The organism is Amycolatopsis sp. NPDC026612 (genome assembly GCF_040638285.1).
Classification (GTDB): Bacteria; Actinomycetota; Actinomycetes; order Mycobacteriales; family Pseudonocardiaceae; genus Amycolatopsis.
Genome location: NZ_JBEZYB010000044.1, coordinates 1 through 56225 on the forward strand (window position 1 = coordinate 1; position 56225 = coordinate 56225).

The window sequence follows — 56225 nt, forward strand, 5'->3', positions numbered from 1 at the left end:
TGCAGCTGGCGAGCACGGGCTCGTTCGACGTCGTCCTGCTCGACATCATGCTGCCGGGCCTGTCCGGCTACCCGGGTGAGCCACCGACCCAGCGGCAGCTCGCCGACCAGGCCGGCACCGACACGATGATGACCAGCCAGGTCGTCCGCAAGCTCGCGGACCGCGGTCTGCTGGCTCGCGCCGACGACCCGGCCGACGCCCGTGCGAAGCGCCTGCAAGTCACACCGGCCGGCCTCGAACTGGTCGCGAAGGCACTGAAGGACGTCGAGGCCGCGGACGCCGAGTTCTTCTCGGCCACCGACGACAGCTTCCTCGACGCGCTGGCCCGGCTCGGCCCCTGACGAAACTCGGGTCTCCCCTGGGGGCCATCCCGGATGTCCCGGCGTCGCGGCGCGAGCAGGCTCACCGCCATGAAACTTCTCGCACTGGGGGCGGCCGCGGTCGCCGCTTTGGCACTGACAGCCGGGACCGCATCGGCCGACGAACTTCCCGCGTTCGACTTCACCGACTGCCCGGCCCCGCCGCCGAACGCCGACCCGGGCACCTGGCGCTGCGAAGCCTTTGTGTCCCAGGGAAAGCTGACGATCGACGACCGGGAGATCCCGCTGGGGGAAATGCGGCTGACGTTCAGCGAAGGCCGGGTGAACGGCCGGTACGCGCAGGAGTTCGGGGCGCTGCGGCACGCACCGGTGGTCGTCCCGGGCCTCGCGGGCACGACACTGGAGCTGCACTACGGCGGCTACTCGGACTTCCAGAGCAACGACGCGCGACGCGGTGAACTGGACGTCTACGCGTCGCTGCGGCACCCGTTGCTGCGCAAGGACTGCGCACTCGGCGTGCTGCACACGGTCGTCCACGATGACCCGGCTGTGCCGCCGACCGTGATCTCGAAAACCCCGCCGACCATGCACTTCGGCGTCGTGGACCCGGACCTCGCGGTGCCCGCCACCCACGGCTGCGGGCCGCTCGGCAAGCTCGTCGACCGGAAGCTGGGCCTGCCGTCACCGGCCGGGGAGAACAGGTTCCAGCAGACGACGTACGTGCAGTACAAGCCGCTCTAACGCTTCTTCGGCGTCACCCAGATCGTGATCGTCCCGGTGACCACGGACCGGCCGTTCGTGTCCGAAATGGTCACCGGGACTTCGAGGTCGAAGCCTTCGGCGCCGAACTCCGGCAGCTCGGGCAGCGCCGCCACCGCGCGCAGGCCCGTCTCGGCCTTCGCGATGTACCGGACGGTCATGCCCTTCGGCAGCCACCGGTGCGTCGCCGGGACCGTCGCCTCGGCGAGCATGCCCATCGCGATTTCGGCGAGGTTGCAGGCGGCGATCGCGTGGAAGGTGCGGATGTGGTTGTAAACACCCCACCACTTCGGCGCGGTCACTGCACAGTGCCCCGGACGCAGCTCGCGCACCGAGGGCAGCACCGTGCGGAAGTACGGCACCCGGACGCACAGCGCGGCGCTGAACAGCTGTTTCCCACCCGGCTTCGCGGCCAGCTTCCGCCACAGCGCGAGCATCTGCGTCTCGGACATCGGGGTCTCCTCAGGCTTAGCTACTGGTCAGTAGCTAAGCAGACGGGCAGCCGCCCCGCAAACCGCCGGATATATTCGGGCGCGTGACCAACCGTCTTTTCCTCCTCCGGCACGGGCAGACCGAGTGGTCGGTGAACGGGCGGCACACCGGCCGCACGGACATCCCGCTGACGCCGGCGGGCGAAGGCCAGGCGCGCGCCGCGGGCGGCACCCTCCGGAGCCTGGTGGGCGGCCCTTCGCTGGTGGTGTCGAGCCCGCGTGCCCGTGCGCTGCGCACGGCCGCGCTGGCCGGGTTGCGCGTCGACGAAGTCACCGAGGACCTCGCCGAGTGGGACTACGGCGACTACGAAGGCGTCACCACCCCGCAGATCCGGGAAACCGTGCCGGGCTGGACGGTCTGGAGCCACCCGAGTCCCGGCGGCGAAAGCGCTTCGGACGTTTCCGCCCGCGCGGATCGCGTACTGGCGCGCGCCAGGCGGGACATCGAAGCCGGCGACGTGATCCTGGTGGGCCACGGGCACTTCAGCCGGGTGCTCGTGGCCCGATGGCTCGGCCTGCCCGCCACGGCCGGCGTCCACTTCGGACTGGACGCGGCCGGCATCGCGGTGCTCGGCGACGAGCGCGGCGAACCCCAGATCGAACACCTCAACCTGCTGCCCACGGAGGACTGACGTGCCCGACGACCGCATCCGCCGGATCCGCCCCGACGACGTCGAGGCGGCCGTCCGCCTGGTGTACGACCTGGCGGAGTACGAGCGCGCGCCGGACGAGTGCCACCTGAAGCCGGAGCAGCTGCACACCGCGCTGTTCGGCGAAGCGCCGAAGGTGTTCGGGCACGTGGCCGAAGTGGACGGCGAGATCGTCGGCTTCGCGATCTGGTTCCTCAACTTCTCGACCTGGCGCGGCGTGCACGGGATCTACCTGGAGGACCTGTACGTGCGGTCGTCCCACCGCGGTTCCGGGCTGGGCAAGGCCCTGCTGGCGACGCTGGCGGCCGAGTGCGTCGCGAACGGCTACGGACGGCTCGAGTGGTCGGTGCTGGACTGGAACCCGGCCACGGAGTTCTACAAGGCCCTCGGCGCGGTCGCAATGGACGAGTGGACAGTCAACCGCCTCACCGACGCACCGCTACACGCCTTGGCCGCCCAGGCCTAACCACCCGATCTCGCGTGACCAACCCCGGATCTGGCGTGACCAAACCCGTAACTGGCGTGATCAGACCCGGATCTCGCGTGATTGAAGCCGGATCTCGCGAGTCACGGGCCCAATCACGCGAGTCACGGGTCTGATCACGCGAGTCACGGGTCTGATCACGCGAGTCACGGGTCTGATCACGCGAGTTACGGGGCTGATCACGTGAGTTACGGGTTCAATCACGTGAGTTGCGGGGCTGGGCACGTTGGATTCGGGCTCAGTCCTCTTCGGGGCCTTCGCGCTCGGCGCGGCGGCCGGCGAGCCCGCCGCGTTCGGCGGCCTCCGTCTCGGTCTCACCTTCGCGCAGGTCCAGCGCCCAGGCCCGCGACGGCCGCCGGAACAGCAGGACCAGCGCCGCGACGCCCAGCAGCGCGATCGGCACGCCCCACAGCGGCTCGCCGGAGGGGCCCAGCAGGTACCAGCCGAGCCCGATCACGATCAGGGCGATCACCACACCGGGCGAGCGCGCCCACGTCTGACCGAGGACCAGCCCGGCCGACGCGGCCAGGAACGCCAGCGCCACCACGATGAACGTGCCCGACTCGACGAAGACGTTGTTCCCCGGCCGGGCGGGCGAGCCCAGGCCGTTCACCAGCACGATCACCCCGAACACCAGCAGGGCGAGCGACGGCACCGCGGTGACGGCGCCGGCCAGCCGGACCTCGCGGGGAGCGGGCGAGAGCTTCACGGCGACGGCCTTCCGGACGAGCTTTCCGACGGACTTGGCGAGGTGCTTTGCGCGAGCACAGTGGACTCGACCAGGGTGAGTCACCGTGCGTGAGCTCTTTTGATCGTATGCCACCCGGTCGGCCGTTTTCGCGGGACCGCCCGGGCGTCGAAAATTCAGATGTCGTCGATGAGCGGGCGGTCGGCCCGGGTGCACTTGTCACGACGAGCGGACACCCGCGCGTGAAGGAGGACCGCCCGGCACAGGGTCTCGAAGGTGCTGTTCCCCGGCGTTGCGCCCGTCACCATGCGGCGCCGGAAGGTTCTCGGGCCGACGGAAGTCACTTACCCTGCGGTAATGCGTGCCATCCTCGTCGTGAATCCCCAGGCCACCTCGACCACCGCCGGTGGCCGGGACGTGCTGGCGCACGCGCTCGCCAGCCAGGTGAAGCTCGACGTGGTCGAGACGGACTACCGCGGCCACGCGATGGCCGTCGCGCGCTCGGCCGCGCGCGACGGGATCGACCTGGTCGTGGCGCACGGCGGTGACGGCACGGTCAACGAGGTCGTCAACGGCCTGCTGGCCGACGCTGTGCCACCCGGGGCTGCGCCCCGGGCCGGGGGCTTCGCCACCCGGACCCCCGAAAGAAGCGGTGGCGATCCGGCCGAAATCGGCCGGATACCCGCGCTCGGCGTCGTACCCGGCGGGTCGGCCAACGTGTTCGCGCGCGCCCTCGGCATCTCCGCGGACCCCGTCGAGGCCACCCACCAGCTGCTCAACGCGCTGGAGAACGACCGCTCGCGCCGGGTCGGGCTCGGACTGGCCGACGGGCACTGGTTCACCTTCAACTCCGGCCTCGGCTGGGACGCCGACGTCGTCGGCCGGGTCGCCAAGCGCCGGGGCAAGCAGACGACGGCCGCGCTGTACCTGAGGGCGGCCGTCCGGTCCTACTTCCGGCCGCCGCTGGGCCGGCCGGCCCTGACGATCCGCGTCCCCGGCCAGGAACCCACCGAAGTGTTGACCGCTTTCGTGTCCAACACCGATCCGTGGAGTTACCTGGGCCAGCGCGCCATCCACCTCAACCCGGGTTGCTCGTTCGAGACGGGATTGGGTTTGTTCGCGTTGAACGGTCTGGGGTTGCCCACCGTGTTCAAGCATGTACGCCACGCTTTGACCACGAAGAGCAACCAACGCGGCCGACGTCTCGTGCGTCACGACGACGTGCCGATGATCCGCATTGACGCAGCTGAACCGGTAAACTTCCAGGTGGACGGCGACCTCGTCGGCCAGCGGACCAGAGTGGAATTCTTCAGCGTCCCGGACGCACTCACAGTAATCGTGTGACGACCGGACCGCTGATCGCCTGCGGCAAAGTGCCAGGTGCCGTTCGTCGACGGAGAAGCTCCACTCAGCGCATCAACCTTCCCTTCGGCCGGTTGTTTCGGAGAGAAACCGCAGGTCAGAGGGGTCGCTCGGCCGGGTGACCTGACTCACCGATCTTCAAGAAACCCTTGTCGAACGCGGTGCTTCGTGAAAGCATTCACAAGCACCCAAAAACACGACCGCCATTTGACGACTGTGGCGCGGCCCTCCCGCGTCATATGAAGGAGCTCACGAACATGGACTGGCGCCACGACGCGGCCTGCCGAGACGAGGACCCCGAGCTGTTCTTCCCGGTGGGAACCAGCGGTCCGGCTCTGTCGCAGGTTACGCAGGCGAAGGCCGTGTGCCACCGCTGCACCGTCGCTTCCGACTGCTTGGCCTGGGCTCTGGCCAGCGGCCAGGACGCGGGCGTTTGGGGCGGCATGAGCGAAGACGAGCGACGCGCGCTCAAGCGCCGCCGTACGCACATCGGCACGCGGACCAACGCTTAAGTTTCACGAAGCACCACAGTTTCACGAGCACCACACCGCGCAGGAGATTCTCCCGGCGGGCACTGCTGTGTCTCCGCCATCTGGGGCGATACCTACCCGGTCTGAGTTTAACAAGTGAGGCGGAACCACCCGGCGACGGGTGCGGCGAAACCTCACCGGGACTTCAAGTCCTCCCGCGAGCGCTGAACGGCCCGGCACCACGCACCTGGTGCCGGGCCTTCAACGTCTCACGGCCAACCCACGCGTCATCCGTTCAGGTACGCACGTCATCCACCTGAGTACGCGCGTCATCCGTCCAGGTACGGCGCAGCCGGTCAGAGCCGGCGAGACAGCGGGATGCGCAGCGCGGCTTCCGTCCCGGTCACCCGGGTAGCCGACTCCTCCGCCCGCACCTTCCGCAGCGACAGGGAGCCCCGCAGCTCGGACTCCACCAGCGTCCGCACGATCTGCAGCCCCAGCCCGTCCGAACGTTCCAGGGAGAACCCCGCGGGCAGGCCACGCCCGTTGTCACGGATGACGATGTCCAGCCGGCGGGCCGACCGCTCCACGATCAGCTCGACCTTGCCCGAGCGGCCCGCCGGGAAGGCGTGCTCGATGGCGTTCTGCACCAGTTCGGCGAGCACCATCACCAGCGGCGTCGCGATTTCCGCGACCACAACGCCGAACGAGCCCTTCCGCGACAGCCCGACCTGCGACTCCGCCGTGGCGACCTCGCCGACCATCGGCAGCACGTTGTCGAGCAGCTTGTCGAGGTCGACGCGCTCGTCCACCGAGATCGACAGCGCCTCGTGCACCAGCGCGATCGACGTCACCCGGCGCACCGACTCCGCCAGCGCGAGCCGCGCCTCCTCCGACGTCGTCCGCCGGGACTGCAGCCGCAGCAGGGCCGCTACCGTCTGCAAGTTGTTCTTCACCCGGTGGTGGATCTCACGGATCGTCGCATCCTTGGACAGCAGTGCGCGATCGCGCCGCTTCACCTCGGTGACGTCGCGGACCAGCACCAGCGCGCCCGCCGCTTGGCCGGCCGGCCGCAGCGGCAGCGCGCGGAACAGCACCACGGCGCCGCGTCGCGAATCGGCCTCCGTCCGGCTCGACGGCTTCCCGTCGAGAGCTTCGATGATCCGGTGGGAGACCTCGGTCGCGTCGAACGGGTCGCGGATCAGCGACCGCGTCAGCGGGGCCAGCCGCGTGCCGACCAGGTCGGATTCGTGCCCCATCCGGTGGTAGGCGGACAGGCCGTTCGGGCTGGCGAACACGACCGTGCCGCTCGAGTCGAGGCGGATCAGCCCGTCGCCGACCCGCGGCGACGTGTGGGTGTCGGTGGCGTTGGTGCCGTTCGGCGGGAACGTGCCGTCGACGATCATCTGGCACAGGTCGCCGGCACTGCCCAGGTACGCGATCTCCAACGGCGAAGGCACCCGCGGCGCCGCCAGGTTCGTCTCGCGGCTCATCACGGCGATGACGTCGTCGTGGAACCGCACCGGGATCGCCTCACGCCGCATCGGCAGGTCGCGGTACCAGTGCGGGTCCTCCTCGCGGCAGATCCGCACCTCTCGCATGGCCTTCGCCAGCTGCGGGTGCTCGTCCACCGTGAACCGCGTGCCGACGACGTCCTCGGGGTGCGCGGTGGGCGCCGTCGTCGGCCGCGCGTGCGCGACGCAGACGAAGTCGCCGCCGTCCGGCTGCAGCTCCTCGGTCACCGGGACCCAGAGCAGGAAGTCCGCGAAGGACAGGTCGGCCAGCAGCTGCCACTCGGCGACGACGGTCTGGAGGTGGTCCGCCGCCTCCCCGGGGAGGCCGGTGTTGTCGGCGAGCAGTTCGGCGAGGGTGGACACGGTTAGCCGGTCACCTGCGTCTCGTTCTCGGCCATCGACCTCTCCCTCACGCTCGCCCTGACCACCCCATCCAACCAGAACGGGGCGTCATGCCACACTTGAGAGGTTGACCCGAGCCCGGCAGGCGCCATCGTCGCGGCCGTGGCCACTTTTGACGACGAGGAGTGAACATGTCGAAGCGCGCCCGCAAGCGTCGCAGCCGGAAGAAGAACAGCGCGAACCACGGCGGTAAGCCCAACTCCTGAACCCGGCGTCGGCACGCAAAAGGCCCCCACACCGTGGTGCGGGGGCCTTCGTCGTGCTCAGGCGCTATTCGGAACGCTGCTCGAGGGTGATCTCGGTGCGTTCGACCGTGACGCCACCGCGGGTGGCGACGGTCTGGCGGATCGACGCGCGCAGCCGGCTCTTCAGCTCGGCCGGGGCGTGGTCGCCGCCGCACTTGCGGGCCAGCAGCTGCTTGAGGTGCTCGTCGATGCCGTACTCCTCGAGGCACGGCGGGCAGTCCTCGATGTGCGAGCGCAGCGCGGCGTCGCGCTCCGGGCTGCACTCCCGGTCGAGCAGCAGGTAGATGTCGGCGAGCGCCTCTTCGCAGCGCACCTTGTCGGACGCGCCTTCGCACATGTCGCTCATCGCCCGGCCACCTCCTCCTGGGCACCCCGGATGAAGCCGCGCTCCCGCGCCACGTCGGCGAGCAGGTCGCGCAGCTGGGCGCGGCCGCGGTGCAGGCGGGACATCACGGTGCCGATGGGCGTGTCCATGATCTCGGCGATCTCCTTGTACGCGAAGCCCTCGACGTCGGCCAGGTAGACGGCCAGCCGGAACTCTTCGGGCAGCTTCTGCAGGGCGGCCTTGACGTCGGTGTCGGGCAGGTTGTCCATCGCCTCGACCTCGGCCGACCGCAGCCCGCTGGAGGTGTGGTTCTCCGCCTTGGCGATCTGCCAGTCGGTGATCTCCTCGGTGGGCGCCTGCACCGGCTGCCGCTGGCGTTTGCGGTAGCCGTTGATGTAGGTGTTGGTCAGGATGCGGTACATCCACGCCTTGAGGTTCGTGCCCGCCTTGAAGGAGGCGAAGGCGGCGTACGCCTTCAGGTAGGTCTCCTGGACCAGGTCCTCGGCATCGGCGGGGTTGCGGGTCATCCGCATCGCGGCCGAGTACAGCTGGTCGAGCAGCGGCATCGCGTCGCGCTCGAAGCGCTCGGCGCGCTCGGCCTCGGTCGCTTCTTCCGGCGCTGAGTTCTGCGTGCTCGGCAAACCGTTCCCTTCCCGCTCGGCGTCGATGCGCGTGCGCGCATACGGCGGACCCGAGTTTACGCGGGGACCGGGCACGCCGCGGTTCGCCGGTGCCTGGGAACTGCGGCGGCTGCGAGAGCGTGTGGTGGCGAGCGTTGTTGTCACGTCCCGTACAACCGATCGGGTCAGCGGAGCATTCCCTAGACTTCCGCTCCATGGCTGGCAAGGGCACTCCGGCGACGGCGTTGTTGGTGAAGCAGAAGGTGGCGCACACGCTGCACGCCTACGACCACGATCCGCGGGCCGACTCGTACGGGCTGGAGGCGGTGGAGGCGCTGGGCCTGGACCGGGCGCGGGTGTTCAAGACGCTGGTGGCGGAGGTGGACGGCCGGCTCACGGTGGGTGTGGTCCCGGTCACGGGCCAGCTCGACCTCAAGGCTTTGGCGGCCGCGGCGGGCGGCAAGAAGGCGAAGATGGCGGACCCGGCGGCGGCCCAGCGGGCGACGGGGTACGTGCTGGGCGGGATCTCGCCACTGGGCCACCGAAGCCGCCTGCCGGTGGTGATCGACGCGTCGGCGGAGAAGTTCGAGACGGTGTTCTGTTCCGCCGGACGGCGGGGGCTGGAAGTGGAACTGGCGCCGGGCGAGCTGATCCGGCTGACCAGCGCCGTGGTGGCGCCGATCGGGGCCTGACCCGCGGTTTCACGCCAGCAGCGCACGCACCCAGACGTCGTGGTGCCCGGCGAGGTAGTCCGCGCGCGCTCGCCAGTGGCGGCCGTGGCCGTCATTCCACAACCGCAGCCACGGTTCGGTCCCCGCCGCGGCCTGCGCGGCCAGGAAGTCGTGCATCGACCGGGCGCGCGGGCCGAGCAGCCGCGCCAGCTCACGGCGTTGTCCCTCGTCGAGGTCGTAGGCGTCGGCCAGCAGCCGCACCCGGCGGGCCGCCTGGGTCGTCGTCACGCGCTCGGGCAGCACGGCGAAGCCGTTCGCCGCGTACGCGAGGTCCCAGAGCCGGGTGCCGGGCGCCGCGGTGTCCCAGTCGATGAACGCCCAGCGCCGCTCGCCCACCACGAGGTTCCACGGCGCGAGGTCGTGGTGGGCGATGATCTCGGCGCCGTCGGCGGGGATGAGCACCTGCCAGGACGCGTCGCCCGGCGGGTCGAAGCCGGCGACGGCGTCGTGGAAGCCGCGGATCAGCTCGCCGACGGCCACCACCGCGGTGTCCGGCCGCAGCAGGTCCACGTGGCCGGGCCAGGGCACGTCCCCGGCGACGAACTCGAGCACCTCGCGGCCGCGCTCGTCCAGGCCCAGCGGCCGGGGCGCGCCGCGGAAACCCACCGAGCGCAAGTGCTCGAGCAGGGCGTGCACCGACGGCGTCCACGGCCCGGCCGGCCGGCGCACGGTGTTCCCCACCCGGACGACGCCGGCGCTGACGTTGCCGCCGGTGAGCGGGATCTCCGTCACGGACCGGCTCAGGCCAGCGGCCGCAGCACCCGGGACAGCCACTCCGTCGCCGCCCGGGACACCGCCTCCAGGTCCGTCGACAGGTTGTGGTTCCCGTCGATCACCACGATCTCGTGGTGCGGCCCCGCCGCCGGTAACCCGAACGGGTCGCGCGAGCCCTGGACCACGAGTACCGGGACCTCGACCGCGTCCAGTTCCGGCTGACGCGTCTTCTCCGGCTTGCCCGGCGGGTGCTCCGGGAACGCCAGGCACAGGACTGCCACCGCCTGGCCGGCCGCCGCCGTCCGGCAGGCCACGCGGGCGCCCGAAGAGCGCCCGCCGAACACGAACGGGAGGTCGTCGAAGCGGGCCGACAGGTCGTCCGCCACCGTCAGCCACGCCGTGTCCAGCTGGTTCGCCGGGGCCGGTGCGCGGCGGCCCGCGACCCGGTACGGCTGCTCGACCAGCGCCACGTGCACGCCCGCCGCCTGCGCCGCCCGCGTCACCGCCACCAGGTCCTTCGCCGCGAGCCCGCCACCCGCACCGTGGCCGAGCATGAGCACCGCCACGCCCTCCTCGGCGCAGTGCAGGTACACCCGCGCCGGGCCGTAGGCGGTGTCGATCGGGATGGCCGTCATGACTTCGGCACGTCGAACAGGGCGCCCTCGTGCGCCGGCTCGACCCGCTCCAGCAGTTCGGGCCCGTTGTTGCGGACGTTGTTGACCCGGCTCGAGATCGGCCGCAGCTCCAGCGACGCCACGATGTCCTCGGGCGTCGGCACCAGCAGGCCGGTGACGTCTTCGCGGTCCGGGTCCAGCCAGCCGTCCCAGTGCGAGCGGGGCACGATCAGGGGCATCCGGTGGTGGATGTCGGTGAGCTGGCCGGCGGCGTCGGTCGTGATGATCGAAAACGTGATCAGCGGCGCCGCGTTGTCGTCGTCCTTCGGCCGCCAGCTCTCCCAGATCCCGCCGAACGCGATCGAGGAGCCGTCCGGCTCCGTCATGTAGAACGGCTCCTTCTCCTTGCCGGTGCGGCGCCACTCGAACCAGCCGTCGGCCGGGACCAGGCAGCGGCGCGACACCAGCGCACGGCGGAAGGCCGGTTTCTCGGCGGCCGTCTCGGCCCTTGTGTTGATCATCCGCGAGCCGACCGACGGGTCCTTGGCCCAGAACGGCACCAGGCCCCACTTCATCATCCGCAGCGAGCGCTCGGCGGGTTCGTCCTCGAGGACCTCGCCGTCTTCGTCACGCGGGTGCCGCTGAACCACGGTGACCACGTTCTTCGTCGGCGCCACGTTGTGGTCGGCGCGCGCGTGCCCCTCGGTGAGGTCGATGGCCTCGAACTCTTCGATCAGCTTCGCCGGGTCCTTCGTGGCGGCGTAGCGGCCGCACATGGCCAACCTCCTCCTGCCTCGCAGAACGGTCCGGGACGCCATCGTTACACGCACGCCAGGGCCGTGGCGAGCGGCGTGGGATCATTCGGGTGGGCACCGGCACACGAGAGGACGACGGGTTTGGCGCGCAACGACTGGAGCAAGCTGGACGAGTCCGACGTCCGCGTGCGTCCGGGCAAGGGCACCCGCCCCCGCAGCAAGCGCCGTCCCGAGCACGCCGACGCCGTCACGGCCATGGTCATCGGCAAGGACCGCGGCCGTTGGACCTGCGCGATCGACGCCGATCCGGCCCAGGTGATCACCGCGATGCGGGCCCGCGAAATGGGCCGGACGCCGGTGGTCGTCGGCGACCGGGTGGGCATCGTCGGTGACGTCTCCGGCAAGCCGGACACCCTCGCGCGGATCATCCGGGTCGACGAGCGCAGCAGCTCCCTGCTGCGCACGGCCGACGACACCGACCCGTTCGAGCGGCTGGTGGTCGCCAACGCCGAGCGCCTGCTGATCGTCACCGCGCTGGCCGACCCGCCGCCGCGCACCGGCTTCATCGACCGCTGCATCGTCGCCTGCTACGCGGGCGGAGTCGAGCCGGTCCTGTGCCTGACGAAGGCCGACCTGGCCAGCCCGGACGAGCTCCTGGCGGGGTACGCCGGCCTCGACATCCCGGCGATCGTGAGCCGCTTCGACGAGAAGCCCGAAGGCCTCGACGAGCTGCTGAAGGACCGCGTGACGGCGCTGGTCGGCCACTCCGGTGTCGGCAAGTCGACATTGGTCAACCGCTTGGTCCCGGACGCCGACCTGGCCGTCGGCGTGGTGAGCGGAGTCGGCAAGGGCAGGCACACGTCCGTCGCGGCCGTGGCGCTGCCGCTGCCGGACGGCGGCTGGGTGATCGACACCCCGGGCGTGCGGTCGTTCGGGCTCGCCCACGTCACCGCGGACCACATCGTGGACGCCTTCGAGGAGTTCGCCGAAGCCGCGGAGGAGTGCCCGTCCGGCTGCGGGCACCTGGGCGCGCCCGAAGACCCGGGCTGCGCGCTCGACGACGTCGTCACCGAAGGCAAGGCGAGCCCCGAGCGGCTCGGATCCCTGCGGCGCCTGCTGGCGTCCCGCGGCGGCCATGAGGTGATCCGCGCCACCGAATCCTGAGGCACCGGGAACCGGCGCCCGCTCGGCATCGTCACATCGGTCACCAACCACCCGATCAGGCGATATGCCGAGCGGAAGATCCGACTCCGAGGGGAACTCGATGCGCAAGACCACCCTGCTCGCCGCGGGCGCCGCACTGGTGCTCACGCTGACCGCGTGCAGCGGCAACTCCGCCACCGGCACCGCCGAACCGGCCGCCGGCGGGCAGACCCAGGCTGTCGGCAGCAGTGGCCTGGCCTCGCCGTTCACCGACGCGATCCAGCTGGCCTCGGCGTCCAAGCAGGGCACCGCGAAGTCGAAGTCGGCGAAGTTCAGCATGACGGGTTCGGCCGCCGGGCAGACCCTCAGCGCGACCGGCGCGATGGCCTTCGACGGCGCGAACACCAAGTTCTCGATGACGAGCACCACCGGCGGCGAGACCACCGAGATGCGCATGGTCGACCAGGTCATGTACATCAAGCTGTCCGCCCAGGACCAGCAGCAGATGGGCGCCGACAAGGCGTGGGCGAAGATTTCGGCGAACGGTACCGACCCGCTTTCGCAGGCGATGGGAAGCGCGCTGTCGCAGTCCGCGGACCAGAGCGACCCGAGCAAGATCCTGGACAAGATCTCCGCGGCCGGCCGGATCATCTCGTCCGACCGGACCGAGCTGAACGGCGAGCAGGTCAACCACTACAAGGTCGAGATCGACGTCGCCAAGGCCGTCGACCAGTTCACCGGCCAGGTTCCGGCCGCGACACGCGACAAGTTCACCGAGATGATCAAGGGCAAGGACATCAAGATCCCGGCCGAGCTGTGGCTGGACAAGGACAACCTGCCGGTGCAGGTGACCATGGACCAGGGCCCGATGATGCAGGCGATGGGCCTGCCGGGCACCGGCGACGCGAAGTTCACGATGAAGTACAGCGACTGGGGCACCCAGGTCGACGTGGCGGCCCCGCCGGCCGACCAGGTCGTCGACCTCGGCGAGCTGATGAAGAAGGCCGGTCGCTGACCGGACGACGCTGAGTCACCGCGGCTCCCCCGAACGAGCTCGGGGGAGCCGCTGTGTTTTTGTTGGCGCCATGCGCAAAGCCGCCGCGGTGCTGCTGCTCGCCCTGTTCGCCGGCGCGTGCTCCGATCCGCCACCACCCCCGGCGTTCGAGGACGCCCGGGCGCTGGCCGACGCCGCCACGGCGGCCACCACGAGCGGCGGCTCGGCGAAGTTCGGCACGGACGTCGCCGTCGGCTCGGTCCGTTCGAAGGGCCAGGGCCAGGCACGGTTCGGCGCCGGCGGGACGGCCCAGGTGATGACGACCGACTTCCTCGGCGAGCCGCTGGAGCTGCGGCTGGTGGCGGGGAAGCTGTACGCGAAGGTGCCCGAAGGCTCGCGCGACGAGGTCGGCGCGGGAAAGCCGTGGGTCGTGGTCGCGGCGGACGGCACGGACCCGTTTTCCCAGGTGCTCGGCGGCAGCCTGACGCAATTGGCCGCGCAGAACGACCCGGCGCACACGCTGGGCGAGATCCGGACGGCGGGCACGATCGTCGCGGCCGAGCGCACGGACCTGGGCGGAGTGGCGGCGGAGCACTACCGCGTCGACCTCGACCTGGCTCGCCTGGGCACCGATCTGCCCGCGGGCCTGCCTTCGGACGCGGCTGGGCGGGTGGGCGGCAGGTTCCCGGTGGAACTCTGGCTCGACGACGCACACCGGCCGCTGCAGATCGTGCTCGACCTTTCGCCGATCCTCCAGGGCGCGCAGGCGCGGATCACGACCCGGTACACGGAGTGGGGCGCCCCGGTCGACGTCCGGCCGCCGCCGGCGGGAGAGGTGGGGTAGTCAGGTCGTCCGCGGCAGGCAACTCATCGGACAGCCCCCGCCCTTCCCCGGCAGGGCCCCGGCAAAGTCGATCGCGGGGGCGGGCCTCCACGGCCGGCCGCCGCCGAAACGTCACGAAACCCCCAGCCGGACCCGCCCGAGGACCCAAGCCGCCGAATCCGCGCGACTTCCCGCTCGCCGATGGCACCACCTGCCCGCCCGCAACAGCCAACTCGCCGCCCGGACCGGCCAACTCACCGCCCGGACCGGCCAACTCACCGCCCGCAACAGCCAACTCACCGCCCGCAACAGCCAACTCACCGGGAACGTCGGTGAGTTGGCCGGTCCGGGCGGTGAGTTGGCCGGACGCGACGGCGTGAAGCCGCCAGCCACACCAAGCCCCCGCCCTTCCCGGGGGGCGTCCCCAAGTCCAGTCTACCGGCCACCCCCGGCCGCACCCCCGGTTCAGCCGCGGTTGTCCACAGGCGACCCCGCCTGTGGACAACGGCAACTCAGAGCAGTTCCAGCAGGAACGGCAGCTCCTGCGGCGCGTACCAAGCCAGCTCGTGGTCCTCGGCGTCGCCCAAGGTGAACTCCGCGTCCGGATCGCCCAGATCCGCCGCGTCGATCACCGCCGCCGCGGCCGCCACCGCGTCCGCCGCCTCGGGGGTGTCCACGTGGATCGCCGCCACCGCCTTGAGCGGGATCGGGCCGCCGATGCGGACCACCGGGGCATCCAGGTCCGGCCGCAACGTCACGCCCTCGACGTCCGCCGAAACCACCACCCGGCGCGGCTCGCCCTTCTCCTCCGCTGCGATCAGGCGCAGCGAAGCCCGGGCCGCGTCCAGCAGCGCCGCGTACTCCAGCTCCTCGTCCGAACCGCTCGAGTACGCCTCGCGCAAAGCGGGCGTCAGCGCGAACGCCGTCCCGCTGCGGGCGCGGAACTCCCCCGAGGACTCGAGGTCGCGAAGCATCGCGATGGTCGCAGGCAGATAGACCCTCACCAGTGCGCACCCTTCAGCTCTTCCAGGGACTCTTCGATCATCCCGGCAACGAGGTCGACGTCGAAAGCGGCCTTGCGGTCGCCGTTCAGTCCGAAGTAGACGCCGCCGTGGTACGACGTCACCCCGATCGCCAGCGCCTGGGTGCGCATCAGCGGCATCACGGGGAACATCTCGACCAGTCTGGCCTCTCCCGCGTACATCGGCATCTGCGGGCCCGGCGAATTGGTCACCATGACGTTGAAGATGCGCCCGGACAGCGACCCCGCCGCTCGTGCGCCGAGGGAGTGCAGGGTAGCCGGGGCGAAGCCGCCGACCTTGAGCAGCCCGCGCGCGGCGACCGAGCGGCCCGAGTCGAGGTGCTCGGCCATCGCGTGCCCGATGTGCTGCAGCCGCAGCACCGGGTTCGGCTCGCCCACCGGCAGGTCCACCAGGTACGCGGCGACCTGGTTGCCGATCAGGGCCGGTGTCGAGAACTCCGCTGTCTCGGCGTCGCGCACCGCCAGCGGTACCAGCGCGCGGATCGTGGTGTTCGGCGTCAGCTGTTCCTCGCGCGAAAGCAGCCATTCGCGCAATGCGCCGGTGATGGCGGCGAGGACGACGTCGTTGACCGTGCCGCCGTGGGCCGCGCGGATCTTCCGGAAGTCCTCCAGCCGCGTGCGCACCACGGCGAACACGCGGCCTCCCGACACCCGGACGTTCAGCGGCCCGGGCGGCGCCGGGCTCACCAGCGTGCGCAGCGTCGACGCCACCCCGCCGACGGTCTCGGCGAACTTGCCCGCCGCCGCGAACGCGTCGTTCGCCGCGGACCGGACGTTTTCGACGACCTCGCCCGGCCGCTGGACGCCCTCGCTGATGGCGTCCAGGACCAGCTGGGTGCGGTTGGGCTCGCGGCGCGGTGTCCAGATGTCCTCGAACGGCTCCGGCTCGGCCGGCGTCGAGTCGAGGATGAGCTGGCCGAGGTCGATCGTGCCGACACCGTCCACAACGGACTGGTGGGTCTTCGTCACCAGCGCCACCCGGTCGCCGGCCAGCCCCTCGACGAAATAGGCCTCCCACAGCGGCCGCTCCGGCGCCAGCCGCCGCGACATCAGCCGCGCGACCAGGTCGAACAGCTGCTCGTCGCTGCCCGGCTGAGGCAGTGCGGAGCGCCGGATGTGGTAGTTCAGGTCGAAGTCGACGTCGTCCACCCACACCGGCCGCGCCAGGTGGCCGGGCACCTCCAGCACGCGCTGCCGGTACCGCGGCAGGTACGCCAGCCGCCCGCCGATGAGGTCGACCAGCTGCGCGTGGCTGAACCCGGAGCGCGGCCGCTCGAAGATCGCCACGCCGCCGACGTGCATCGGGGTCGCGTGGTCCTCGACGTAGAGGAACGAGGCGTCCAGTGCGGAAAGGCGGTCGGGCATGGGCCGATCCTTTCATGATGCGAGACTGCTGGGTGTGGGTGATGAGTCGACGATCTCGCCGAAGGACCGCTTCCTGACCGTGTACGGCCGGAAGCCGGTGCTCGAAGCGCTGGCGGACGACGGCCTGCGGGTGGACAAGGTGATCCTCGCCGACACCGCCCGCGGCCCCGGCGCGGCGGAGATCCAGCGCGCGGCGAAGGACGCCGGTGTGCCGGTCCAGCGCGCCAGTGCCCACCGGGTCAAGGTGCTCGCCGGCAACGGCAAGCAGGACCAGGGCGTGCTCGCCGACGTCGTCGCGCCGCGGATGCGAGCTCTTTCCGCGGCACTGGCCGACCGGCAGCCGCCGTCGCGGGTGCTGCTGCTGGACGGCATCACCACGCCCGCGAACGTCGGCATGATCCTGCGGACGGCGACCGCGGCCGGGCTGGACGGCGTGATCGTGCCCCGCCGCGGGGTCGCGGCGCTGGACCCGCTGGTGGTCAAGGCGTCGGCCGGGGTGGCGTTCCGCGCGCCGGTGCTGCGCTGCGGGTCGGCGCGCGAGGCCGCGGAGCTGCTCACCGAAGCCGGCTACGGGCTCTACGCGCTGGGCGCTTCGGCGAAGGCGACGATCTTCGACGTCGACCTGCCACAGCGCGCGGCGTTCGTCCTCGGTGGCGAGACGGCCGGAGTCGGCTCGGAGGTCGGCGAACTCGTCACGGAGTGGGTGTCGATCCCGATGCCGGGCGACGTGGAGTCGCTGAACGTCTCCGCCGCCGCCGCGGTGCTGTCGTTCGAGCTGGTCCGCCGCGCGCGCTGACCTTCACCCCGCCGGAAACAGCACAGCGAGTTCGTCCAGCGTCTCGCTGACCGACCAGTGCTGCACGCCGACCATGCCCGCCTGGACGGCGCCGCGGATGTTCGTCGCGGAGTCGTCGACGAACGCGCAGCGCGCGGCCGGCAGCCCGAGCCGGTCGGCCGCGATCAGGTAGACCGCGGGGTCCGGCTTGGCCACACCGACCTCGCCGGAAAACACGAGTGCGTCGAAATAGTCCGACATCGTGTTCTTGACCTCGTCCGATGCTCCCGGAGCGTTGGACAGCAGCGCGGTGCGGACGCCGCGCTCGCGTGCGGCCGCCAGATAGTCGTAGAACCGGCCTGCGTCGGGATCGGTGAGAACTCCGGCGAAATCGACCAATAGCCCTTTCAGCACCCGGCATACCATAGCCGGGGCGGCAACGCGTTGTCTCGCAGAGCGCAACAAACGCGGACGTGGATCGTCGTAGCGCATCGGCAGCCGGGAATCCACGGCTTCCCCGGTTCTCGCCCGGATCGTGCGATTCCCGTGTCCTTTTCGGCCCGTTCCCCCTCTAAGGCCAGGAGACGGCTGAATGCCGAGCCAGGGAGGGGAGGAAATGATCGAGGAACACCGGTTGCGGACGTTGATCCACTTCGAGGCACCTCGCCGGGCGGACGGTCCGGAAGAGATGACACCCCGGGAGCACCGCCGCGGCGGTTCGCGGTGCCCGGCGCCGAGGCAGCTCGAAGCGGGCGAGGTGGGCCACCTGCTGAACATGCTGCTGGAGGCGTACGACGGCCGCCGCCCGGCGGCGCAGGTCCGCGCTTTGGTGGCCCCGGAGGTCTACGCCGGCCTCAGCGGGCCACGCCTGCCGCGGCCACGGCACCGGACGCAGACGATCCACACGTGCACCCCGGTGCCGGACGTGGTCGAGGCGTGCGCCCGCGTGGAGGCGGACGGCCGGTCGTTCGCACTGGCGGCCCGCTTCAACCGCACGCCGACGGGCTGGCGGTGTGTGCGTTTCGCGCTGTTGAAACCGCAGCAGCCGAGTAGCCCGAGCCGGCGGGCAGCGGCGTGACGCGGGGAGGTGAGGCCCGCGCACCGCCGACCGCCGGGCGTCTCTGAAAGGTCACCTTCAGCGCATTCGCGGCCCTGGAGGTGACCTTTCAGCGCCCCACCGGCAAGGTCGACAAGCCACGCAGCGTCGTGGTCGGGTTCCACTCCGGAGTTCCGGCCAACGCCAGTCCCGGCCGGCGCCGGGCCAGTTCGCGGAACGCGATCCGGGCCTCCAGCCTCGCCAGGGGTGCGCCCAGGCAGAAGTGGATGCCCTGGCCGAACGCCAGGTGGCGGCCCGGCTCCCTGGCCGGGTCGAACGATTCCGGTGCGGGGCCAGTTGCCGGGTCGCGGTTGGCCGCTCCGATCAAGATGATCACCTGGCTGCCCGCGGGCACCTCCAACGCACCCAGGGCCGTGTCACCCAGGGCCGTGCGGGCCGTCAGCTGGGCCGGCGAGTCGTAGCGCAGCACCTCTTCCACCACCCGCGCCGCGTTCTCGCCGTCCGAGCCCAGCGGTTTCAAGCCGTGCGGGTGGCGCACCAGCGCCAGGACGCCGTTGCCGATCAGGTTCGTCGTCGTCTCGTGGCCGGCGATGAGCAGGAGCGTGAGCGTCACCAGGAGCTCACCCTCGCTCAGCACGTCACCCGCGTCGGACACCGCGACCAGCGCCGACAACAGGTCCTCCCCCGGCTCGCGGCGCCGCTGCTCGGCCAGCTCGCGGAAGTAGCCCACGAACGACTGCCGCGCGCGGACCGCCGGTTCCACCGTCTCCGGGCTCTGCAGGAACTGCGGGTCCAGCGCCCGCGCCATCGCGTGCGACCACGCCGCGAACTGCTCGCGGTCGTCCAGCGGCACGCCGAGGAGCTCCGCGATCACCTCGACCGGCAACGGCTTCGCGAGCGCCGTCATCACGTCGAACTCGTCCCCCGCGCGCTCGATCAGCTCCGCGGCGAGTTCTTCGATCCGCGGCGCGAGCTGCTCGACCATCCGCGGCGTGAACGCCTTCGCCACGAGCCGCCGCAGCCGCGTGTGGTCGGGCGGGTTCAGCGAGAGGAACGCCCGGACCACGCGTCCTGACTCGTCGACCGGCTGGTCCGGGAGCCGGTCCGCCGGATCCAGGTACTCGGGTTCGGGGTGCCCGAAGGCCGGGTCGCGCAGCACCTGCGTGGCCTCGGCGAGGCCGCTGATCACGAACATCCGCTCCCCGAGGACCGCCACCGGCCTGCTCTCCCGCCACCGCCGGTAGTGCGGGTACGGGTCCGGTCGCCGCTCGGCGGCGAACAGCGCGAAGAACTCCTGTGGATCCACCGACGACGACACGACCATCCCCCGTTCACGAGAACGGGGCGCGCGGAAGAACCGCGCGCCCCGGTCGGACCCGTGTCAGCGACGCGGGCCCTTCTTGCCCTTCTTCTGGGCGTCGCGCTGCGCGGCGCGACGATCCCGGCGGGACGACGCCCCGCCACCGCCGGCGGCCTGCGCCCCGCCGTCGGCGTGGGATTCGACCTCGCCGTCCTCGCCCGGTCCGGACAGCGTGACGCCCGACGGCTGGCCACCGCCGCCGAGGCCCTTGCCGCGCAGCGCGGCCGGGACGGACTCGGTGTCGGTCGTCGGCGGCTGCGGCGGCGCCGGACGCGCGTGCCGGCCTTCCGTCGCTTGGCCGTTGCCGGACGGGACGCCCGCGGGCACCGCGGCGGCGTCCTCGGCCGGCGGCGCTTCGGCGCGCTCGACCTGCAGGTTGAACAGGAAGCCGACGGCCTCCTCCTTCAGCGAGTCGAGCATCGCGCGGAACATGTCGAAGCCCTCGCGCTGGTACTCGATCAGCGGGTCGCGCTGCGCCAGCGCCCGCATCCCGATGCCCTGCTTGAGGTAGTCCATCTCGTAGAGGTGCTCGCGCCACTTGCGGTCGAGGACCGTCAGCATCACCTGGTGCTCCAGGGTCCGCATGCCCTCCGGGCCGACGAGCGCGTTGATCTCCGCTTCGCGCTTGTCGTAGGCGTTGCGGGCGTCCTGGACCAGCGCTTCGCGCAGCGCGCTCGCGTCGAGGTCGCCGTCCTCCATGAGGTCGTCCCACTCGATGCTCACCGGGTACAGCGTCTTCAGCGCCGTCCACAGCTTCTCGTGGTCCCAGTCCTCGGCGTAGCCGTTGGCCGTCGCGCCGTCCACATAGGCGTTGACGACGTCGACGAGCATGCCCTCGATCTGTTCGCGCAGGTTCTCGCCGGCCAGCACGCGGTGGCGCTCGGCGTAGATCACCTTGCGCTGCTCGTTCATCACCTCGTCGTACTTGAGGACGTCCTTGCGCTGCTCCATGTTGATCTGCTCGACCTGGGTCTGCGCGCTCTTGATGGCCTTGGAGACCATCTTGTGCTCGATCGGCACGTCGTCGGGCAGGCGCATGGTCGTCATGACGCGCTCGACCATCGTCGCGTTGAAGCGGCGCATGAGCTCGTCACCGAGCGACAGGTAGAAGCGGGACTCGCCCGGGTCGCCCTGACGGCCGGACCGGCCGCGGAGCTGGTTGTCGATCCGGCGCGACTCGTGCCGCTCCGTGCCCAGGACGTACAGACCGCCGGCCTCGCGGACCTCGTCGGCCTCGGCCTTGGACTCCGCCTTGACCTGCTCCAGGACCTCGGGCCACGCGGCCTCGTACTCCTCGGAGTGCTCGACCGGGTCCAGGCCGCGCTCGCGCAGCACGTGGTCGGCGATGAGGTCGGGGTTGCCGCCCAGCACGATGTCCGTACCGCGGCCCGCCATGTTCGTGGCGACCGTGACGGCGCCCTTCTGGCCGGCGCGCGCGACGATCAGCGCCTCGCGATCGTGGTGCTTCGCGTTCAGGACCTCGTGCGGCACGCTCAGCTTGACCAGCAGCTTCGACAGCCGCTCGGACTTCTCGACGCTCGTGGTGCCGACCAGCACCGGCTGGCCCTTCTCGAACCGCTCGGCGATGTCCTCGGCGACGGCCTCGTACTTCGCTTCCTCGGTCTTGTAGATCAGGTCCGGCTGGTCCTGGCGGACCATCGGGCGGTTCGTCGGGATCGGCACCACACCCAGCTTGTAGGTCTGGTGGAACTCGGCGGCCTCGGTCTCGGCCGTACCGGTCATCCCGGCCAGCTTGCCGTAGAGGCGGAAGTAGTTCTGCAGCGTGATCGTGGCGAGGGTCTGGTTCTCGGCCTTGATCTCGACCTTTTCCTTGGCCTCGATCGCCTGGTGCATGCCCTCGTTGTAGCGGCGGCCGTGCAGCACGCGCCCGGTGAACTCGTCGACGATCATGACTTCGCCGTTGCGGACGATGTAGTCCTTGTCGCGGTGGAAGAGTTCCTGCACCTTCAGCGCGTTGTTCAGGTACCCGACCAGCGGGGTGTTGGCGGCCTCGTACAGGTTGTCGATGCCGAGCTGGTCCTCGACGAACCGGACGCCCTTCTCGGTGACCGCGACGGTCCGCTTCCGCTGGTCGACCTCGTAGTGGTACTTCGAGTTGATCAGGTTCGTCTTCTCGACGCGCTCGCGCGACCCCATCGTGGTGGTGTCGATGCCCTGCATCAGCGGGGCGAGGCGCGCGAACTCGACGTACCAGCGCGACGACTGGTCGGCCGGGCCGGAGATGATCAGCGGCGTGCGGGCCTCGTCGATGAGGATCGAGTCCACCTCGTCGACGATGGCGTAGTAGTGGCCGCGCTGGACGCAGTCGTCCAGGCTCCACGCCATGTTGTCGCGCAGGTAGTCGAAGCCGAACTCGTTGTTCGTGCCGTAGGTGATGTCGGCGTTGTACTGGGAGCGCCGCACGTCCGGCTGCTGCTCCGAGAGGATGACGCCGACCTCGAGGCCGAGGAAGCGGTGGATGCGGCCCATCCACTCCGAGTCGCGCTTGGCCAGGTAGTCGTTCGTCGTGACGACGTGGACACCCTTGCCGGGAATGGCGTTGAGGTAGGCGGGGAGGACGCACGTGAGCGTCTTGCCCTCACCGGTCTTCATTTCGGCGACCTGGCCGAGGTGCAGCGCCGCGCCGCCCATCAACTGGACGTCGAAGTGGCGTTGGCCGAGCACTCGCTTGGCCGCTTCGCGGACGACCGCGAAGGCCTCCGGCAGCAGCTCGTCGAGGGATTCGCCGTCGCCGTTCCGCTTGCGGAACTCTTCGGTCTTGGCCCGCAGCTCGGCGTCGGTCAGGTCCTTGACGTCGTCTTCGAGGGTGTTGATGTGATCGGCGATGTTGCGCAGCCGCTTCACCATCTTGCCCTCACCCGCGCGGAGCAGGCGGTTCAGCACCATCCGGTCGACCTCACTAGCTGATCATGAGCGCGCCCAGGCCGGTCCCGGGCAGGTTCTCCCGCGGCGGCAGCCGTGCTCGGCGCCACCGTCCCACCCCATCGTAGGGAACAGGGGCCGCCGTGTGCACACGCCGTGGGTCCTGACATGCGGAGGGGTCCGCACGCGAGCGCGTGCGGACCCTCCGCGAAAGCCTCCTTCGAGCCGGCTCAGCCGAGCCGGATCACGCCGTAATCGAAGCCTTTCCGCCGGTAGACCACGCTGGGCCGGCCCGCGTCGGAGTCGTTGAAGAGGTAGAAGTCGTGGCCGACCAGCTCCATCTCGTAGAGAGCCTGGTCCACCGTCATGGGCTCCGCGGTGTGCTGCTTCTCGCGGACGATGCGGCCGGGCTGGTGACCCAGGTCGTCGTCGGCCCAGCTCTGCTGCTGGGGCAGGTGGAATTCTTCGGCACTCGCGAAGCCGTTCGACTGCGGTTCGGCTTCGGGTGCGTCCAACACCGCGGTACGCGCGGCGGGACTGGCTGCGGCCGGGGAACCACCACCCGGCAGTGCCGAGGTCGCTTCCGCGACCGATTCCGGGCGGCTGCGACCGTAGTGCACGCGCCGCCGGTCGTGTGTCCTCCGCAGCCGGTTTTCCAGCTTGGTGACTGCGGAATCGAGCGCCGCGTAGAAGTCGGCGGCACACGCTTCAGCGCGTACGGCCGGGCCCCGCCCCTTTCCGGTGATTTCGACGCGCTGGCAACTCTTGGCCTGGCGTCGGTTGGGTTCGTGGAACAGTTCCACGTCGTACCGGATGACTTTCCTGTCGTAGCGCTCGAGGCGGGCCAGCTTTTCGCTGACAAGCGCCCGATAGTGGTCGGGCACCTCCACGTTGCGGCCCTTAACGACGATGTCCATACACGACCTCCCTCGCTGAGATGACTGCGAGCTGTTGTGTTCACACACGGCGCCGGTATTGCGGGGACGGAGCCCGGATCGCGGGCTGAGAAGGAACTCGGGAACGGTCCACGACGTCTCGTGCCGATGCCCGAACGCGCACTCAGCGCACCTCCGGCGCCAGGGACATGGGCTCGTCACCTCCCTGCCTGCGGGGATTGCTGATTGCGGAGCACGTTAGCTTCCTCACGCCCGTTACAACAGCCCCCGAGCCGGGGGATGTCAGGGGATGAGACTCCGTCACCCCGCGCAGTGATCGCGGAGTGGGCATCAGAAAACACCCGCTGGTCGGACGCGGCGCGGTGGCCGTGCTTTCACACGGACGGCGCATCGCTGCCTGACGGTGGACGCCGAGGGTGACAGCCCGGTTCGGCACAGCCGCCACTCCGGTGGAGTGGTGTGGCGGCCGAGTGATCGTGATCGGCACCCTCATGCCCGGACAACGGGCGCCGGTCCGTTCGCGTTCCCGGCGGACGTCACTCGTGTAGGTGACGCGGCGTTCACCCGGGCGCGGCGAGGTGGTGGGGCTGGGGGCTTTTTTTGCGCTGGGGCTGGGAGGTCTTTGGTTCTGCCTCTGGTTTCTTGGGCTGGTGATGGGTGGGGTGCGGAACCGGTACCACGGTTGTGTTTTGGGGCGGGTTGCAGCCAGGCCCGGCCTGGCTGGGCTCGGGCTGGCTGGGCCCGGGCTGGCTGGGCCCGGGCTGGCTGGGCTGGGGGCCGGACAGTCCGCCAGAGCCGAGCCGCGCACGGCAGGTCGGGCAGATCGGGGCGACGGCAGGGCAGGTCGAACCAAAACGGCCCCGGCCGGCCTGGGCTTAGCCGATCGGGCGGCCGGGACACGCGGCCCCGACCGGCCGAAGCGGCCAGTCCAGTGGCCCCGGCAAGAGCGGCAGTGCGGACCGAGCCAAGCCCCGGCAAGCCGAGCCAAGGCAAAGCGGCCCGCCCCGACCGGTCAGCCTGCGCGCTTCCGGCGCAAGCGTCACAGTGGTCTCATGAACCGTCCTTTCGCGTCCCGCGAAGAGCGGGGCCGGTTCAGCCGGCGGCCAGCAGGGTCAGGACGGCGGAGACCGTAAACCCCGCCGCCGCCAGTGCGGTGGTGCACGCCGCCGCGGTGGCTCCTGTTGTGACCACGTCGTCCAGCACCACGATGTGGCAGCCCGGTGAGGGGCGTCCTGCCTCGCGGAACCGCAGGCGGCCGGCGAGGTTGGCCATGCGTTGCTCGCGGCCCAGGCCGACCGCGTCGCGGGCGGCTCCGGCCAGCTCCAGTGCCGGGGCGACCACGACCTCGATGCCCCGCGCCGCCAGGACGCCGGCCGCGGTGTTGGCCAAACGCTCGATGTGCGGGCCGCCGCGTACTCGCGCTGCCGACGGGCGGCTGGGGGCCGGGACCAGGCAGATCGGCCGGGCCGGAGCACCGCCCCGCACCGCGGGATCCGCCTCCGTCAGCGGCAGCACGACCAGCGCCTCCGCCAGCACCCGCCCCAACGACGGCGCCAGGTCGCGGCGGCCGCGCTCCTTGTACGCGATCAGCAACCGCCTGCCTGCACCGCGATAACGGGACAGCGCGAACACCCGCACCAGCCCCGCCGTGGGCGCGCGCTCCACTTCCCTCGCCGCGCCCCAAACACCCTCGCACCGCGCACAGCACGGCTCACCCCGGGCTCCGCAGGCAGCGCAGCGGGCGGGGATCAGCAGATCGAGCAGTCTCTTCAGCACACGGACAGTGTCCCGACCGCCACCGACAGTTTCGCACGCCCGGACGTCACCCACCCGAGTGAAAGATCAGCCCGGGTAGAAGGGGTCCGCGTCCTTCATCGTATGGCTCTGCGGGCGCCACACCTCGCCCAGCTCCGACGCGATCCACAGCCCGCTGGCGTCCGCGACCACGATGGGGCGGTCGGGGGCCGCCGTCACGCCGTGGACCGTCGGCGTCAGGTTGCTGCTGTTGAACGCGTCCATGCGCTGGCCGTCCACCGTCACCCGGACCACCGGCTGGGACGGCGACTTCGTGACGACCACCAGGGTGTCCTGGTTGATCCAGTCGACGTCGACGACGTCCTGGAGGTCGTGCGGCTGGAGGTTGCGCGGCTCGCGCAGGGACACCGAATCGCCGTTGACGACCACCGAGGCCACCCACAGCTGGCCCCTGATCACCGCGGCGACGCGGGCGCCGTCGCGGGAAAACCGGAGCTCGGCGATTTCACCCTGCTGGGTCAGGTCCGCGGCGTTGACGGACAGCGCCGTCCAGTGGCCGTTCGGGTCGAGCACCATCCGGCCCACCGACAGCCCGTCGACCACCGTCCACACCTCGCCGGTGCCGGGGCGCCACGTCGGGCGGGTCAGCGTGCCGCCGCCGAGGGGGGTCAGCTGCAGGTCGTGGCCGAGGTCGCCGATCCGCAGGCGCAACGCGCCGCCGCTGCGCTCCACCACCGCCAGGCGCTTGCCGTCGATCGACTGGGCGGCGCTCACGACGTCGTACCCGCCGTTGCCCGCCGGACCCGGGACCGGGGCGCCGTCACTGAGGGAACGGATCCGCCCGTCCACCGTCATCAGGCCCAGGAGCTGCAGGCTGATGGACAGCGAAGCGCCGTACGCCGGCAGGTCGTTCAGCCGCCAGTCCGAGTGGTTCGGCACCAGCGGCGCGCCGTCGGCGAGGATGCGGATCCGGGAAGAGGTGACGTACTGCAGGGACAGGACGATCTGCGCGGCGATCAGGTTCCGGATGTCGTCGGGCACCCCCGACAGCCCGGTCAACGGCACCACCAGCGTCCCGTCGTCGAGGCTCTTGACGTTCGTGTCGATCTCGATGGGCTCGCCGAGCAGGTTCTTCACCGCACCGGCCAGGCTCGCCGACGGCCCGCTGACCAGCAGGTCCATCACCCGGCCCGGCAGCCCGGACTGCGGCTTCGCGACGACGTAGCGCCGATCGGGGACGAAGGTGGCCGACGACTCCGAGTAGAAGCTCACCGGCACCGGCGTGTAGTTCTCGCTGAAGTCGGACTCGGTCGCGTAGAGGTCGGGCGGCGGGTCGACGATCCGCCACTGGCCGTTCGCCTGCTTGCGCACCTTCATCTGCAGCAGCGCCGAGCTGTGGTCCGGCACGAACGCGCTGTTCTGGTCGAGCGTGCCGATGTCGATCCCGCGCACGTTGACGACCTGCGTGTTCGGGTCCGGCGGCGGGCTGGTGTCGTAGACCGTGCCGAAGGTGTCCTGGATGATCGTCAGGCTGCGGCTCGGCCGCCAGCTCGCACGGCCCTGTTCGTCCAGGTAGGCGCGGGCGGCGGCGTTGTTCTGCCCCGGCTTGAGCGTGGCCCCGACGAAAGCGCGGACCAGCGACAGCGGGTCGATGCCCGGCGGCGGTTCCGGCACCACGTCACCCGAGCTCTGCCCCTGGCGTTCGCCGGGGACCACCACGGGCTGCGATTCCAGCGGCACGTTCGCGCAGCCGGCGAGCAGCACCAGGCACAGGAACGCGCACAGCAGCCGCGACCACCGCCGGGCCACCCCGGCCCCCCGGAAAGCCTGTCGTTTCACTGACCGATTCCCTCACGTTCGGCGAAGATGGCCTCCGGCGCCGGCGTGACGTCGATGATCCCGAGCGGTACCTCGCCGGCGAAGCGGTCAGGCGGCGGCAGGACCAGCGGCGGGGCGCCGGCGGGCACGTCCTGCTGCCGCGGCAGCAGGAGCCGGAAGCAGGCGCCGTGGCCGGGCTCGCCCCACGCGTCGAGTTCGCCGCCGTGCAGGCGCGCGTCCTCCTGGCTGATCGCCAGGCCGAGGCCGGTGCCGCCGGTGCGCCGGTTGCGCGACGGGTCGGCGCGCCAGAACCGGTTGAACACCAGGTCCGCCTCGCCGAGCCGCAGGCCGACGCCGTGGTCCCGGACCGTGATGGCGACCGCGGTCTCGTTGGCCGCGACGGTGAGCACCACCGGCTTGCCCTCGCTGTGGTCGACGGCGTTGGCGAGCAGGTTGCGCAGGATCCGCTCGACGCGCCGGGCGTCGACCTCGGCGACGACCTCCTCGTCCGGCAGCACCAGCTCGACCGAGCTGCCCGCGTTGCCGGCGATCACCCGCACCTGCTCCACCGCGCGGGTGGCGATCGGGCGGACGTCGATGAAGTCCGCGGCCAGCTCCTCGACGCCGGCGTCGAGCCTGCTGATCTCCAGCAGGTCGCCGAGCAGCGCCTCGAACCGGTCGAGCTCGTCGACCAGCAGCTCGGTCGACCGGGCGAGCCCGGCCGGAAACTGTTCGCGGGAGGCGTGCAGCACGTCCGCGGCCATCCGGACGGTGGTCAACGGCGTGCGCAGCTCGTGCGAGACGTCGGAGGTGAACCGGCGCTGCAGGCCGCCGAACTCCTCGAGCTGGCGGATCTGGCGCTGGATGCTGGCGGCCATCTCGTTGTAGGACACCGCGAGCTTCGCCAGGTCGTCCTCGCCGAGCACGGCGAGCCGCTGGTCGAGGTCGCCGCCGGCGAACTGCTCGGCCGCCGCGGCGGCTTGGCGGACCGGCCGCACCACCTGCCGCGTCACCAGGTTCGTGATGGCCGCCAGCAGGAGCAGCAGCACGAGGCCGCCGACCAGCAGCGTGTTCTGCACGGTCGAGACGGTGTTCTGCTCGGTCGTCAGCGGGAACAGCAAGTACAGCTGCAGCGGGCTGGCGACGGTGTTGAGCGGCGTGCCGACGATCAGGTACGTCGTGCGCCCGCCGGTGGCGTCGGGGACGGTGTGCTCGAGCCAGCTCATCTTGTCGGCTTCGACGAACTGGCGCAGCCGCGGCGGCACGTTCTCGAACGGGCCCGCGAACTGCGGCTCGTTGCCGGACTGGTCGCGCCCGCCGCTGGCGAGGACCGGGACGAACGTGCCCGCCGCCGAGCCGGCCGCGTCCTGGCTGGTCGGCGTGATCGCGATCTTCTTCAGCGCGTTCTCGAGCCGGTTCTTCAGCGCTTCCTGGTTCTCGGCGCCGAGGCCGACCAGCTCACCGGCCGCCGTCTCCGCGGCCGCGCGGGTCTGCGCGAACGCCGCCTCGCGCTTGGTGTCCAGCAGCCGATCGGTGATCTGGTTCTGCAGCACCATGCCCAGCACGAAGACCACGGCCGAGGACAGCGCCAGCGTCGACACGGTGACGCGGAACTGCAGCGAGTGCTTCCACAGCTCGTTGAACGCGACCGCGCGACGGCGCGCGAAAACGACGACACGCCGCACCAGGCGTGCCGTCGAAAGCGCCGACGCGGGGAGCCGTCTGCCGGTCTCCGTGGTCATGGAGCCATCACGGCGGGCCGGCCTTGTACCCGACGCCGCGAACGGTCAACACCACCTCGGGGTGTTCCGGGTCCTTCTCGACCTTGGACCGCAGCCGCTGGACGTGCACGTTCACCAGCCGGGTGTCGGCCGCGTGCCGGTAGCCCCACACCTGCTCGAGCAGCACCTCGCGGGTGAACACCTGGCGCGGCTTGCGGGCCAGCGCCACCAGCAGGTCGAACTCCAGCGGGGTCAGCGGGATGGCCTTGCCCTCCCGCGTCACCTCGTGGCCCGGCACGTCGATCGCAAGGTCGCCGATGGTGAGCGATTCCGCGGGTTCGGCCTCCGTGCGGCGCATCCGGGCCCGGACCCGCGCGACCAGCTCCTTCGGCTTGAACGGCTTGACGACGTAGTCGTCGGCGCCGGACTCCAGGCCGAGGACGATGTCGACGGTGTCGCTCTTGGCGGTGAGCATGACGATCGGCACCCCGGATTCGGCGCGGATCGCCTTGCAGACGTCGATCCCGTTCATCCCGGGCAGCATCAGGTCGAGCAGGACGAGGTCGGGTTTCAGCTCACGCAGCGCGGGCAGCGCGCGTGAGCCGTCGGCGACCACGGCCGTGTCGAACCCCTCCCCACGGAGCACGATGGTGAGCATCTCCGCGAGGGCGGGGTCGTCGTCGACCACGAGAACACGTGCCTTCATGTCCACATGTTCGCACTAGTTCGGACGCCCGCACGCACGACCCGCGTGTTTGACCACCAGAAAGATCAAGATCGCGAAGCTCGCCTGCTCCATCCGGGTGCCGGTACCGGCGGTTTTGGGCGGTCCGTGAAGGCCGCGCCGGGGTGCCGGCACGACCCTCACGGACCTTGTGAGGAGGGCTCAGGGAACGGACGGCACGAGCGCGTCGACGTACACGACGCCGTCGGTGACGACCACGCGGTGCGTCCGCACGGGGGCCTTGGCGGGCAGGCAGGTGGGCGCGCCGGTGCGCAGGTCGAACCGGGCGGCGTGCAGCGGGCACTCGACGAAGCAGCCTTCGAGCCAGCCGTCGGCGAGCGAAGCGTCCTGGTGCGTGCACGTGTCGTCGATGGCGAAGAAGCCGTGCTCGGTGTGGAACACCGCGATGGGAGCGGCCCCGTCGAGGCGGAGGGCTTCGCCTTCGGGCAGGTCGGTGACGGCGCAGGCGCGGATCATCGGGTCCTCCGGTAACGACTGGCAGGATGCCGGGACGGTACGTGAAAGTTGCGCACTACGCGACGCTGCGCTTCTTGCGCAACAATCCGACGCCGAGGGCGTCCTCGTCAAGGGATTCGCCCACTCAGCCGATAGGAACCCCGCAAAACGGATACTGTTGCGCTATGCGAAACCAGGACTCGGGCAACGCAACTCAGAGCCAGGTGCAATCGGTCGACCGGGCGATCAGCGTGCTGGAACTGCTCGCGCGCAACGGCGAAACCGGCATCACCGAGATCGCGGGCGAGCTGGGCGTCCACAAGTCGACGGCGTCGCGCCTGCTCAGCGTCCTGGAGACGAGAGGCCTGGTCGAGCAGCTCGGAGAACGCGGGAAGTACGCGATCGGGTTCGGCATCGTCCGGCTGGCCGGCGCCGCGACCGGCCGCATGGACCTCGCGAAACTGGGCCGGGCCAGCTGCCTCTCGCTGGCCGGGGAACTGGGCGAGACGGTGAACATCGCCATCGCCGACGACGGCGTCGCCATCAACATCAGCCAGGCCCGTGGCTCGGCCGCGATCACCACGCAGAACTGGACGGGCCAGCGCACGCCGCTGCACGCGACCTCCAGCGGGAAGATCCTGCTGGCGTACATGGGCGAAGCCGACCGCAAGCGCGTGCTGAAGCGGAAGCTGGAGCAGTACACCCCGCGCACGACGGTCGAGCCGGAAGAGCTGCTGACCGAGCTGGAACGGGTCCTCGAAGACGGCTACGCGGCCTGTTACGAGGAGCTCGAACTGGGCATGCACGCCGTCGCCGTGCCGATCCACGGCCCGGGCGGGGACGTGATCGCCGCGATGAGCGCTTCCGGTCCCTCGTACCGGCTTTCGAAGCAACGCGTGAAGCAGATCGTGAAGCCGATGACCGAAGCAGCGGAAGAACTTTCCGCGCAGCTGGGCTACTTCCGGGACTAGGGGTACCGCCTGGGTCACGGGGTTCAGCCGAGCTTGAGCGGCACCGTTTCGGGCGCTTGACACTGCGTCGCGCGTGACGCACGTTGTTGCCGAAGACGCAACTTCGCCCGGAGGGACCCGCCCATGGCAGCACGGCCCCGGGTGGTCGTCCTCGGCGCCGGTCTCCTCGGCTGGGCGCTCGCCGACGAGCTGACCGAGCGCGGCTGGACCGACGTCACCGTCTTGGGCGGCGGCGGCGCCGCCGCCGACCAGCCGGGCCTGGTGTTCCGCACCGACGCCGACCGGACGCTGACGGAGTTCGCGAAGTACACCGTCCGGAAGTGCAGCGGCCTGGACGGCCCGTGGTGCTTCAACCCGGTGGGCAGCCTGGAACTCGCGACCACCGCCGGCCGGCTCGCGGACCTGCGGCGGTGGCACGGCTGGGCCACGTCGTGGGGCGTGCGCGGCTTCCTTCGCACGCCCCGCGAGTGCGCCGACCTGCACCCGCTCCTCGACGAAACCCGCGTTCTCGGCGGCCTCCACGTCCCCGGCGACGGTCTCCTGCACCCGCGACGCGCGGCGGAAGCCCAGGCACGGCGGGCGAAAGCCCGGGGCGCCCGCTTCGCCGTCGAAGACGCCGTGGCGATCGCCCGGTCGGGCGGGCGGGTGACCGGCGTCGTCACCGCGGCCGGGCGGTTGCGCGCCGACGTCGTCGTGTCGTGCGCCGGCGCGGGGAAGCTCGTCGGCCTCAGCGTGCCGCAGGTGCCGCTGCCCCACGAGTACGCGATGACGTCACCGGTGCCGGAACTGGCCGGGCACAACGACGAACGCGTGCAGGCGGGCAAGCCCGTGCTGCGTCACCTCGACACCGGGATGTACGTCCGCGAGCACGTCGACCGGCTCGGCATCGGGATGGCCGTCGCGGCCGATCTCCTGCCCGCCCTCCGCGACGCCGAGGTCGAGACCACCACGACGCTGGTGCTCCCCGGCACCCCGGACGGGAGGCCGCTGCTGGGCGAGCACCCGGAACTCGACGGTTTCTGGGTGGCCGAGGCCGTCCGCGCCGAGCACTCCGCGGGGGTCGCGCGCGAGCTGGCGCGCTGGCTCGTCGACGGGCAGCCGTCGCTCGCCCTGCACGGCTGCGACCTCGCCCGGTTCGCGCCGTCGACCCGGTCCACCGCGGATCCCGTGCGGACCAGCCCGTTCCACGAACGGCAAGCCGCGCTGGGCGCGGACTTCCGGAACGCAGGCGGCTGGGCGCGGCCGGAGTGGTACCAGCACGGCAAGAACCCGGCCGCCGAAGCGCTCGCGGCCCGTGAGCGCGTCGCGATGGTCGACCTGACTTCGGTGCCGCGCCTGGCGGTCACCGGACCGGGCGCCCTGCCCTTCCTGCAGACCATGACGACCGGCGACCTGGCGAAACCGCCGGGCACCGTGACGGTCACCCTGCTGCTCGCCGAAGACGGCGGCGTGCGCGGGTGCCTGACCGTGGCCCGGCTGGGCGAGGAACGGTTCCACGTCGGCGCCGGCGGTCGCCTGGACTTCGACTGGCTGCGGCGGCACCTGCCCGGCGACGGCGCCGTGCAGATCCACGAGACCACACCCGGCACGTGCGGCCTCGGCCTCTGGGGCCCGCTCGCCCGCGAAGTCCTACCGGAACTGTCCACAACGGACTTGTCCGCCGAGGAGACCCACGTCGGCGACGTTCCGGTCGTGGCGCTCCGGCTGTCCACTGTGGGCGAACCGGGGTGGGAACTGCACACGACGGCGGACTTCGGCCGCCACCTGTGGGACACGCTCCGGGACCGCGGCGTCACGGTCGCCGGCCACCAGGCGTTCCGGTCGCTGCGGCTGGAAGCCGGCGTTCGCACCTCCGGCGTCGACTTCACCACCGAGCACGACCCGTACGAGGCCGGGCTCGGGTCCGCCGTCCGGCTGGACAAGGGCTACTTCCTGGGCCGCGACGCGCTCGCGGGACGCTCCGAAGCGACGGTGAGCCGCCGGTCGACGCGGCTGGTGACCGACGATGCCGTCCTGGACAAGGAACCGGTGTACGTCGACGGCCGTCCGGCCGGCTACGTCACCAGCGCCGGTTACGGCTTCAGCACGCGCGAGAACATCGCGTACGCCTGGCTTCCCGTGGAGTACAGCGGTTCCGGGACACCCGTGGAGATCGAGCACTTCGGCACGCGCGTCGCGGGGAGGGTCCGGCTACTGCCCTAGCAGCGTCGCCGCCAGCGCTTCGAGGTCCACGCCCGCGACGCCGTCCAAGACGTGCCACGGCGCCAGCCAGCCCGACGCGGCCAGTTCGTCGTAGACGGCCGCGCACCGCCGCTGCAGGCCGTCGTCGGTTTCGAAGGCGTCGCGCTCGCGGCCGGTCTCGCTCTCCGCGCGGCGTTCGGCGCGCTCGGCCGCCACCGCCGGCGCGACGCGCAGCAGCAGGTGGGCGTCCGGGCGGGGCAGGCCGAAGCGGTCGACCTCCAGCTCCCACACCCACTTCACGACTTCGCCGGCCGCGTCCTGCCGCAGGCGCGCGGCCGCGTACGCGGCGTTGGAGGCGACGTACCGGTCGAGCAGGACGACGTCGTGGGTGTCCCGCAGCGCGCGGATCTCGTCCGCGGCGCCGCTGCGGTCCAGCGCGTAGAGCATGGCCATGCCGTAGACCGAGTCGGCGAGGTCGCCGTGCCCGCGGTGCAGCGCCTCGCGGACGAGGTCGGCGTGCACGCTCTTGCCGTAGCGCGGGAACGCCAGCGACGCGACACTCGTCCCCTTGGCGCGCAGCGCCGCCGTCAGCCCGTCGGCCAGCGTGCGCTTGCCCGCGCCGTCGAGCCCTTCGATGACCACCAATCGACCCACGGGCGTCACAGTAACGGTGGTGGACCGACGGGCTCGGCGGAAGGGGATCGACGCCGAGCCCGCCGGTTCGTCTAGGCGGGGTTCCGCCGCAGGTGGAGCACGTAACCGGCGCCGCTGACCGCGAGCACGCCGGCGAGGATCAGCAGCGGCACCCAGCCGGTGTCGTGGCCGGACGGTGCCGGGCCGCCGTCGCCGCGGGGCATCACCTGCGAGGTGGCGTCGTAGCCGCCTGCCTCGCCGTCGCGGGCGTAGACCGAGCCGGGGAGCTTGTCGGCGTAGCGCGCTTCGACGGTTCGCTGGTAGCCGGCGACGGTGACCGCCGCGTTGGTGACCGCCGTGTCGGTGGCCGCCGCGTTCGTGTCCGACAGCGGTGTGACGCGGCCGTCGCGCACCGCGTACCAGGCGTCGACCTGCGGCTCGTGCAGCAGCTGGGCGCCTGCGGGCAGTTTCCGGGCGTACTCGCCCTCGACGTCACCCGAAGCGATGTTGCCGATCTGCCAGCTGCCGTCGTCGCCGCGGACCGACCAGAGCGTCGCGGTCCGGCCGTCGGAGGCGCGCGCGGGGATCGCGAAGTAGGCGAACTCGCCGGGCGCCGCGCCGGGCCGGCCCGCGACGAAGTCCGGCGAAAGCTCGTACACGGGGTAGGCGTCCGGCGCGATCTGCACCGAGACCGGCTCTCCGGCACCCGGCGCCTGGGCGAAGAAGCGGGCCAGGACGTCCTGGAGCTCCGCGGCCGCGCTGTGCGCCGCGAAAGCGTCGGCGCTGCTGATGCCGGCGGCCTGGGCCGCGCCTGACACCGGAGCCGTCATCAGCAGCGCCGCGCCGGTCAGCACGGCGAGCACCAGCACCCGCCTGCTCATCGGGCGATCCCGGTGAGCGTGTGCGTCCAGGTGAAGGACGAGTTCCGGGTGTAGTACCCGTACGTCGACCAGTTGTAGCGCTTGGCCGGACCGGGGTCGGCCCAGAACACCCAGTCACCGCTGGTGTCGTAGCCGTAGAGGACGTGCACGTGCCCCCCGCCCGAGCGCCAGCCGACCCGAGTCTCGATCGGACGGTCCGCCGCGGTCTGCGTCCGGATCGCCGCGTACGGGATGCGCCGGTCCAGGTAGCGGCCCGGCGAGGTGAAGCCGAGCCGGGCGAAGGCGTGCTGCGGATCGGCGAGCGTGCCGGGGAGGTTCGCGCAGTCCACGCCGGTCTCGCCGTGCGCGAGCTGGCAGAACCGCGTCTGGCTGACGACCGCGCCGTGGTAGGCGGCGATGGTGTTGCCCGCACCCGCCCAGCACCACTGGTTCTTCTGCTGGAGCTGCAGCACGATCTGGTTCCGGTACGTCGACGGCACTCCGGGCGCGGCTCCGGCAGCGGCCGGCGCGACCAGGCACAACATCAGGCACACGGCCAAGGTGGCGTGAACCCGGCTCGACTTCACCAGCACAGACGGCCTCCTGCGGAGGAGTGGGCGAACCAGCGGTGGTCACAACGGTGAACAACGCGGTCACAAGGAGCAAGAACGCCATCCGGCGGAACGGACCGTTCCGGGGCCCGGCCGGAACGCGGAACAGTCACCACAACGAGGCCAACCACCCTGAACGGGGGTCGGCACCGCCACCCTACGCTGCTAACGTGAACGTTCCGCGGTGTTCACGCCCAGCGCACACACTGGTCGGGTGAAGGGACGAGCGGTGGTACAAGACGGGAACCTCCCACTGATCATCGATGGCGCCCGCACGACCCGGGCATCGGTCGCCGAGCTGCCGAAAGAGCTGACCGAGGCACTCCGCACCGGCGAGTTCCACCACGCCCTGCGGCTGGCGATCGCCTACCGCGGGCTGTCGCTGGCCCGGCTGCGCGCCCATCTGGCGCTGCGCGGGGTCCAAATCGGACAGTCGACCCTCAGTTACTGGCAACGCGGGCTGCGGCAGCCCGAGGTGCCGAAGGCGCTGCCGGCCGTCCGGGCCCTGGAATCGGTCCTCCAGCTGCCCGCGGACGCCCTGGTGGTACTGATCGGCCCGCGGCTGGTCCGGCGCGGCCACCAGCCGGCGGCGTCGTTCCACGACCTGCGCTCCGGCGACATGGGGTCGATCGTGGAGGACCTGCTGGCCGAGCTGGGCGCGTACCCGTCGTCGAACCACTACAACGCCGACCTCGAGCTGCTGTCGGTGCACGACACGATCACGTTCGACGCCGAACACCGCCAGGTCAGCCTGCGCACCCGGCTGGTGACGCGCGCCCGGCGGCACGGCCCGGACCGGTACCTGACGGTGTACAACGGCGACCCCGGCTGCCGCATCGACGACGTCGAGCTGATCACCGACGAGGGCTGCCGGGTGGGTCGCATGCGCCGCAACCCGGACGCGGACACGATGGCGACCGAGCTGCTGTTCGACCGCAAGCTCGCCGAGGGCGACATCCACGTGTTCTGCTTCGAGGTCCGCGACGATTCCGGGTCGGCGTCACCGGGTTACTACCGGATGCTGCGGGACCGCTGCGCGAGTTACCTGGTCCAGCTGCGGTTCGACCGCAACGCGCTACCGGCCCGCTGCACCCGCCAGGTCCGCGCCCGCGACGACGCCCTGCCGGTGGTGGCGGAAGAGCTGGCGTGCGACATGGGCGGCGTGAGCAGCGCGTTCTTCAGTGACGCCGGCCCGGGGCTGGCCGGGGTCGCCGTCGAGTGGAACTAGGCCGCCCCCGGCCCTCCAGTCACGCGCGAGTCGCTAGTGGCCGCGGTGTTTGGCGCGGGACTTCGCCCTGGCCATGGCCCGGCGGCGGCTGGCTTCCGCCACCGCGCGGCGTTTGCGGGCCGCCTTGTTCTCCGCCGCCCGCTCGGTGAGCGCGTCGCGCAATGCGCGCTGCGCCGCCGTGCCGATCCCGGGTTCGTCGCGGGACTTCGCCAAGCGCTTCGGGCGCTGCTCGGCCGGCACCGGCGGGGCCGAACGGGCCCGGTCCGCGAGACGGACGAACCCGTGTCCGGCCGCGAAGGCCGCCAGCTCGGCGTTGTTCGGCTCGGCACCGAAGATGTGGCGTGCGGCCCGGACCAGGCCGTCTTCGTGGATCTCGTAGACGCCGACCCAGAACTGGCCGTCGTGGTACAGCGTGAACACCCCGTGCATCGGAAACCTCCAGGCGTGACGGATCAGCCTGGCGTCACCGGTTTCCCGCCCATCAGACAGGACAACGGGCCCTTCAGGGCCGCCCGGACTACCTACCGGGCCGTGAGGTTCGTGAAGCCAAGAAACGCGCCCAGCCTACCCGGACACGTTCCCGCTCACCACGAATTGTTGTCGCAAGGCAGCGCAAAGGGCCGCCCCGAAACACGTTCGGGGCGGCCCTGACCAGCTAAAACGCGAGAACTCAGTACCGGTAGTGCTCCGGCTTGAACGGGCCCTCGACGTCGACGTCGATGTACTCGGCCTGCTCCTTGGAGAGCTTGGTCAGCTCGCCGCCGAGCGCGTCGAGGTGAATGCGAGCCACCTTCTCGTCGAGCTTCTTCGGGAGGCGGAAGACCTCGTTGTCGTACTCCTCGTGCTTGGTGAACAGCTCGACCTGCGCGATCACCTGGTTGGAGAAGCTGTTCGACATCACGAACGACGGGTGCCCGGTCGCGTTGCCCAGGTTGAGCAGCCGGCCCTCCGACAGCACGATGATCGTGTTGCCGTTCGGGAAGATCCACTCGTCCACCTGCGGCTTGATGTTGATCCGCCGGATGCCCGGGTAGCGGGCGAGGCCCGCCATGTCGAGTTCGTTGTCGAAGTGGCCGATGTTGCCCAGGATCGCCTGGTGCTTCATCTTCGCCATGTGCTCCACCAGCACGACGTCCTTGTTGCCGGTGGTGGTGATGATGATGTCGGCCTCGGGCAGCACGCTCTCGAGCTTGCGGACCGCGTAGCCGTCCATCGCCGCCTGCAGCGCGCAGATCGGGTCGATCTCCGTCACGATCACGCGTGCGCCCTGGCCGCGCAGCGACTCCGCCGCGCCCTTGCCGACGTCGCCGTAGCCGCAGACGACCGCGACCTTGCCGCCGATCAGCACGTCGGTGCCGCGGTTGATGCCGTCGATCAGCGAGTGGCGGATGCCGTAGCGGTTGTCGAACTTCGACTTCGTCACCGCGTCGTTGACGTTGATCGCCGGGAACAGCAGCTCACCGGCCGCCGCGAGCTGGTAGAGCCGCAGGACGCCGGTGGTGGTCTCCTCGGTGACGCCGCGGATGCCCTCGCCGATCTTGGTCCACTTGCCGGTGTCGGCCGCGACCGAGGTGCGCAGCAGCTCGAGGAACACGCGGAACTCGTCCGAGGTGTTCTCGTCCGGGGTCGGCACGACGCCGGACTTCTCGAACTCGGTGCCCTTGTGCACCAGCATGGTGGCGTCCCCGCCGTCGTCGAGGATCATGTTGGGACCCTCGCCGTCCCAGGTGAGCATCCGCTCGGTGCACCACCAGTACTCTTCGAGCGACTCGCCCTTCCACGCGAAGACGGGGACGCCCTTGGGCTCCGCGGGCGTGCCGTGCGGGCCGACGACGATCGCGGCGGCCGCGTGGTCCTGTGTCGAGAAGATGTTGCAGGACGCCCAGCGCACCTCCGCGCCCAGCGCCACCAGCGTCTCGATCAGCACCGCGGTCTGCACCGTCATGTGCAGCGAGCCGGAGACACGCGCCCCGCGCAGCGGGTAGACCTCGGCATATTCACGGCGCAGCGCCATCAGTCCCGGCATCTCGTGCTCGGCGAGGCGGATCTCTTTGCGGCCGAATTCGGCGGCATCGAGGTCGGCGACGGCGAACTCGATGCCGTTGCGGGTCTCGTGCCGCTTGGCAACGCTTTCGGGGGTCATAGTGGCGTTCCTCCAAGACTCGATGACCCCCGAACACTACCGTTGTCCGCTCGACTGTCCCTAGAATGGTTAGGAGGCCCTTACTGTGCCCATGCCCGGACCGGACACCCGCGTCGTGGAAATCCGCGTCGCCGGGCTCGTGGGCACCAGCGGGGAAACGCTGCTCGACGCGGTTTCGACCGTCGACGTCGCCGGTGACGGCCTGGGCCGTGTGATCCGCCCGGCGGACCGGCTGCGCCGGCCGGCACCCGGGCCGGTGCTGCCGGCGCTGGGCCGGTCGATCCCGCGGACCCTCGAGGGCTACCTCTGGCACGGCATGACCTCCGGCGGCGCCGCGAAGGCCACCTGGGCGCTGCTGTTCCCGTTCTCCCTGGCCAACGTCGCGTTCTGGATGCTGCCCCCGGTCGCACCGGGCCGGCGGCTCGCGCGCGTCCTCGGCGCCGTGTGCCGCGGCCTGCTGCGCGTCGGCGCCCTGCTGCTGACGATGCTGCTGATCGGCCAGCTCGCGGCGATCGCGCTGGACCTGTTCGCCGCGCAGTGCCTCGCGCCCGGCTCGGGCTGCCTGCCCGCGGTCCCCGATGCGCTCCGCACGGCCGGCGCCCGGATCGCCGTCGGCGTGCTGCCGCTGCTGGCCGTGATCTTCGTGCTGCACCGGATCTCCTCGGCGAACTGGGCGGTGCACGCCGACGGTGACCTGACCGGCGGCCCGCTGCGGATGCGCGCCGGCCCGGAGACCCCGGCGCTGCGCTGCCTGCACACCGTTGCGGCGCTGGCCGCGGTCGCGTTGCTGCTGCTGGGCGGGCCGTTCCGGGTGCCGGGCGACAGCTTCGGCGTGGTCGTCTGGATCAGCACGCTCGCTGTGGTGCTCGCCACCGTCGCCGCCGCCGCGATCGGCGTCGACACCGGCCGGTTCGCCCGGCCCGGCGTGCTCGCCTTCGCGAGCCTGCTGGTCGTCGTGGCCGCGGTGCGGCTCGCGCTTGCGCACGGGCCGGGTCCGGGACCGCTGCCGGGCACCAACGCCGTGGTCGAAGGCCTCGGGGCGGCCCTGGTCGCCGTCACGGTGCTGTTCGCGCTGTTCCTCGCCCCGGCCGCGCTGCTGGCCCGGCCCGGCTGGCAGCACAAGCCGCGGCGGCTGCGGCCGTGGATGGGTGGCTGGGCGGCCGCGCCGGTGCTCGCGCTGGCCGGCTTGCTCGGCGGCGGCTTCGGTGCCGGTCTCGCCGAGGCCCTCCGGCGCCTGTCCGGTGCCGAGCACCTGGCGGTGCCCGACACGTACTTGCTGGTCACCGTGCTGTGGGGCGCCGGGCTCGCCCTGGCCGCGGTGCTCGGTGTGCTGGGCTTCGCGGTCGCCGTCCCGCTGCGCCGGCTGCGGCGCGGCGTCCCGGAGATCGTCGAGCTGATGGAGCACGACGAGGAACAGGAGGCCAAGGCCGCGGCGGCGTGGGCGCGGTCGGCGTGGGAACGGCGGCACCTGCACCACCTGGCGCTGGCGGTGGCGTCGGCGATGTCCGCGGGCGGGGCGGCCCTGCTGGTGCTGCGGTTCGGGTTCGGGCTGGTCCCCGGCTGGTTCGGCCCGCTGTCCGGGATCGGGGTGCTCGCGCTCGGCGCGCTGGCCGCGGGCCTGCTGCGTGTGGTCTACACGGCCGCGCGCACCCCGCAGCGCAGCCGTCACCTCGGGGCGCTGGCCGACCTGGTCTGCTTCTGGCCGCGGGCGGCGCATCCGACGGTGCCGCCCTGCTACGCGCTGAAGGTCGTCCCGGAACTGGCCGCGCGGGCACGCGAGCATCTCGCCGAGCCCGGCACGCGCGTGGTGCTCTCCGGGTACAACCTCGGCAGCCTGCTCACGCTCATGGCCGCTGCCCGGCTGGCGGCCGAACTGCCGGAGGCGGACCTCGAACGCGTCGGCGTGCTCACCGCCGGTTCCCCGCTGCAGTGGGGCTACCAGCGCGCGTTCCCGGCGTTGCTGCCGCAGGAAGCGCTGGAACGGCTCTTCGCCGGCCTCGACGGCCGCTGGCGGGCCCTGTGCCGCGGCACCGACATCTTCGGCGGCGGCGTGACGACCTGGCGGCACTCGGTCGCCGACCGGCGGCTGCACGGCGTCGGCTTCCTCCCGGACGGCGGGTACGGCCCGGTGTCGGCGACCGCCGACGGCAACGGCGTCCTCATCCTCGGCGGCGATCACTGGCTCCCGGATCCACTGCGCGGCCCGACCGGGCGGCACCGCTGGGCACCGGGGGTGCTCAAGCACCAGGACTACGTGGTCGACGCCGAATGGGACCACGCCGTCGCGATGGCCGCCGGCCTCGGCAAGCCGTCCTGGGGTGAGCAGGGATCGCTCTTCGGGGACTTCTCCCCGAAACGGTGAAAGCCCCTCGCGCGCGGAGCGAGGGGCCTTCGACCGTGAGCTAGCTCAGCTTCACTCGGAAGCCTTGCGGCGGAACTTCAGCAGCGCGAGCAGACCGCCACCGGCGGCCAGCAGCAGGGCGCCGACCCAGATCAGCCAGCTGTTGTCGAACCCGGTGTTGGCCAGGCCGCCACCGGTGCCCGACTCGTTGCCCGCCGGGACGACGGCCGCGGCGGTCGTGCTGGCCGGCGAGACGGAGGTGTCCGAGGTCGCCGGGGCGCTCGGCTTCGTGGTCGTGGTGGTGGACGGCGCGGACGGCTTGGTCGGCGCCGTCGTGGTCTCGGTCGGCTTCTGGGTCTTCTTGCCGCACAGGAACCACTTGTCGATGTTCGGCTGGCGGCCGCTGTAGGCCTTGGTCGCCTTCAGGTCCGTCCAAGGCGCGGACTCGGAGAGCTTCTTGCCGCCCTTGCCGGCCTTGCCGGGGACGTACTCGTTGAAGCCGTCGTCGCCACCGATGACGACGATGCGGGTGACGGTCACGCCGTCGTGCACCTTGGTGATGGTCAGGCTGCTCTTGCCCTCCCCACCGGTGAAGTCGACGTCGCCGTGGTCGAGCTTCTGCCCGTCTGCGCACGGGGCGTGGTTGCGGTCGGGGATCGGGTTCGAGCGGCCGTCGTCGCTGTAGCAGGCGAGGGCGGAACCGGCGGTCCCGATCAGGGCAGCGGTGGTGAGCGCCATGATCGCGACGGCGCCGCGGAAGGAACGTCTGCGCATGAGTTCTCCAGTACCGAACGGGGGAGGATCGGCAAAATCGGGGGACGCGGCACCACTGAACGTGGGAATCACGCGGCTGTAATTCACCCGTCTGTGGCACACGAAGGATCGAAAGGTATCGCACGTCACCCAGCCGCTTACAGGGGGTCCCCCTTCGCGCACAAATCGCAAGATCCTCTTGATCAAGCCGTAACCTCGCATTACGCAACCAAACGCAAAAAGCCCCGTCGACCTGGGCGTCCAGGCCGACGGGGCTTTCCTCGCGCAAGTCAGGCTTCGGGGGCCTTCACGGGCTCTTCGGCCTGTCGCTTGCCGAGCAGCGAATGACGGCGGCTGTACCCGAAGTAGAGCACCACGCCCAGCACCATCCAGGCGAAGAACCGCAGCCAGGTCAGCACGGTCAGGTTCAGCATCAGCCACAGGCAGGCGAGGATGGCCAGGATCGGGATCAGCGGCACCAGCGGCACCTTGAACGCGCGGGGCAGGTCGGGGCGCGTCCGGCGCAGGATCAGCACGCCCGCCGAGACAAGCACGAACGCGAAGAGCGTGCCGACGTTGACCATCTCTTCGAGCTTGTCCGCCGGGAAGAAGCCGGCGGCGACCGCGACCAGGCCGCCGACGATGAGGGTCGCGCGCTTCGGCGTGCCTGTCTCGCCGGTCTTCGCCAGCCCGCGCGGCATCAGGCCGTCGCGCGACATCGCGAAGATGATCCGGACCTGGCCCAGCATCAGCACCATGACGACGGTGGTCAGGCCGGCCAGCGCGCCGAAGGAGATGATGTTGGCCGCCCAGTCGACGCCGTTCGCGGAGAACGCCGTGGCGAGGGTCTTGTGGCTGCCGTCGCCCGCCTTGGTCGCGAGGTCCTTGTACGACGTCATGCCGACGACCACGAGCGACACGGCGACGTACAGCACGGTGACGATCGCCAGCGAGCCCATGATTCCGCGCGGCACGGCCTTCTGCGGGTTCTTGGTCTCCTCCGCGGTGGTCGCGACGATGTCGAAGCCGATGAACGCGAAGAACACCAGCGAAGCGCCGGCCAGCAGGCCGAAGACGCCGAACGAGCTGCTCGCGCCGCCCGCGATCAGGGAGAACAGCGACTGGTCGATGCCCGTCTGACCCGCCCCGCCCGTCTCGCCCGGCGGGATGTACGGCGTGTAGTTGGCGCCCTTGATGTAGAACAGGCCGAGGATGATCACGAACAGCACCACGGCGACCTTGATCCCGGTGATCACCATCGAGACCCGCGAAGACAGCTTCGTGCCGACGACCAGCAGCGTCGTCAGGACGGCCACGACGAGCAGCGCGCCCCAGTCGACGGTCACGCTCCCGATGTCGAACGTCGTCTTGGTTCCCTTGCCGAACAGGTAGCCGAGCACCGTCTCGAGGTACACCGACCAGCCCTTGGACACCGCGGCCGCGCCGACAGCGAGCTCGAGGATCAGGTCCCAGCCGATGATCCACGCCATGAACTCGCCGAAGGTGGCGTAGGAGAACGTGTACGCGCTGCCCGCGACCGGCACGGTCGAGGCGAACTCCGCGTAGCACAGCGCCGCCAGCGCACAGGCGATCGCCGCGAACACGAAGGCCAGCGAGACCGACGGCCCGGCGTAGTCCCCCGCGGTGCGCGCGGTCAGCGTGAAGATGCCGGCGCCGATGACGACGGCGACACCGAAGACCGTGAGGTCCCACGCGCTGAGGTTGCGCCGGAGCTTGGTATCCGGCTCATCAGTGTCCGAGATGGACTGTTCGATCGATTTGGTGCGCCACAATCCCGTTCCGGGCACGGTTGACCTCCTGCGGCTGGCCTGCGTGTATCGCGGTAGGTCACCCTATCGGGTCAGGTCCGTGACGGCTCGCCGAACGATCCCGAAGTGGATCTTGAACTACTCCGCGAGGCTGCGGTCCAGGTCCGGTTCGAGGTAGATCAGCTTCGCGACCGGCACCTTGGCGCGGACGCGGGCCTCGGCGTCGTCGATCGCCATCGCCAGCTCGGCGGTGTCGAGGCCCGGCACCAGCGCCAGCTTCGCCGCGACCAGCAGCTCGTCCGGACCCAGGTACTGGGTGCGGATGTGGATGACGCGCTCGACCTTGCCCGCCGCGAGCTCGTCGACGATCGTCGCGAGGACGCCCTCGTTGGCGCCTTCGCCGATGAGCAGGCTCTTCATCTCGACGATGAGGATGATCGCGATGACACCCAGCAGCGCGCCGATCGCGAGGGTGCCGACGCCGTCCCAGACCGGGTCGTCGGTGGCGATCGACAGCCCGACACCCAGCAGCGCGAAGACGAGGCCGAGCAGCGCGCCGGCGTCCTCCAGCAGCACCACGGGCAGCTCGGGCTCCTTGGCCTGGCGGATGAAGCCCCACCAGCTCACGTCGCCCTTGATCTTCTTCGACTCGCCGACGGCGGTGTAGAAGCTGTACCCCTCCAGGCCGACCGCGACCAGCAGGATGACCACGGCGACGATCGGCGATTCGAGCGGCTCCGGGTGGCCGATCTTGTGGATGCCTTCGTAGATCGCGAACGCGGACCCGAGGGTGAAGAGCATCAGCGCGACGATGAAGGAGTAGAAGTACCGGTCGCGGCCGTAGCCGAACGGGTGCTCCTCGTCCGCCGCCCGCTTCGACGTCTTCTGGCCGAGCAGCAGCAGACCCTGGTTCGTGGTGTCGGCCAGCGAGTGCACGGACTCGGCCAGCATCGACGACGACCCGGTGACGAGGAAGCCGGCGAACTTCGCCACCGCGATCCCGGCGTTGGCCCCGAGTGCCGCGATGATCGCCTTGGTTCCGCCTCCAGCTGACACGACCGCTCCCCGGGTAGGTCCTGAATGTCCGGGTGGAGCCTAATGGGAGCGCGCGGCGGGGACCGGTCCGGCCGGGCCGACCGCAGCCACCGGTTCTGTCGTACCCCTTCGCTACCGTGGATTTTCCTGCTGATCACTCGGGAAGGTGACATGGCGCACTTCGCCGTGCTCGGTCCGCTCGCCGTCGAAAGCCCGCCGGGCCGGTGGGCGGCCCTGCGCGGTGACCGGCAGCGCACGCTCCTGGCCGTCCTGCTGCTCAACGCCAACCAGCACGTCCCGGTGGACGTCCTGGTCGAGGCGCTGTGGCCGGCCGGGCCACCCAAGTCCCACACCTCCAACCTGCACACGTACCTCTCGCGGCTGCGCGAGCGCATCGACGGCCTGCGCGTCGAGCACGGCCCGCCCGGTTACCGGCTGCGGGTCGAGCCGGACGAGCTGGATCTGCTCGTCTTCCGCTCCGCCGTCGCCGAGGGGCGGCGGACCGCGGATCCGGCGGCCGCGGCGGGGCACTACCGGCGGGCGCTGGCGCTGTGGCGGGGGCCGGTGCTGGCCGGGCTGCACGTGCCGAGGCTCGACGCCGACGTCGCCCGGCTGGAGTCCGAACGGCTCGCCGCGTTCGAGGACTGCGTCGACGCCGAGCTGACCGCCGGGCGCCACGGGGAGCTGACCGGCGAGCTGCGGGCGATGCTCTCCGAGCACCCGCTGCGCGAGCGACTGGCCGCCCAGCTGATGATCGCGCTGCACCGGGCCGGGCAGCAGGGCGATGCGCTGGAGGTCTACCGGCGGCTGCGGGCCACGCTGATCGAGGAGCTCGGCGTCGAGCCCGGGTCGGAGGCCCGCCGGGTGCACGCGGCCGTCCTGCGCGGCGAAGACCCGGTGCCGCGGCTGCCGCCGGCGGTGTGGCCGGTGTGCCAGCTCCCGCCGGACATCGGGGACTTCACCGGCCGCGACGCCGAACTGGCGGAGCTGACCGGCGTGCTCGGTGCCGGTGCCGGCGTCCCGGTCGCGGTGCTCAGCGGCGAGCCGGGTGCGGGCAAGAGCACCCTCGCCGTGCGCGCCGCGCACCGGCTGCGCGCGCGGTTCCCCGACGGCCAGCTGTACGTGCCGCTGGCCGGCCGCGACATCGGGGAAGTACTGGCCGACCTGCTGCGCGCGCTGGGCGTCCCCGGTCCCGCGGTGCCGGACGACGCGCTGGCCCGCGCGGCGGTGTTCCGCGGCAGGCTCACCGACCGGCGGGTGCTGGTGGTGCTCGACGACGCCACCGACCCCGGGCACGTGCGCACCCTGCTGCCGGGCACGCCGGGCTGCGCGGTGCTCGTGACGAGCCGGCGGCGGCTGAGCGGGCTCGCCGGCGCGCACCGGCTCGCCCTCGGTCCCCTGTCCGGCGCCGACGCCGCCGAGCTGCTGAACCGGCTGGCCGGGGCGCGGGTGACCCGGGAGCACGCCGACGCCGAGCGGATCGTCACGGCGTGCGCGCGGCTGCCGCTGGCCCTGCGGATCGCGGGCAGCAGGCTGGCCATCCGCCCGCACCTGCGGCTCGGCGAGCTGGCCGACCGGCTCGAGGACGAGGTCCGGCGCCTCGACGAGCTGACCGTGAGCGACCTGGCCGTCCGGAGCAGCATCGCGCTGAGCTACGAGGGGCTGCGACCACCCGCGCGGCGCGCGTTCCGGCTGCTCGGCCGGTGCCGCCTCGCCGACCTGCCGTCCTGGGCGGTCACGACGCTGGTCGACGACCCGGACGCCGACGAGGCGGTCGAAGAGCTCGTCGAAGCGAGCCTGCTGGAGGCCCGGGGAGCGGACGCGACCGGCGAAGGCCGGTACCGGATGCACGACCTCGTCCGGCTGTACGCCGCGGAGCTCGGCGATCCGGCGCCCACCGAGGGGCTCCGGACGGTGCTGGCGGCGACACTCGCCCTCGCCGACGAGGCGGCGGCCCGGCTGCCGCGCACGGTGCCGATGCCGTCGCCGGCCCACGAGCCGCCCGCGCAGCCGTTGCCGCGCGAGCTGGTGGAGCGGCTGCTCGCGCGGCCGGACGACTGGTTTTCCGCCGAGCGCGCGAACCTCGTGCTGCTCATCGGCACGCTCGGCGCGCGGGACGCGCTGCTCCTGCTCGACCGGCTCGGCGTCTACCTGTACCTGCACGGCCAGTACGCCGACATGCGGGCGGCGTACGAGACGGTGCTGGTCGCCGCGGCCGAAGACCCGCCGCTCGCGGCGGTCGCCGAGGCCACCCTGACGCTGCTGCGCCACGCCCGCGGGCAGTACGAGGAGGCCGCGGTCCGCTACCGCGCGTGCGCGAAGGAGCTCGAAGCCCACGGCGACCGCCGCGCCCACGCGTGGGTTTCGGCGAACCTGGCGCACTGCCTGATCGGGCTCGGCCGCGCCGAAGAGGCCCTGCAGACGGCGGCCCACGCGCGCGAACTGTTCACTGTGGACGGTTCGGCCGCGGAGCTCGGGTGGGTGCGGGCCGCGGAGTCGGCCGCCCTGCTGCGGCTCGGCCGGATCGCCGACGCCCGCGAGGTCGACCGGACGGCGCTGGCGGCGGCGCGTGAAACCGGCGACGCCCGCGTCATCGGCGAAGCCTGGCACGGGTACGCGTGGTCCTCGCTGCTGACGGGCGACGATCCCGGCGCGGCGGCGGCGATCGCGGAGTCGGTGGCTCTCCTGCGCGGCACGATGGCGCGGTCGGCGCTGGCGAAGTCGTTGCGCACGCTGGGCGCGATCTCGGCGGCGACGGGGTCCCGGGACGTCGCGACGGCGGCGTTCGGAGAAGCCCGCGAGCTGGCGCGGGAGCTGGACGAGCGCCCGCGCGAGCTGTCGTGCACCCGGGCGCTGGCGGCGGCCTGGATCGGCGAAGGCCGGGCGGCCCAGGCGATCCCCGTGCTCCGCGCCTGCCTCGACGAGTTCCGCGAAATGGGGGGCCGGCCGGCGGCCGGGCTGACGTGGCTGGTGCTCCACCGGGCGTACGAAGCAACAGGAGACGACGAATCGGCCGCGGAAGCCCTTGCCGAAGCCGCCGGCCTGCTCGACCCGCGCGACGCCAGCGCGGCTGCCCTCCGCCGGGCCCTGCTCGCGCTCACCGAACCGGCCTGACGGGGTGGGTGGTGCCCGAACCGGCCTGACGGGGTGGTGCCGCCCCCGCGACACCATCCGCCTCGCCTGCGCGAGGGGGCTACCGAGGTGGTGCCGCCCCCTCGCGGCACCACCTCAAGCCCACCGACGCCGGGCGAATCCGACCGGCGCCACCCCCAGCGGACCCGCGGCGCGCATCACCGCACCAGGGTCCCCCCTTGGGGTCGATCGTGGCGGACGCCGCCACACGGAACGCACACAGAAACTCCCGGACGCGTGTGCCGGGTCTCCGGGTCGTCAGTCCTCGCAGGTGCCCGCGGTGGCGCGGAAGAGCTGGGCCCGGCCGCCGTCCAGGGGGCGAATCCTGACCGGGGGGTCGGCCGCCGGCAGCCACACCGACTGGCCGCGGCGCAGTTCGACCTTCTCGCCGTCGTCCGCGGTCACCAGCAGGTCGCCCGCCGTGCACAGGAGGATCTGCGGGCCGACGCTGTCGACGGAGATCTCGTCGTCCTGACCGGGTGCCCACTCCACCCGCGACAGCTCGAACTCCGGCGCGTCGGTGCGGTACACCGCCAGCCTGTCGCCCACGTCACCGCACTGCACCGGCATCTCGCCGCACGCGAAGTCGACCACGCGCAGCAGCTCCGGGACGTCCACGTGCTTCGGCGTCAAACCGCACCGCAGGATGTTGTCCGAGTTCGCCAGGATCTCCACGGCCGTGCCGTGCAGGTACAGGTGCAGGTTGCCGGCCGGCAGGTAGATCGCCTCGCCCGCGCGCAGCGTCAGGCGGTTCAGCAGCAACGCCGCCAGCACGCCCGCGTCGCGCGGGTGCGCCTCGCCCAGCTCGAGGATCGTCCGGCACTCGACGGCGAATTCGCCGTGCTCCCGGACGTGCCGGACGCAGGCGTCCAGCACGTCCGGCAGCAGGGCGTCCAGCGACGACTGCGGCAGCGTGATCCACGTCGTGAACAGCGCCCGCAGCCCGGACGAATCCGGCTGCGCCTCCAGGAGCCCGGTGTACTTCCCCAGCCCGGGCGTCTCGATGGCCTTCAGCAGCTTCATCGTGCGGTCCGGGGCGCGGAATCCCGCCAGTGCGTGGAACTCCGTCAGCGCGCAGACCAGCTCCGGCTTCGCCGTCGGGTCGGGGTAGTTGCGGTTCGACGCGTCCCGCGGGATGCCCAGCCGCTCCTCGCGGGCGTGCCCCTCCGCGGCCTGCGCCGCCGACGGGTGCGCCTGCATCGACAGGGGCTCCTCCGCCGCGAGGATCTTCAGCAGGAACGGCAGGCGCCCGCCCCACCGCGTCGCGCACCGCTCGCCGAGCTGCGTCACCGGGTCGGCGTCCACCAGCTCCAGCAGGCTCCGCTCGGTCCCGTCCGGGCCGATGACGTGGGAAGGGTCACCCGGGTGGGCGCCCATCCACAGCTCGGCCTCGGGGTGCGGCGCGGGTACCGGACGGCCCAGCAGCTCGGGGATCGCCGTTCGCGATCCCCAGGCGTAGGGCCGCACCGCGTTGCGCAGCAGCTCCACTGTCACCTCAACTCCACTCCTTCGGCACCGGCCGCGGCCGGTGCTAGGCGGGTCTCACGCCGTCGCGGGCGCGAAGCGACCCGCGCCGCCGATGCTGCCCGCCGCCAGCCCGAGATAGACCGCCGCCAGTTCGAACCGCAGTGCCAGCACCGCGGCCCGCACGATTTCGTCGGCCTCGATCTCCTCGGCCGGCGCGATGACGTCCGCACCCGGCAGCAGATCCTCGGCCTGGTAGCGCGCCGCGTCCGTGGCCGGACCGGTCCGCACCGAGAGCAGCAGCACCCGGGTGGGGATGTCACCAGAGGGATCGTCCGGATCGGCGAAGATGTCACGCTCGGCGCCGGCCGACTGCGCCGCCCGCCGCAACGCGGGGCGCGCCAGGGCCTGACGATAGTCCTCGACGTCGCACACCGTGGCCGCGTGGGCGGCAAATGCGTGCGCAGCGTGTTCGCCGACGGCGACCGCAACCGGGTCCAGCCCCCACAGCAGCGGCACGCGGTCGGCGACCCGCAGCGCGAGCGCCTTGGCCGGGTTCGCGAACGACTCCCGCGCCAGATAGTCCTTTTCGGCTTCCAGGTCCAGCTGGTCGGCCAGCACCTGGACGTCGGAGATCAGCAGGCCCAGCGCGTTCGCGGTGAGCAGCCCGGCGGCCAGGCCGCGCGGGAACGCCAGCTCCGCCGGCACCGGGACGCGCGGCGCCAGCAGCAGGCCCTTACCCGCCACCGCGGCCGCCACCGGGCCCTCCGCCGGCCCGGAAAGCACCACCGAAGCGCCGTAGCGGGCGGCGCGCTCCAGCGACGCGGCGAGCTCACGGTCACCGGGGTCGTCGGTGTGCGCGAACACGACGTCGAGCGCGCCGATCCAGCTCGGCACCACCTCGGCGACGACCACCGGGACCGGGCACGACGGCGCCAGCAGAGCGGCCAGCAGCCGCGTGAGCGTGCGGCTCACCCCCGGCCGGTCGATCAGCACGACGGCGCGCGGGCGGCCCAGGTCGAGCCGCTCGGACAGCTCCAGCTCGGCGGCCATCTCGGCGGCCGCCCGCACCTGGGCGCCGGCCATCGCGGCCGCACGGAGCAGCCCCGCGCTGTCGGCCTCGGCCAGCCGCGCGGGGTCGTCGAGCAGCGTGTCGTCAAGCACTGTCGGCATCGGAGCTTCCGGTGTCACCGGGCGCACCGCTGGGCGCCGGACCGCTTTCCGACGGCACGGTGGCTTCGTCGAGGAGCAACACCGGAATGCCGTCACGGACCGGGTACACCCGGCCACACTCCGTGCAGGTCAGTGCGTCGGCCTCGGGGTTGCCCGGCGCCCCGGGACGCAACGGGGCGTGGTCGGGCGACGGGCACGCCAGGATCTCGAGGAGCTGGGCGTCGAGCGTGATGGCCATGGTTCCTCCATACCACGCAGAGGGCTGTGATGAAGGGCACCTTCCGGACACGGTTCCGGTCCCCTTCATCGTGGACGGGTCAGCTGCGGATGATCGCGAGTACTTCGTCCACCAGTCCCTGGACGGCCTCCGCGTTCGCGGCCTCGACGTTCAGCCGCAGCAGCGGTTCGGTGTTCGACGGGCGCAGGTTGAACCAGGCGCCACCCGGCAGCTGCACGGTCAGGCCGTCCAGCTCGTCGAGCTCGACGCCGGAGCGGGTGCCGAAGGCGTCCTTGACGGCCATCATCTTCGCGACCTGGTCGTCGACCGTGGAGTTGATCTCCCCCGAGGCGGCGTAGCGCGAGTACGCGCTGGTCAGCTCGCTCAGCGGGCCGTTCTGCTCCCCCAGCGCGGCGAGCACGTGCAGCGCCGCCAGCATGCCGGTGTCGGCGCGCCAGAAATCGCGGAAGTAGTAGTGCGCGGAGTGCTCGCCGCCGAAGATGGCGCCGGTGCGGGCCATCTCGGCCTTGATGAACGAGTGCCCGACGCGGGTGCGGACCGGCTTGCCGCCGTGCTCGGCGACGATCTCCGGCACGCCCTTGGACGTGATCAGGTTGTGGATGACCGTGCCGCCCGGGTCCTTCGCCAGCTCGCGGACGGCCACCAGCGCGGTGATCGCGCTCGGCGAAACCGGCTCGCCGCGCTCGTCGACGATGAAGCAGCGGTCGGCGTCGCCGTCGAAGGCGACGCCGGCGTCCGCGCCGACCTCGCGCACCTTCGCCTGCAGGTCGACGATGTTCGCCGGGTCGAGCGGGTTGGCCTCGTGGTTCGGGAAGGTGCCGTCGAGCTCGAAGTACATCGGCACGACGTCGATCGGGAGCCCGTCGAAGACGGTCGGGACGGTGTGCCCGCCCATGCCGTTACCGGCGTCGACGACGATCTTCAGCGGCCGGCTGCCGGACAGGTCGACCAGGTTGCGCAGGTAGGCGGCGTAGTCGGCGAGGACGTCCCGCTCGGACACGGTGCCGCGCTGCCCCTCGAACCCGGGCACGCCCTGCTCGACGGTGTCGCGGATCTCGGCCAGCCCGGTGTCCTGACCGACCGGGGAGGCACCGGCGCGGCACAGCTTGATGCCGTTGTACTTGGCGGGGTTGTGGCTCGCGGTGAACATCGCACCCGGCAGGTTCAGCGAGCCCGACGCGAAGTACAGCTGGTCGGTGCTGGCCAGCCCGATGCTCACCACGTCGAGACCCTGCGAGGTGACGCCCTCGGCGAACGCGGCCGACAGCGCCGGCGAGGAGTCGCGCATGTCGTGGCCGATCACCACCGACGGCGCTTCCGGCTTGATGAGCAGGGCGAAGGCGGCACCGAAGTCGCGGACGAGGTCCGCGTCGAGCTGCTCGCCGACCACGCCGCGAATGTCGTAGGCCTTCACGATGCCCGAAAGGTCTGGCACGCCGTCTCCCCGCGAATAGTCGTCCCGGCGCCCGCTGCGCCGCGCGGAAAGCCTACCGGCGAGGTGCGTGGCTTACGCGTTCAGGCGCGACCGGGGAGGACCCGCAGGTGGCCGCGGCGCCCGGACGGGCCCTCCGGCTCGGGTGCGGGCGGCGCGGGCTTGCCGGGGCGGCCGGCCTCGCGCACGGCCTCGGCCAGCGCGGTCAGCTCGTCGGCCGACGGGTCCGGGGCGGCGAAGGCGCCTTCGTGCCGGACGACTTCCCAGCCCTTCGGGACGGTCAGCCGCAGCGCGTGGACTTCGCAGAGGTCGTACGAATGGGGCTCGGAGGCGGTGGCCAGCGGGCCGACGACGGCGGTGGAGTCGCTGTACGCATACGTCAGCGTGGCCACAGCTGGCTCGAGACAGCCAGTACGCGAACACTTCCGTACGCTCCGCACGATCCGAAACGATAGCGCGTCGCCGCAAGGTAGGAGGAGCGACACGCGCTGGGACGCGCCGACCGCATAGACTTCCGGAGTGGCGACGGCTCGTGATTACCGACAGCGGCGGCGCTCGCGGCGGGACCGGCATGGCCGGGGCCTGCGCGGGACGCTGTATCCGGCGACCCTGCCCGCCGCCGCGAGCCGCGCGGAACGGTTCGACGCACTGGTGCTCGACGCGCTGGAGCCGATCGAAGCCCGCTGGCGCCACGAGCTGACGAAGCTCGACGTGGCGGTCGACGACGTGCCGGAGATCCGCGAAAACGGCCACTCCCCGGCGGACGGCGTCCTGCACGACGGCGCGGTCCCGCTGTCGCGGCTGGTCCCGGCGGGTGTCGACCGCACGGGCCTGCCGACGCGGGCCAGGATCGTGCTCTACCGGCGGCCGCTGGAGGCACGGGCGAAGGACCCGTCGGAGCTGGCCGAGCTGGTGCACGACGTGCTGGTGGAGCAGGTGGCGGGCTACCTCGGCGTGGAACCGGACGTCATCGAAGGCGAGTAGCCCCGGCGGCCAAAGCGGCACTTTCACGTGAAAGTGCCGCTTTGGGATGCAAAGCGTAGCTTTCACGTGAAAGTGCCGCTTTCGGGTTTCAGGGGCGGCGGCGGGCGGGGACCGCCGTCAGGAGCGTGAACAGCACCGCGGCCAGCTGGGCCAGCAGCAGGAGGTTCCGTTCCGTGCCCGGGTAGTCGACCGTGACCTCCGACGACGTCGGCGGCACCGAGACCGCCACCTGGTGGCCCCACGCCGGCACGATCGGCACCGGCTTGCCGCCCACCGTGGCCTTCCAGCCCGCTTCCTGCTCCGCCGCCAGCACGAGCAACCGTCCGGTGGGGCCGTCGGACACGCGGACCCGCACGTCCGGCAGGTCCGCGCGCACCGGCACGACGCCCGGGGCGGTCCCCGGCGCGCCGCCGCCCGTGACCGCCGCCTTCGCCTGTTCCGGCGAGATCAAGATCACCTGGCCCGCCGGCGGGAGCAGCTTCAGCACGCCCCGGCCGTCGGACGTCGGTGCGGCCACCGAGAGCGCGTCCTTCGCCAGCGGCGGGTACGCCTGCGGGTCGACGCCGGGCGGCAGCACCAGGTACTGCACGCCCGAGGCCGCCGCGGCCGCCACGACGCGCTGCACCGCCGCGGCGTCGCCCTGGCCGAGGTCGCGGCGCCAGGCCGCCAGCCGGGCCGGGGTGCCGGGCGTCGGGGCCAGCTCGTCGTCGCCGTAGCGGGGCAGGCGGCCGGCGATCTGCCGGGTCGCGTCCGGCGCCACGTCGAGCACCGACCGGCCGGACGCGGTCAGCTCGGCCGCGACCTCGGGGGCCAGCGACGGCCGCTCACCGGCCCGGAGCGGTCCCTGGGAGCCGACGACCACCGCGCCGGCCGCCAGCGCCAGGAACACCGCCACCCCGGCCGCGGCCATCACCTTCGGCAGCCACGTCGCCGGGACCCCGGCCGAGCCGCCGCGCTGCCACGACCCGAGCACGACCCACAGCAGCCCGGCGCCGACGATGACCAGCGGCACACCGGCGTAGCCGTGCGCCGGGGCGCCGCCTTGCATCGGCGGCGCGGCGACCAGCCGCACCAGCACCAGGCCGCCCGCGCCCAGCGCCGCGAGCGCGAGCCCGCCGGCCGCGAGCTTCGTCGGCCGGACGACCACGGCCACCAGCGCCGCGGCGATCACCACGACGCCGACGGGCCACGCGCCGGGGCCACCGGGGTCGAGCCCGGCCAGATCGGTGCCCGAGACGGCGTTCGCGGCGCCGCCGAGTCCCTGCACGAGCAGTTCCGGGTGCCGGAGCAGCACGGTCGGCCACGGCAGCAGCAACGCCAGCGGCAGCAGCACCACGATGGCTACCGACGCGATCCGGCGCGCCAGCCCGGTCGGCGCGGGCAGCACGACGAACCCGATCAGGAGCCCGGCGAGCGCGAGCCCGTGCGCCAGCGGCGAAAACGCGCCGAGCAGCGCAACCCCGAACGCCGACAGCGCGGACACGTGCAGCCAGCGCGTGTCCGCCCGGATCAGCAGCCCGGCGATGCCCGCCGCGACCGGCGGCAGCACCAGGTGCACCACGACGACGTCGAGCCGGCCCTGCGCCACACCGGCGGTCGCGGCCGGCAGCAGCGCGTACGTCGCGGCGACGACGGCCCGGACCCAGCGGCGTACCCGAAGCCGCCGCGTCGCCGCGTACGCGCTCAGCGCGGCCAGCGGGATGTCGCCGAGGAGCAGCACGGCGACCAGTGCGGCCGGGCCGCCGATCGGGGCGAACACCGCGCCGAGCGTGCCGAGCACCGGCAGGGTGGCCGACGCGGGAGCGCCGGTGCCGCCCGCGATCGCGTGCCACGGCGTCAGGTACGACGACCAGAGGTCGCCCAGCCCGGCGACGGGGAGCAGTTTGCCGCCGAAGAGGTCGAGGCCGAGCCGGGCGCGGTTGACGAAGAGGCCGAGTGCGGTCAGCACGACGAGCAGCACCACGGGCGGCGCGAAGATCGTGGCCGCGAGCACCCGGCGGCGGTTGACCTCGACGAAGACGAACTCCGGTTCCGGCTCTTCGGCTTCGGGGGTGCCTTCGGCGACGGCAGCCGGGGTTTCCGGCAGCGCGACGGCCACGAGCGTGCCCGGCCGGCGCAGCCCGGACCCGTGCGAGCCGACTCCCCGCAGCGCCCCGGCGGGCAGCGCGCCGGGGCCGACCGGACGGTCCTCCCGGGCGTCGAGCGCTTCCGGCGTCACCCACGCCGACTCGGTTTCGACGGTCTCGGGCACCCGGCCGAGGGCGACGTCGTTCTCGACGCCGCGGCGCACCAGGCCGACGACGCCGGCGCGGAGGGCGTTGCGCAGCCGGGTCCCGCGTCCGGTGAAGAGACCGCGAACCGTGCCCGGCCGCGGATTCCGCCGCCGCCGGGCCCGCGCGGCGCGCAATCCGCCGCGTCCACTGAGGAGGTACCCGGCCGAGGCGAACTCGGCCCGTGCTTCCCCCGTGCGGCGCACCAGGACGAAGGCGAGCGCGCGCAGCACCGCCAGCAGCGGGAGCCGGATCATGCCCGCCCAGAAGGAAAACGGCGAGCAGTTCACCAGGAACACGCGCAGCCCGTGGGCGCGGTCCGCGGCGGGCAGGGTGCCGGGGAGCGCGTCCGCCGCCCGCTGCCCGGTGGTGACGGCCCGGGCGTGCCGCACACGCGCGAGCGGGACGGACAGGACCACGCCCCCGGCGGCGTTCGCGCGCCAGCCGAAGTCGAGATCCTCGCGCAGCAACGGGAAATCGGGGTCGAAGCCGCCGAGGGAGTCCCAGGCGTCGCGGCGTACGAGCGAGCCCGCGCTGGGCACGGCGAGCACCTCCACCGGGTCCTCGCCGGTCGCGGCGACCTGACGGCGGTGGCCGGCGGCGTCGGTGGACAGGCCGGCTTCGACGATCAGCCGCGGATCGGTCCAGTCGAGGCCGAGGGGGCCGAGCACGGTGGCCGACGGTTCCTCCGTGGCCACGTGCAGGAGTTGCTCGAGGCAGTCGGGTTCGGGGGCGCAGTCGTCGTGCAAGAACCACAGCCAGGATCCCGGGTCGCCCCAGCGCTCGGTGGCGTGCCGGACGGCTTCGACGACCGCGGCCGCGAAGCCGGTGTCACCCGGCAGTGTGATGACGCCGGAAAGCACGGGGGAAGAACCGGGCCCCGGGTCTTCGGCGAGCAGCCGCGGGGTCGAGTCGGTGGAGCCGGTGTCCACGGCGAGGACGTGCCGGGGGCGGACGGTGCTGCGGCGCAACGCGGAAAGCGCCAGCGGCAGCCAGTTTTCGCCGTCGTGACAGACCACAATGGCCAGAACGGGCGCGGTGCGCGGGACGG

The 56225-nt window shown here is 71.8% G+C and carries 51 protein-coding genes (1 of these 51 running past the window's edge); 18 read left to right on the plus strand and 33 right to left on the minus strand.

Annotated elements, in window-relative coordinates; all coding sequences use genetic code 11:
• Both AB0F15_RS30375 and AB0F15_RS30380 read left to right on the plus strand, forming a co-directional pair.
• Nucleotides 1-341, plus strand: a 341-nt coding sequence (locus AB0F15_RS30375; protein WP_360277615.1) for a MarR family transcriptional regulator, incomplete at its 5' end; no start/stop codon positions are given.
• A gap of 69 nt (nucleotides 342-410) precedes the next feature.
• Nucleotides 411-1061 carry a hypothetical protein gene (locus AB0F15_RS30380; RefSeq protein ID WP_360277618.1) on the plus strand — a complete coding sequence of 217 codons (651 nt, stop codon included), beginning with the start codon at nucleotides 411-413 and terminating at the stop codon, nucleotides 1059-1061.
• On the opposite strand, the gene AB0F15_RS30385 is transcribed toward AB0F15_RS30380, so the two are convergent.
• Nucleotides 1058-1531 (minus strand): hotdog fold domain-containing protein, encoded by a 474-nt coding sequence (locus AB0F15_RS30385; protein ID WP_360277621.1) that lies wholly within the window; start codon nucleotides 1529-1531, stop codon nucleotides 1058-1060. The genes AB0F15_RS30380 and AB0F15_RS30385 overlap by 4 nt on opposite strands.
• Before the next feature lie 83 nt (nucleotides 1532-1614).
• On the opposite strand from AB0F15_RS30385, the gene AB0F15_RS30390 reads away from it, so the two are divergent.
• Nucleotides 1615-2202, plus strand: coding sequence for an acid phosphatase (locus AB0F15_RS30390; protein WP_360277624.1), 588 nt, complete (start codon nucleotides 1615-1617; stop codon nucleotides 2200-2202).
• A gap of 1 nt (nucleotide 2203) precedes the next feature.
• Nucleotides 2204-2686 (plus strand): GNAT family N-acetyltransferase, encoded by a 483-nt coding sequence (locus tag AB0F15_RS30395; RefSeq protein WP_360277627.1) that lies wholly within the window; start codon nucleotides 2204-2206, stop codon nucleotides 2684-2686.
• A gap of 256 nt (nucleotides 2687-2942) precedes the next feature.
• Here AB0F15_RS30395 and AB0F15_RS30400 read toward each other — a convergent pair whose 3' ends face one another.
• Nucleotides 2943-3413 (minus strand): hypothetical protein, encoded by a 471-nt coding sequence (locus AB0F15_RS30400; RefSeq protein WP_360277630.1) that lies wholly within the window; start codon nucleotides 3411-3413, stop codon nucleotides 2943-2945.
• Between the two features lie 336 nt (nucleotides 3414-3749).
• Between AB0F15_RS30400 and AB0F15_RS30405 the strand changes: the two genes are divergently transcribed.
• Together AB0F15_RS30405 and AB0F15_RS30410 are read left to right on the plus strand one after the other, a co-directional pair.
• Nucleotides 3750-4736, plus strand: a complete 987-nt coding sequence (locus AB0F15_RS30405) for a diacylglycerol kinase family protein (RefSeq protein WP_360277633.1) — start codon at nucleotides 3750-3752, stop codon at nucleotides 4734-4736.
• 275 nt (nucleotides 4737-5011) lie between these two features.
• Nucleotides 5012-5266 carry a WhiB family transcriptional regulator gene (locus AB0F15_RS30410; RefSeq protein WP_003059797.1) on the plus strand — a complete coding sequence of 85 codons (255 nt, stop codon included), beginning with the start codon at nucleotides 5012-5014 and terminating at the stop codon, nucleotides 5264-5266.
• Between the two features lie 314 nt (nucleotides 5267-5580).
• Here the strand turns inward: AB0F15_RS30410 and AB0F15_RS30415 are convergent, their stop codons facing one another.
• The 3 genes from AB0F15_RS30415 to AB0F15_RS30425 form a co-directional block, all read right to left on the minus strand.
• A complete protein-coding gene (locus AB0F15_RS30415) occupies nucleotides 5581-7101 on the minus strand; it encodes a histidine kinase N-terminal domain-containing protein (RefSeq protein ID WP_360277636.1) in 1521 nt (506 codons plus the stop codon).
• A gap of 309 nt (nucleotides 7102-7410) precedes the next feature.
• Nucleotides 7411-7731: a mycothiol system anti-sigma-R factor gene (gene rsrA / locus AB0F15_RS30420; RefSeq protein WP_360277639.1), complete on the minus strand. Its 321-nt coding sequence runs from the start codon at nucleotides 7729-7731 to the stop codon at nucleotides 7411-7413.
• Nucleotides 7728-8351 (minus strand): sigma-70 family RNA polymerase sigma factor, encoded by a 624-nt coding sequence (locus AB0F15_RS30425; RefSeq protein ID WP_013229712.1) that lies wholly within the window; start codon nucleotides 8349-8351, stop codon nucleotides 7728-7730. Before AB0F15_RS30425 ends, rsrA begins: the two co-directional genes overlap by 4 nt.
• 194 nt (nucleotides 8352-8545) lie before the next feature.
• Between AB0F15_RS30425 and ybaK the strand changes: the two genes are divergently transcribed.
• Complete coding sequence (gene ybaK, locus AB0F15_RS30430; protein WP_360277642.1) at nucleotides 8546-9022, plus strand: Cys-tRNA(Pro) deacylase; 477 nt, start codon at nucleotides 8546-8548, stop codon at nucleotides 9020-9022.
• Nucleotides 9023-9031: 9 nt separating this feature from the next.
• Here ybaK and AB0F15_RS30435 read toward each other — a convergent pair whose 3' ends face one another.
• The 3 genes from AB0F15_RS30435 to AB0F15_RS30445 are packed head-to-tail and all read right to left on the minus strand — an operon-like array spanning nucleotide 9032 to nucleotide 11165.
• The gene (locus tag AB0F15_RS30435; RefSeq protein ID WP_360277645.1) at nucleotides 9032-9793 is read right to left on the minus strand and encodes a phosphotransferase; all 762 of its coding nucleotides are present in this window, start codon (nucleotides 9791-9793) and stop codon (nucleotides 9032-9034) included.
• Between the two features lie 8 nt (nucleotides 9794-9801).
• Complete coding sequence (locus tag AB0F15_RS30440) at nucleotides 9802-10410, minus strand: alpha/beta family hydrolase (protein WP_360277648.1); 609 nt, start codon at nucleotides 10408-10410, stop codon at nucleotides 9802-9804.
• Nucleotides 10407-11165, minus strand: a complete 759-nt coding sequence (locus AB0F15_RS30445) for an SOS response-associated peptidase (RefSeq protein WP_360277651.1) — start codon at nucleotides 11163-11165, stop codon at nucleotides 10407-10409. The genes AB0F15_RS30440 and AB0F15_RS30445 overlap by 4 nt, the downstream gene beginning before the upstream one ends.
• Nucleotides 11166-11285: 120 nt before the next feature.
• Here AB0F15_RS30445 and rsgA point away from each other — a divergent pair, with 120 nt between their 5' ends.
• The 3 genes from rsgA (at nucleotide 11286) to AB0F15_RS30460 (ending at nucleotide 14125) form a co-directional block, all read left to right on the plus strand.
• Nucleotides 11286-12308: a ribosome small subunit-dependent GTPase A gene (rsgA, locus tag AB0F15_RS30450; RefSeq protein ID WP_360277654.1), complete on the plus strand. Its 1023-nt coding sequence runs from the start codon at nucleotides 11286-11288 to the stop codon at nucleotides 12306-12308.
• Between the two features lie 100 nt (nucleotides 12309-12408).
• Nucleotides 12409-13302, plus strand: a complete 894-nt coding sequence (locus tag AB0F15_RS30455; protein WP_360277657.1) for a hypothetical protein — start codon at nucleotides 12409-12411, stop codon at nucleotides 13300-13302.
• Nucleotides 13303-13372: 70 nt separating this feature from the next.
• Nucleotides 13373-14125 carry a hypothetical protein gene (locus AB0F15_RS30460; protein ID WP_360277660.1) on the plus strand — a complete coding sequence of 251 codons (753 nt, stop codon included), beginning with the start codon at nucleotides 13373-13375 and terminating at the stop codon, nucleotides 14123-14125.
• A gap of 491 nt (nucleotides 14126-14616) precedes the next feature.
• Here the strand turns inward: AB0F15_RS30460 and AB0F15_RS30465 are convergent, their stop codons facing one another.
• The gene (locus AB0F15_RS30465) at nucleotides 14617-15108 is read right to left on the minus strand and encodes a hypothetical protein (protein ID WP_360277662.1); all 492 of its coding nucleotides are present in this window, start codon (nucleotides 15106-15108) and stop codon (nucleotides 14617-14619) included.
• Entirely contained in the window at nucleotides 15105-16511 is a 1407-nt protein-coding gene (locus AB0F15_RS30470) for a wax ester/triacylglycerol synthase family O-acyltransferase (RefSeq protein ID WP_360277665.1), read from the minus strand. The genes AB0F15_RS30465 and AB0F15_RS30470 overlap by 4 nt, the downstream gene beginning before the upstream one ends.
• Before the next feature lie 34 nt (nucleotides 16512-16545).
• Between AB0F15_RS30470 and AB0F15_RS30475 the strand changes: the two genes are divergently transcribed.
• Nucleotides 16546-17307 carry an RNA methyltransferase gene (locus AB0F15_RS30475; RefSeq protein WP_360277668.1) on the plus strand — a complete coding sequence of 254 codons (762 nt, stop codon included), beginning with the start codon at nucleotides 16546-16548 and terminating at the stop codon, nucleotides 17305-17307.
• A 3-nt stretch (nucleotides 17308-17310) separates the two neighbouring features.
• Here AB0F15_RS30475 and AB0F15_RS30480 read toward each other — a convergent pair whose 3' ends face one another.
• Nucleotides 17311-17685, minus strand: coding sequence for an HAD-IA family hydrolase (locus AB0F15_RS30480; RefSeq protein WP_360277749.1), 375 nt, complete (start codon nucleotides 17683-17685; stop codon nucleotides 17311-17313).
• Nucleotides 17686-17902: 217 nt separating this feature from the next.
• On the opposite strand from AB0F15_RS30480, the gene AB0F15_RS30485 reads away from it, so the two are divergent.
• Complete coding sequence (locus AB0F15_RS30485; RefSeq protein WP_360277671.1) at nucleotides 17903-18364, plus strand: Rv3235 family protein; 462 nt, start codon at nucleotides 17903-17905, stop codon at nucleotides 18362-18364.
• 88 nt (nucleotides 18365-18452) lie between these two features.
• Here the strand turns inward: AB0F15_RS30485 and AB0F15_RS30490 are convergent, their stop codons facing one another.
• The 8 genes from AB0F15_RS30490 to AB0F15_RS30525 form a co-directional block, all read right to left on the minus strand.
• On the minus strand, nucleotides 18453-19661 hold the full coding sequence (locus tag AB0F15_RS30490; protein WP_360277674.1) for a cytochrome P450: 1209 nt from the start codon (nucleotides 19659-19661) through the stop codon (nucleotides 18453-18455).
• A 63-nt stretch (nucleotides 19662-19724) separates the two neighbouring features.
• Nucleotides 19725-22610, minus strand: a complete 2886-nt coding sequence (gene secA, locus AB0F15_RS30495) for a preprotein translocase subunit SecA (protein WP_360277677.1) — start codon at nucleotides 22608-22610, stop codon at nucleotides 19725-19727.
• Nucleotides 22611-22816: 206 nt separating this feature from the next.
• On the minus strand, nucleotides 22817-23503 hold the full coding sequence (raiA, locus tag AB0F15_RS30500) for a ribosome-associated translation inhibitor RaiA (protein ID WP_360277680.1): 687 nt from the start codon (nucleotides 23501-23503) through the stop codon (nucleotides 22817-22819).
• 1071 nt (nucleotides 23504-24574) lie between these two features.
• Nucleotides 24575-25258, minus strand: a complete 684-nt coding sequence (locus tag AB0F15_RS30505; RefSeq protein WP_360277683.1) for a ComF family protein — start codon at nucleotides 25256-25258, stop codon at nucleotides 24575-24577.
• A gap of 66 nt (nucleotides 25259-25324) precedes the next feature.
• On the minus strand, nucleotides 25325-27046 hold the full coding sequence (locus AB0F15_RS30510) for an LpqB family beta-propeller domain-containing protein (protein ID WP_360277751.1): 1722 nt from the start codon (nucleotides 27044-27046) through the stop codon (nucleotides 25325-25327).
• Between the two features lie 26 nt (nucleotides 27047-27072).
• Nucleotides 27073-28797 carry an MtrAB system histidine kinase MtrB gene (mtrB, locus tag AB0F15_RS30515; RefSeq protein ID WP_360277685.1) on the minus strand — a complete coding sequence of 575 codons (1725 nt, stop codon included), beginning with the start codon at nucleotides 28795-28797 and terminating at the stop codon, nucleotides 27073-27075.
• Between the two features lie 7 nt (nucleotides 28798-28804).
• Nucleotides 28805-29482, minus strand: coding sequence for an MtrAB system response regulator MtrA (gene mtrA, locus AB0F15_RS30520; protein ID WP_005150760.1), 678 nt, complete (start codon nucleotides 29480-29482; stop codon nucleotides 28805-28807).
• Nucleotides 29483-29662: 180 nt separating this feature from the next.
• Nucleotides 29663-29977, minus strand: a complete 315-nt coding sequence (locus tag AB0F15_RS30525; RefSeq protein WP_360277688.1) for a bifunctional 3-phenylpropionate/cinnamic acid dioxygenase ferredoxin subunit — start codon at nucleotides 29975-29977, stop codon at nucleotides 29663-29665.
• 164 nt (nucleotides 29978-30141) lie between these two features.
• Here AB0F15_RS30525 and AB0F15_RS30530 point away from each other — a divergent pair, with 164 nt between their 5' ends.
• Both AB0F15_RS30530 and AB0F15_RS30535 read left to right on the plus strand, forming a co-directional pair.
• On the plus strand, nucleotides 30142-30927 hold the full coding sequence (locus AB0F15_RS30530) for an IclR family transcriptional regulator (protein ID WP_360277690.1): 786 nt from the start codon (nucleotides 30142-30144) through the stop codon (nucleotides 30925-30927).
• A gap of 123 nt (nucleotides 30928-31050) precedes the next feature.
• Complete coding sequence (locus AB0F15_RS30535) at nucleotides 31051-33129, plus strand: FAD-dependent oxidoreductase (protein ID WP_360277693.1); 2079 nt, start codon at nucleotides 31051-31053, stop codon at nucleotides 33127-33129.
• Here the strand turns inward: AB0F15_RS30535 and AB0F15_RS30540 are convergent.
• From AB0F15_RS30540 to AB0F15_RS30550, 3 genes are all read right to left on the minus strand, one after another.
• Nucleotides 33118-33771, minus strand: coding sequence for a dTMP kinase (locus tag AB0F15_RS30540; protein ID WP_360277695.1), 654 nt, complete (start codon nucleotides 33769-33771; stop codon nucleotides 33118-33120). The genes AB0F15_RS30535 and AB0F15_RS30540 overlap by 12 nt on opposite strands.
• A 62-nt stretch (nucleotides 33772-33833) precedes the next feature.
• Nucleotides 33834-34622: a hypothetical protein gene (locus tag AB0F15_RS30545; RefSeq protein WP_360277698.1), complete on the minus strand. Its 789-nt coding sequence runs from the start codon at nucleotides 34620-34622 to the stop codon at nucleotides 33834-33836.
• Complete coding sequence (locus AB0F15_RS30550) at nucleotides 34619-35194, minus strand: papain-like cysteine protease family protein (protein ID WP_360277700.1); 576 nt, start codon at nucleotides 35192-35194, stop codon at nucleotides 34619-34621. The genes AB0F15_RS30545 and AB0F15_RS30550 overlap by 4 nt, the downstream gene beginning before the upstream one ends.
• Before the next feature lie 247 nt (nucleotides 35195-35441).
• Between AB0F15_RS30550 and AB0F15_RS30555 the strand changes: the two genes are divergently transcribed.
• On the plus strand, nucleotides 35442-36440 hold the full coding sequence (locus AB0F15_RS30555) for a hypothetical protein (RefSeq protein ID WP_091317693.1): 999 nt from the start codon (nucleotides 35442-35444) through the stop codon (nucleotides 36438-36440).
• Between the two features lie 33 nt (nucleotides 36441-36473).
• On the opposite strand, the gene AB0F15_RS30560 is transcribed toward AB0F15_RS30555, so the two are convergent.
• Together AB0F15_RS30560 and ahcY are read right to left on the minus strand one after the other, a co-directional pair.
• The gene (locus AB0F15_RS30560; protein WP_360277703.1) at nucleotides 36474-36869 is read right to left on the minus strand and encodes a YjdF family protein; all 396 of its coding nucleotides are present in this window, start codon (nucleotides 36867-36869) and stop codon (nucleotides 36474-36476) included.
• Between the two features lie 241 nt (nucleotides 36870-37110).
• A complete protein-coding gene (gene ahcY / locus AB0F15_RS30565) occupies nucleotides 37111-38583 on the minus strand; it encodes an adenosylhomocysteinase (protein ID WP_360277706.1) in 1473 nt (490 codons plus the stop codon).
• Nucleotides 38584-38674: 91 nt separating this feature from the next.
• On the opposite strand from ahcY, the gene AB0F15_RS30570 reads away from it, so the two are divergent.
• Entirely contained in the window at nucleotides 38675-40945 is a 2271-nt protein-coding gene (locus tag AB0F15_RS30570; protein ID WP_360277709.1) for a hypothetical protein, read from the plus strand.
• Between the two features lie 51 nt (nucleotides 40946-40996).
• Here the strand turns inward: AB0F15_RS30570 and AB0F15_RS30575 are convergent, their stop codons facing one another.
• The 3 genes from AB0F15_RS30575 to AB0F15_RS30585 form a co-directional block, all read right to left on the minus strand.
• Entirely contained in the window at nucleotides 40997-41698 is a 702-nt protein-coding gene (locus AB0F15_RS30575) for an LPXTG cell wall anchor domain-containing protein (protein WP_360277712.1), read from the minus strand.
• A gap of 269 nt (nucleotides 41699-41967) precedes the next feature.
• Nucleotides 41968-43485, minus strand: a complete 1518-nt coding sequence (locus AB0F15_RS30580; protein ID WP_360277715.1) for an amino acid permease — start codon at nucleotides 43483-43485, stop codon at nucleotides 41968-41970.
• 99 nt (nucleotides 43486-43584) lie between these two features.
• Nucleotides 43585-44502 carry a cation diffusion facilitator family transporter gene (locus AB0F15_RS30585; protein ID WP_360277718.1) on the minus strand — a complete coding sequence of 306 codons (918 nt, stop codon included), beginning with the start codon at nucleotides 44500-44502 and terminating at the stop codon, nucleotides 43585-43587.
• Nucleotides 44503-44652: 150 nt separating this feature from the next.
• Between AB0F15_RS30585 and AB0F15_RS30590 the strand changes: the two genes are divergently transcribed.
• Nucleotides 44653-47595 (plus strand): BTAD domain-containing putative transcriptional regulator, encoded by a 2943-nt coding sequence (locus AB0F15_RS30590; protein ID WP_360277721.1) that lies wholly within the window; start codon nucleotides 44653-44655, stop codon nucleotides 47593-47595.
• Nucleotides 47596-47871: 276 nt separating this feature from the next.
• Here the strand turns inward: AB0F15_RS30590 and manA are convergent, their stop codons facing one another.
• From manA to AB0F15_RS30615, 5 genes are all read right to left on the minus strand, one after another.
• Nucleotides 47872-49101 carry a mannose-6-phosphate isomerase, class I gene (manA, locus tag AB0F15_RS30595; protein WP_360277754.1) on the minus strand — a complete coding sequence of 410 codons (1230 nt, stop codon included), beginning with the start codon at nucleotides 49099-49101 and terminating at the stop codon, nucleotides 47872-47874.
• A gap of 54 nt (nucleotides 49102-49155) precedes the next feature.
• On the minus strand, nucleotides 49156-50250 hold the full coding sequence (locus AB0F15_RS30600; RefSeq protein WP_360277723.1) for a hypothetical protein: 1095 nt from the start codon (nucleotides 50248-50250) through the stop codon (nucleotides 49156-49158).
• Nucleotides 50234-50488, minus strand: a complete 255-nt coding sequence (locus AB0F15_RS30605) for a Trm112 family protein (RefSeq protein ID WP_360277726.1) — start codon at nucleotides 50486-50488, stop codon at nucleotides 50234-50236. The genes AB0F15_RS30600 and AB0F15_RS30605 overlap by 17 nt, the downstream gene beginning before the upstream one ends.
• A 79-nt stretch (nucleotides 50489-50567) precedes the next feature.
• Nucleotides 50568-51923, minus strand: coding sequence for a phosphomannomutase/phosphoglucomutase (locus tag AB0F15_RS30610; protein ID WP_360277729.1), 1356 nt, complete (start codon nucleotides 51921-51923; stop codon nucleotides 50568-50570).
• A gap of 80 nt (nucleotides 51924-52003) precedes the next feature.
• A complete protein-coding gene (locus tag AB0F15_RS30615) occupies nucleotides 52004-52360 on the minus strand; it encodes a DUF3499 domain-containing protein (RefSeq protein ID WP_360277732.1) in 357 nt (118 codons plus the stop codon).
• A 79-nt stretch (nucleotides 52361-52439) separates the two neighbouring features.
• On the opposite strand from AB0F15_RS30615, the gene AB0F15_RS30620 reads away from it, so the two are divergent.
• A complete protein-coding gene (locus tag AB0F15_RS30620) occupies nucleotides 52440-52904 on the plus strand; it encodes a metallopeptidase family protein (protein WP_103341201.1) in 465 nt (154 codons plus the stop codon).
• Nucleotides 52905-52992: 88 nt separating this feature from the next.
• Here the strand turns inward: AB0F15_RS30620 and AB0F15_RS30625 are convergent, their stop codons facing one another.
• A protein-coding gene (locus AB0F15_RS30625; RefSeq protein ID WP_360277735.1) for a glycosyltransferase family 2 protein crosses the window boundary here: on the minus strand, nucleotides 52993-56225 show its 3' portion. Its footprint extends 19 nt past the window's final position; 3233 of the gene's 3252 nt are visible here — the last part of the coding sequence; its start codon lies off the right edge, out of view — the gene reads right to left on this strand; the stop codon is at nucleotides 52993-52995.

Excerpts from the sequence above, each read along its gene's own strand:
- AB0F15_RS30385 (WP_360277621.1), bottom strand. The coding sequence starts at position 1,531 with ATGTCCGAGACGCAGATGCTCGCGCTGTGGCGGAAGCTGGCCGCGAAG.
- AB0F15_RS30605 (WP_360277726.1), bottom strand. The coding sequence starts at position 50,488 with ATGGCCATCACGCTCGACGCCCAGCTCCTCGAGATCCTGGCGTGCCCG.
- raiA (WP_360277680.1), bottom strand. The coding sequence starts at position 23,503 with ATGGACATCGTCGTTAAGGGCCGCAACGTGGAGGTGCCCGACCACTAT.
- ybaK (WP_360277642.1), top strand. The coding sequence starts at position 8,546 with ATGGCTGGCAAGGGCACTCCGGCGACGGCGTTGTTGGTGAAGCAGAAG.
- AB0F15_RS30545 (WP_360277698.1), bottom strand. The coding sequence starts at position 34,622 with ATGAGCAGGCGGGTGCTGGTGCTCGCCGTGCTGACCGGCGCGGCGCTG.
- mtrB (WP_360277685.1), bottom strand. The coding sequence starts at position 28,797 with ATGACCACGGAGACCGGCAGACGGCTCCCCGCGTCGGCGCTTTCGACG.
- rsrA (WP_360277639.1), bottom strand. The coding sequence starts at position 7,731 with ATGAGCGACATGTGCGAAGGCGCGTCCGACAAGGTGCGCTGCGAAGAG.
- ahcY (WP_360277706.1), bottom strand. The coding sequence starts at position 38,583 with ATGACCCCCGAAAGCGTTGCCAAGCGGCACGAGACCCGCAACGGCATC.
- AB0F15_RS30445 (WP_360277651.1), bottom strand. The coding sequence starts at position 11,165 with ATGTGCGGCCGCTACGCCGCCACGAAGGACCCGGCGAAGCTGATCGAA.
- AB0F15_RS30570 (WP_360277709.1), top strand. The coding sequence starts at position 38,675 with ATGCCCGGACCGGACACCCGCGTCGTGGAAATCCGCGTCGCCGGGCTC.
- AB0F15_RS30575 (WP_360277712.1), bottom strand. The coding sequence starts at position 41,698 with ATGCGCAGACGTTCCTTCCGCGGCGCCGTCGCGATCATGGCGCTCACC.
- AB0F15_RS30485 (WP_360277671.1), top strand. The coding sequence starts at position 17,903 with ATGATCGAGGAACACCGGTTGCGGACGTTGATCCACTTCGAGGCACCT.
- AB0F15_RS30530 (WP_360277690.1), top strand. The coding sequence starts at position 30,142 with ATGCGAAACCAGGACTCGGGCAACGCAACTCAGAGCCAGGTGCAATCG.
- AB0F15_RS30380 (WP_360277618.1), top strand. The coding sequence starts at position 411 with ATGAAACTTCTCGCACTGGGGGCGGCCGCGGTCGCCGCTTTGGCACTG.
- AB0F15_RS30410 (WP_003059797.1), top strand. The coding sequence starts at position 5,012 with ATGGACTGGCGCCACGACGCGGCCTGCCGAGACGAGGACCCCGAGCTG.
- AB0F15_RS30405 (WP_360277633.1), top strand. The coding sequence starts at position 3,750 with ATGCGTGCCATCCTCGTCGTGAATCCCCAGGCCACCTCGACCACCGCC.
- AB0F15_RS30535 (WP_360277693.1), top strand. The coding sequence starts at position 31,051 with ATGGCAGCACGGCCCCGGGTGGTCGTCCTCGGCGCCGGTCTCCTCGGC.
- secA (WP_360277677.1), bottom strand. The coding sequence starts at position 22,610 with ATGGTGCTGAACCGCCTGCTCCGCGCGGGTGAGGGCAAGATGGTGAAG.
- AB0F15_RS30460 (WP_360277660.1), top strand. The coding sequence starts at position 13,373 with ATGCGCAAAGCCGCCGCGGTGCTGCTGCTCGCCCTGTTCGCCGGCGCG.
- AB0F15_RS30560 (WP_360277703.1), bottom strand. The coding sequence starts at position 36,869 with ATGCACGGGGTGTTCACGCTGTACCACGACGGCCAGTTCTGGGTCGGC.
- AB0F15_RS30440 (WP_360277648.1), bottom strand. The coding sequence starts at position 10,410 with ATGACGGCCATCCCGATCGACACCGCCTACGGCCCGGCGCGGGTGTAC.
- AB0F15_RS30590 (WP_360277721.1), top strand. The coding sequence starts at position 44,653 with ATGGCGCACTTCGCCGTGCTCGGTCCGCTCGCCGTCGAAAGCCCGCCG.
- AB0F15_RS30470 (WP_360277665.1), bottom strand. The coding sequence starts at position 16,511 with ATGCCCGACCGCCTTTCCGCACTGGACGCCTCGTTCCTCTACGTCGAG.
- AB0F15_RS30455 (WP_360277657.1), top strand. The coding sequence starts at position 12,409 with ATGCGCAAGACCACCCTGCTCGCCGCGGGCGCCGCACTGGTGCTCACG.
- mtrA (WP_005150760.1), bottom strand. The coding sequence starts at position 29,482 with ATGAAGGCACGTGTTCTCGTGGTCGACGACGACCCCGCCCTCGCGGAG.
- AB0F15_RS30525 (WP_360277688.1), bottom strand. The coding sequence starts at position 29,977 with ATGATCCGCGCCTGCGCCGTCACCGACCTGCCCGAAGGCGAAGCCCTC.
- AB0F15_RS30600 (WP_360277723.1), bottom strand. The coding sequence starts at position 50,250 with ATGCCGACAGTGCTTGACGACACGCTGCTCGACGACCCCGCGCGGCTG.